Raw genomic sequence first — 49,970 nt, 5'->3', positions numbered from 1 at the left:
ATCTGACGCGGGATGGCCGAGCCGCCTGCGATGATCAGCTTGGGGTTATGCTCTTTCGCCAGCGCCTCGACCTGATCGTAATCGAGCATGTTGTCTTCTTTGCGGACGCCGTATTGCACCGCGTTGAACCACTTGCCCGACTGGTTCGGGCGGGCACCGTGGGTCAGGTGACCACCGGCGTCGAGGCTCATGCCCAGAATGGTGTCACCGGGCTGGATCAGCGCCTGGAACACACCCTGGTTGGCCTGGCTGCCCGAGTTCGGCTGCACGTTGGCGAAACCGCAACCAAACAGCTCTTTCGCACGGTCGATGGCCAGGTTTTCGGCGATGTCGACGAACTGGCAGCCGCCATAGTAACGGCGGCCGGGATAGCCTTCGGCATATTTGTTGGTCATCACCGAGCCCTGCGCCTCCATCACGGCGGCAGAGACGATGTTTTCCGACGCGATCAGCTCGATCTCGTCGCGCTGACGGCCCAGCTCGGACGTGATCGAGCCGAAAAGCTCAGGGTCACGGTCGGACAGGGACTGAGTGAAAAAACCGGTGTCACGGAGATTGGCGTTCATGATAGCTCCACATGTCTGGGGTATTGCTTGCGGATTTCCTATCGGAAACCTAACCAAGGCAACAGCGTTAAAGCGACGAATTGCACCGCGTGGGCGTCAACTCTGGCCTATTGGGGAAAGGTATGTTTGTTTCGGAACCAAATGTGCAGCACCGGAAACCGGAAAAAATGAAAAAGAGAATCGCTTTTCTCGCAAGCGAGGCTGTGGTCGCGCAATCAGCCCGCGAGGTCCTTGTTGCCAAATACGGAAACGCCGCGCCGCGTGATGCGGATGTGGTGGTGGCGCTGGGTGGCGATGGGTTCATGCTGCGCACGCTCAAGAACATGCAACACCTCGATGCGCCGGTATACGGGATGAACCGCGGAACCATCGGGTTCTTGATGAACACATATTCTGACACTGATCTTTTGGAACGTCTCGATGACGCCGAGGAGGAGGTCATCAATCCTCTGGCCATGCGCGCTATGGATCAATCCGGGAAACTGCATGAGGCGCTGGCGATCAATGAGGTGTCACTGTTGCGCGCAGGTCCGCAAGCGGCGCGTCTGAAGATCAGCGTGGATGGCCGCGAAAGGATGGGAGAGCTCGTCTGTGATGGCGCGCTTCTGTCTACGCCTGCAGGATCGACAGCATACAATTACTCGGCCCACGGCCCGATTCTGCCGATCGGGGCGGATGTGCTTGCCCTGACTGCGATTGCCGCGTTTCGGCCCCGTCGGTGGCGCGGGGCCTTGCTGCCCAAAACCGCGAAAGTTCGCATAGACGTGCTGGATGCCGAGAAACGCCCGGTGATGGCTGACGCCGATTCGATCTCCTTTCCGGACATCGATTGGGTCGAAATCTGCTCGGAATCCGAAATCACCCATCGCATTCTTTTCGACCCCGGACATGGCCTTGAAGAGCGCCTGATTTCTGAACAATTCACTTAGAATTTCGTCAGTTTTGAAAAATAGTTTTTCCTTGTGTGAACAAGTTCACATGCGAGTGAGCATGCAATAGGTAATGTGATCTTGCCTGGAGAACACGCTTAGGTGGGAGTGAGTGGCCACCGAATGGCGTTTTCGACATACTTGCGCATTTTTTGCGCTGGCGAGGGTGGGTGGTGCCACGCTCGTTATTTGAAATCTGGGCATATTTAAGCAAGTGGACCCCGGGCACAAAAACCCGGGGTCAATTTTTTTGGGGATCAGCCGGAGTGGGACATTTGTTCCCAAAGGGGTTTGCACATCTGCCCGACTCGCGCCTCGATTGCTGCCGCTGCATTGACTGCCAGATCTTCACGCCAGCGCTGCGCGGCGATCTGAACATTGATGGGCTGCGGGCCACTTGGTAGATTTGCCAGTCGCGCCGGCACGCAGGCGGCGGGCAGGCCAAGGAAATTCATCGCATAGGAATAGACTGCGCAGCCCAGAACCTCATGCACGCCTTCGGCCCCTTCGGTGTCGCGGTCCGGCTTGAAAAAGGGTTGAGGCAGGAAGGGGGACAGGACCAGAGGGTAATCTTCAAGGAAGAGGGACCATTCGCGGGCATAGTGGCTGCGTTTGGCGAGCATTTGCAGCAGCTCGGTTTCGACAATGGGTGGGAATTCCTGAAAATAGACGTCAAAGATATCGCGGATGGTTTGGGAACCGACCGCCTGGATATCGGATTTCAGAAGGGTCAGCACCTCGCCCATCAATGTGCGGTATCCGATGCGGCCGCATTCGAATACATCAGGGGGATCAATCTCGACCACCTGATAGCCCGCATCAACCAGCGCATCGCGCGCAGTGTCCAGCGCCTTTTCGACCTCTGGGTGAAGGGCGTACCCGAATGTTTTCTTGGTAAAGGCCACTTTGATCGGAGTGTCCAAAGCCTCACCCCGCCATGGCAGGGGTACATGAAACGGGTCTCGGGGGTCTGGGGCGATCAGGCTGGGCATCGACAGGGACAGGTCGGCTGCGGACCGGGTGATCAGGCCTTGAACGGACATGGATTGGGCGAGTATTCCACGCTCGGCCGTTTGGCTGGGGTTCCAGGCGGGGACGCGACCAAGGCCGGGTTTGACGGTCACCGCCCCGTTGGCGGCAGCCGGAAACCTGAGGCTTCCGCCAATGTCATTTCCATGCGCCAAAGCGCCAATCCCGGCCATGACGGCCGCACCCGCGCCGCCCGACGACCCTCCGGCCGAGATATGCCGACCCCAGGGGTTATGCGTGCGCCCGTAAAGCGGATTGTCGGTGTCGGCGCGGAAGGAAAACTCGGGCGTGTTGGTCCGGCCGATCACGATGGCGCCTGCGTTTTGAAGATTTGACACAACCGGCGCGTCATCGGGGGCGATGACATCTTTGAGCGCTACAACCCCGTTAGTCGTGGCGTGGCCCTTTTGATCGACATTGATCTTGATGGTGACCGGCACCCCATGCAGCGGCCCGGTCGGTGCCCCAGCTGCCCGCGCCTGATCTAAGGCGCGCGAGCGTTGCAAGGCCTGCTGGCTCAGATCCTCGACCACAGCATTCAGGTCGGGATTGACGGCGTTCATGCGAGAGATGGAGGAGGCAACGGCGTCCTCTGCACTCAGGTCACCGTTGCGGGTCAGGGTGGTCAGCTCAGTGGCGCTGAGTTGCCAGATTTTGCTTTGAGTCATGGGCCCTCACTGTCTTGGCAAGACAGTAAGGGGCCTGTTTCAGGTTGCAAGAGGTGGCGGCGGGTTACTGAGCGTAGCCAATCGTCTGCAACGCGTCCTTGATTTCGCCCAGGATGGCGGGGTCGTCGATGGTCGCGGGCATCTTGTATTCTTTGCCATCGGCAATCGACACCATGGTGCCCCGCAGGATCTTGCCCGAGCGGGTCTTGGGCAGGCGGTCCACCACCACAGCCAGCTTAAAGGCAGCCACAGGGCCGATTTTGTCTCGGACCATCTTGACGACTTCGTTCGACACCTCGGTATGGTCGCGGTCGGCACCGGTATTCAGGCACAGGAAGCCCACCGGCATCTGGCCTTTCAACTGGTCCGACACACCGATCACCGCGCACTCGGCCACGTCGGGATGGGCGGCCAGAACTTCTTCCATCCCGCCGGTTGACAGTCGGTGGCCCGCGACGTTGATCACGTCATCGGTGCGCGCCATGATATAAAGGTAACCGTCCTCGTCGATCATGCCCGCATCGCCGGTCTCATAGTAGCCGGGGAATTGGTTCAGATACGAGCTTTTGAACCGCTCTTCAGCGTTCCACAGCGTCGGCAAAGTACCCGGAGGCAGTGGCAGCTTAACCGCAATCGCGCCCAGCTCGCCCGGTTTCAGCGGATGGCCGCCTTCGTCGAGGATCTGAACGTCATAGCCTGGCATCGGCTTGGCCGGAGATCCCAGTTTGATGGGCAGTTCCTCGATCCCCAGCGGGTTGCCTGCAATGGCCCAACCGGTCTCAGTCTGCCACCAGTGGTCGATGATCGGAACGTTCAGCGCATCCTGCGCCCAGGTGATCGTATCGGGGTCGGCGCGTTCACCTGCGAGATACATGGCGCGCAGACCGGACAGGTCGTATTCGCCAATCAGATCGCCCTTGGGGTCTTCACGCTTGACGGCGCGGATCGCGGTGGGGGCGGTGAAGAAACTGCGCACGTTATGCTCGGAGATCACCCGCCAGAAGGTGCCAGCGTCGGGGGTGCCGACAGGTTTGCCTTCGAACACGATGGTGGTGTTGCCATGGATCAGCGGGGCGTAACAGATGTACGAGTGCCCAACGACCCAACCCACATCCGAAGCCGCCCAGAACACATCGCCCGGATCGACATTGTAGATGTTCTTCATCGACCAGTTCAGCGCGACCAGATGCCCGGCGGTCGGACGCACAACGCCCTTGGGCGCCCCCGTGGTGCCCGAGGTATAGAGGATATAGGCCGGATGATTGCCTGCGACCGGCACACATTCGGCAGGCTCGACACCGTATTGAAAGCCATGCCAGTTGAAATCGCGTCCTTCGATCAGCTGGGCCACTTCTTGTTCGCGCTGGAAGATGACGCAGAAGTCGGGCTTGTGGCTGGCCAGGTCGATGGCACCGTCCAGCAGAGGTTTATAGTGAACCACGCGGCCGGGCTCCAACCCGCAGGAGGCGGCGATGATGGCTTTGGGCTTGGCGTCGTCGATCCGTACAGCCAGTTCGTTGCTGGCAAAGCCGCCGAACACCACTGAATGCACGGCACCCAGACGGGCACAGGCCAGCATCGCCTCGAGCGCTTCGGGGATCATCGGCATGTAGATGATGACGCGGTCGCCCTTTTCAATGCCTTTTGCGCGCAGCGCACCGGCCAACGTCGCCACCCGGTTCCGCAGCTCGACATACGAGATTTCGCGTTTGGTTTGGGTGATCGGGCTGTCGTAGATGATGGCTGTCTGTTCCCCACGCCCGTTTTCAACGTGACGATCAACGGCGTTCCAGCAGGTGTTGACCTGCGCATCGCTGAACCATTCATACAGAGGGGCATTGTCGGCAAAAAGGGCTTTGCTGGGGGCCGAGACCCAATCAATGCCTTTGGCGGCGTCCATCCAGAACGCCTCGGGGTCGTTTTTCCAGCCATCGTAAACGTCTTGATATGCCATCAGGCCCTCCTCCCAAAATCACTGAGATTGTTGTTAGGCAGCGAAAGGGCAGCGGGCAAGCGGCGCGAGTGACGGCGCGTCAGTTTATCGCAAAATATTTGCAGGATGGGTGAAAATCGTCTGCAAACTTTTGCAAACTGTTTTGTAATATGGAATTTTGCTGACTGGCTTTGAATTTTTGCAAATCTGCAAACTCGCGAGTGCAAAGGTAACAGGCCGAGTCGGTCAGCCAGACACACTATAGGTGCCTGGCGTTGGACACTTTGAACTAGCCGTAGTGGGCCACAGGTGTGCCTGCGATTGCAGCCATGTTCAGCAGCCCCCTCGAAGTGATTGAAGGGGTCACGATATGTGCTTTGTTGCCCATCCCCATCAGGATCGGGCCAACTTCAATTCCGTCGGCTTTCATCTTCAAAATATTTCGCACGCCGCTTGCAGCATCTGCATGCGCGAAGATCAGGACATTCGCGGCACCCTCAAGACGTGAGGCCGGGAAAATACGCTCGCGTAGTTCGGGGCTGAGGGCCGTGTCCAGATTCATCTCGCCTTCATAGGTGAAATCGCGCGGTTCGCTGTCCAGAATCGCCATTGCCTCTCGCAGTCGCTTGCCCGAGCCTTCGGCCTGGTTGCCGAATTGCGACTGCGAGCAGAAGGCAATCTTGGGCTCAAGCCCGAAACGCCGCACGTGGCGGGCTGCGCCCAGCGTGATTTCGGCCAGTTCCGCCGGATTGGGCAATTGTCGAACGTGGGTGTCGGCGATGAACAGCGGGCCGTCTTCCAGGATCATCAGCGACAAAGCACCGTGCGGGTGCAGGTCGGGGGTGCCCAGAACCTGTTCGACATAATTCAGGTGCCAGCGATATTCGCCAAACGTGCCGCAGATCATGCTGTCGGCCTCGCCACGCTGTACCATGATAGCGCCGATGGCTGTGGTATTCGTACGCATGATCGCCTTGGCCAGATCAGGGGTGACGCCCCGGCGCTGCATGATCTGGTGGTACGAGTTCCAATAGTCGTAGTAGCGCGGATCGTTTTCCGGGTTCACGATCTGCAGATCCTTGCCGGGACGGACGACCAGACCCAGACGCTCACAACGGGCCTCGATTACTTCGGGGCGGCCGATCAGGATCGGAGTTTCGGTTGTCTCCTCAAGGATGGCCTGCGCGGCGCGCAATACACGTTCATCCTCACCTTCGGCGAAGACGATCCGACGGCTTGAGGCTGCAGCGGCCTCAAACACGGGGCGCATCAGCAGGGCAGACTTGAAGACGGTCTGGTTCAGCTTTTCCTTATAGACCTCAAGATCGTCGATCGGACGTTTCGCAACGCCGCTGTCCATTGCGGCTTTGGCGACCGCCGAAGAAACGATTCCCACGAGGCGGGGATCAAAGGGTTTAGGGATCAGGTAGTCCGGGCCAAAGGTCAGCTGTTCACCCTTGTAGGCAGCGGCGGCTTCGGCGCTGGTGGTGACGCGGGCCAGTTCGGCAATACCTTCGACACAGGCGATCTGCATCTCGTCATTGATCTCGGTTGCGCCGACATCCAGCGCGCCCCGGAAGATGAACGGGAAACACAGCACGTTATTGACCTGATTGGGAAAATCGCTACGTCCGGTTGCGATGATCGCATCCGGAGCGACCTCACGCGCGGCTTGGGGCAGGATCTCGGGCGTTGGGTTGGCCAGAGCGAAGATGATCGGGCGGTCAGCCATTTTCTCGACCATCTCGGGCGTCAGAACATTCGGTCCGCTCAGGCCCAGAAACAAATCGGCACCGTCAATCACATCGTCCAGGGTGCGAAGGTCGGATTTCTGCGCGAACTGATCCTTGTGCGGGTTCATGTCCTCGGCGCGACCCTCGTAAACCAGTCCGTGGATATCGCACAGCCAGATATTCTCGCGTTTGACGCCAAGTTTGACCAGCATGTTGAGGCAGGCGATCCCGGCCGCTCCACCACCGGTCGAAACGATTTTAATGTCCTCGAACTTTTTGCCGGCGACGTGCAGTGCGTTGCGGGCGGCGGCCCCGACAACAATGGCAGTTCCGTGCTGATCGTCGTGAAAAACGGGGATGTTCATGCGCTCGCGACACAGCTTTTCGACGATGAAACAATCGGGGGCTTTGATGTCCTCAAGGTTGATCGCGCCAAAGGTCGGTTCCAGCGCGCAGACGACATCTGCCAGTTTTTCGGGGTCGGGTTGGTCGACCTCGATATCAAAGCAATCGATCCCGGCGAATTTCTTGAACAGGACGGCCTTGCCCTCCATCACCGGCTTCGAGGCCAGCGCACCGATATTGCCCAGACCCAGAACAGCCGTTCCGTTTGACACCACGGCCACAAGATTGCCGCGTGCGGTATAATGCTCTGCGTTCGCGGGGTCGGCCTTGATTTCAAGACTGGCCTCGGCCACGCCCGGCGAATAGGCGCGGGCCAGATCGCGACCGTTTGCCATGGGTTTTGTGGCCTTGATTTCAAGCTTCCCGGGCTTGGGATGGGCGTGATAGTCAAGCGCGGCCTGCCGCAAGCTGGGTGTGTCAGACATCGGCGGTAAAGCTCCCCTGCAAAATTTGATTTAGCCTTAAACTATTTCTTCGGGCTTGGCTACGCTGCGTCAGGAATTAGGCGAAGGCTGGCCGCAAAGGGCCCTTTGCTTGATTAATCGTCACAAAATATTTACATACCGGCAATTCGCGCGATCTGATCCAGGACCCAAAAATGTCCAATGACCTAAAAATCTCATCCTCCGAGGTGTTCACCCCATCGCGGTTTCGGTTTGGAACGGATCGGTTCTGGTTTTGGATGGCATTGGGTGCCGCCGCTTTGGTTTTGGTGGTCGTCGCTATGTTTCCTTTGCAGGCTGCGGCTTTTAACCAGGAAGGCGGGCTGATCGAGACGATCTCGGCCGCAGGGCTGTTTACCGCCGGGGTTGTCGCCTTGGTAAAGTACCGGGGCCTTACGCAACTCTACATCGGCGTCGGGTGCCTGCTGCTGGCCGAGCGTGAGCTTGAGGCGGAGATCTACGCCGAAGGCAGCTTGCCTTTTGCGGTGCTGAACGGATTGGATGGTCTGTTGGATATGACACTGGTGCGTGTCGCCCTGGCGGTCGTCGTTCTTGGGGGCGTACTATGGCATGGCATTCCCAACGCGTGGCGGGCGGTCAGGGTTCAGGCGCCTTTCCTTGCGATCTTCGTGCTGGCCGGATTGGCCGCAGTTGTGGCGCAGGGGCTCGAAGAAATCTTGGGCCTGTATCAGGCTACGATGTCTTTGGTCATGAAGGCGCGGCTTTTTGTTCTGGAAGAAACGCTCGAGATGTATTTTTCGGTTGGCATTCTGGCGTCGGTTCTGATCGGATGGCCGAAGGAACCGACTGACGAGAGCTTGCATGACCCAGACAGCGCACGCGGCGAACACCCGCGCTGAAATCCGTTTGCCGACGCAGGAATTGCGCGACGATATTCCGTTTTATACCAAGGTGTTGGGGATGCAGATGGACATGATCTATCCTGCTGACGATCCCCGGGTTGCCGTGTTTTCCGGCCATGGCCTAAGGGTCCGTGTCGAAAAGGACGCGCCTGAGGCCCCCGGCACCCTACGTATTCTGACCGAAAACCCCGAGGGTTTTGCCAATGGCGACCGGGTTCTGGTTGCACCGAATGGCACGCGTATCGAAATCGAGGACGTCGACCCCCCACTGGTGATGCCTGAAACGGTGCATTCCTTTGTGGTGCGCAGGCTCAAGGATCAGGCACCGTGGATCATCGGACGGGCCGGGATGCACTATCGCGATCTTGTGCCGGATCGTTTGGGCGGGTCCATCATTGCCAGCCATATCCGCATCCCAGATGGCGGCCCTGTGCCGGATATGGTGCATTTCCACAAGGTCGGGTTCCAGCTGATCTTCTGCATCCATGGCTGGGTCGATGTCGTCTACGAGGACCAGGGCGACAAGTTGCGCCTGACCGCAGGGGATTGCTTTATTCAACCGCCGGAAATCCGCCACCGCGTTCTGGAAGCCTCGGACAATGTGCAGGTGATCGAGATCGGCGTGCCAGCTGAACATGTCACCGAGATTGACCACGAGATGGAACTGCCGACGCCGCATCTACGTCCCGACCGGGAATGGCAGGGGCAACGCTTTGTCTACAATCAGGCGAAAGATGCGGATTGGGTGCCGTTCCGACTGCCGGGTTATATCTGCCGCGATACTACGATTGCCGAGAACACCAAAGGCGTTGCCGGTGTTCAGGTCATCCGGCGCGGGCAGGGCGAACCGGTTTGGGCCAGCCACGACACCGACATCCATTTCACCTTTGTCATGACCGGAGAGGTCACTCTGGAAGGCGAAGGCCGTGACCCCTATCAACTGGAGCAGGGGGATGCCTTTGTGATACCACCGGGGATGCGCACGCGCTTGTCGCAGCCCTCTGACGATGTCGAACTGCTCGAAGTGACCTTGCCGGGGGTGTTCAAGACGGTGCTGGAATAAATGCGCGGCGGGGCTTCTATTCGCCCCTCGTTTTCCGGTAGGGTCTAAATTTCTGACCAACTGATCAAAAATGGGGAATCGCCATGTCGCTTAAAGATGCTGCCTTGAAGGTCCGCGAAAACGCCCATGCACCCTATTCGAATTTCAAGGTCGGCGCGGCGATCCTGTCGGGGTCGGGGACGCTCTATGTTGGATGCAACGTAGAGAACGTGGCCTATCCCGAGGGCACCTGTGCCGAGGCAGGCGCAATTGCCGCCATGGTCGCCTCGGGTGAAACCGAGCTGGCCGAGGTCTATGTCGTTGCCCAAAGCCCGCAGCCCGTGCCGCCTTGTGGTGGCTGCCGTCAGAAACTGGCCGAGTTCGGTGCGCGGGAGGTAAAGGTCACCTTGGCGACAACCGACGGCGCCGAGTTGGAAACCACGATCGGACAGCTTTTGCCCGGCGCATTTGACGCCTCGCATATGCAGGACAGCTGATCGCATGGATGCCCGTTCGATCATCGTCAAACTGCGCCGCAGCGAAGTGCCCACCGGGTCAGAGCTTGCGTGGTTTGCCCAAGGTCTGGCCGATGGCAGCGTCAGTGACGCGCAGGCCGGGGCCTTTGCGATGGCCGTCTGCATGGGCGGGCTGGGCGCGCAGGGTCGTGCCGACCTGACTGTCGCGATGCGAGACAGTGGTGACGTGCTACGCTGGGATTTGGATGGCCCGGTGATCGACAAACACTCTACAGGCGGTGTAGGCGATTGCGTCAGCCTGATTCTGGCTCCGGCTCTGGCCGAATGTGGGGCCTATGTGCCCATGATCTCGGGCCGTGGGTTGGGCCACACGGGCGGGACGCTGGACAAGCTTGAGGCGATTCCGGGCGTCACTACTCAGATCGGGCAAGAGCGTCTGGCGCAGGTATTGCGCGACACCGGGGCTGCGATTGTCGGCGCGACGGGGCAGATCGCGCCTGCGGACAAGCGTCTCTATGCGGTGCGGGATGTGACGGCGACGGTGGAAAGCCTCGATCTGATCACGGCCTCGATCCTGTCCAAGAAACTGGCGGCAAGTCCTGATGCGCTGGTGCTGGATGTCAAAACCGGCAGTGGCGCGTTCATGAAAACTATGGAAGACGCGCGCGAACTGGCTCAGGCGCTGACCGCAACTGCGAATGCAGCAGGGTGTCGAACCTCGGCCGTTATTACCGATATGAACCAACCTCTGGCCTCGGCGCTGGGCAACGCGTTGGAGGTGGCCGAGGTCATGAAGGTCCTGACCGAAGGGGGGACGTCTCCTCTGGCCGAAATCTCTGCCGAGTTGGGCGGGGTGTTGCTGGTGGATGCGGGTATCTCTGAAACAGTGGATCAAGGCCGTGCCAAAATCGCCGAGATCATCCGGGACGGCCGCGCCGCTGAACGGTTTGGTCGCATGATGGCCGCTGTCGGAGGGCCAGTGCAATTTGTTGATACGTGGTCGCGGTTCCTGCCCGAAGCCAGCGTGATCACCGAGGTTCCATCTCCGCGTGATGGATACATCACGGCCATTGACGGTGAGGCTTTGGGGCTTGCCGTGGTCGCTCTTGGCGGTGGACGTCAGGTGGAAAGCGATGTGATCGACCCGGCGGTAGGCCTGTCAAACATGGTACGGCTGGGCGAGCGGGTCACCAAAGGCGCGCCTTTGGCCGCTGTTCACGCGGCGCGCGAGGACGCGGCAGGTCAGGCGACCCACTGCGTATTGGCGGCGATCACAATCGGCGATGCCCCGGTTGCCGTGCCCGATCTGGTTCATGAAAGGATCACGGCATGAGCCGCGCCTTTCTCGTCGTGATGGACTCCGTCGGTATCGGCGGGGCACCTGATGCAGGCGCGTTCTTCAACGGCGAGGTGCCTGACACCGGGGCCAACACACTGGCCCACATCGCGCAAGCCTGCGCCGAGGGGCTGGCTGAGGACGGGCGCAGCGGCCCGCTGACACTGCCTCATCTGGATGCGCTGGGTCTGGGTGCAGCAACGCGTCTGGCCTCGGGCGATGCTACGCCGGGGCTGGCGGCTCAACCAACTGGCCTGTGGGGATGCGCACGGGAACTGTCGCCGGGCAAGGATACGCCTTCGGGCCATTGGGAACTGGCGGGGCTGCCCGTGCCGTGGGACTGGCACTATTTTCCCGACACACAGCCCGCATTTCCAACCGATCTGAGCCAAGCAGCAGCGCAAGCTGCGGGGACCGAGGGTATTTTGGGCAATTGCCACGCCTCGGGCACCTCCATCATTGCCGAGCTTGGGGCCGAGCATATGCGCACCGGCTGGCCGATCTGCTACACGTCCGCCGACAGCGTGTTCCAGATCGCCGCGCATGAGGAGAGCTTTGGTCTGGACCGTCTTTTGGACATGTGCAAAGCGCTTGCGCCGCATCTGCACAAGATGAAGGTGGGCCGTGTCATCGCGCGGCCCTTCGTCGGCTCGTCTGACGAGGGGTTCACCCGTACAACGAACCGCAAGGATTTTGCCATCTTGCCGCCCGCGCCCGTGCTGACGAACTGGGTTCAGGACGCAGGCCGCCCCGTGCACGCCGTTGGCAAGATCGGAGACATCTTCTCGATGCAGGGCATCGACACGCTGCGTAAAGGCTCGGACGCCGAATTGATGGCGCATCTATCCGACCTGGTCGATCAGGCCGAGGATGGCAGCCTGAGTTTTGCCAATTTTGTCGAGTTCGACAGCCTCTATGGTCATCGTCGCGACATTAGCGGCTATGCTCGTGCGTTGGAATGGTTCGACCGGGAAATCGGAGCCATCCTGCCTAAGCTGCGCCCGGATGACATGCTGGTATTGACGGCGGATCACGGCAATGACCCCAGTTGGATCGGCACCGACCACACCCGCGAACAAGTGCCGGTTTTGGTAGCCGGGCGAGGTTCAGGCCAGCTTGGCCAAATCCATTTCGCCGATGTTGCCGCCAGCATCGCCCATCACCTGAACGTGCCGGCGCAGGGGCCGGGAAAGAGCTTTCTATGAGTGTCGCAGACCTTCCGAAAATCGAATTGCACCTGCACCATGAGGGCGCTGCACCGCCCGCATTCATCCGGCAGTTGGCGCATGAAAAACGCATCGATCTGAGCGGCATCTTCAAACCCGATGGTGGCTATGATTTCCGCGACTTTGCCCATTTCCTCAGCGTCTATGAGGCCGCGTGCGAAGTCCTGAAATCGCCCGAGGATTTCCGACGCCTGACCCTGGCGATCCTTGAGGAAAGCGCTGCCAATGGGGTGGTGTATTCCGAGACCTTTCTCAGCCCTGATTTCTGTGGGGGTGGCGATCTACAAGCGTGGCGCGACTATCTGAGCGCCATTCAGGATGCCGCAGATGAGGCCGAGCGCAAGTTCGACATCACTCTGCGCGGCGTGGTCACTTGCGTTCGACATTTCGGCCCGGATCAGGCCAAGATCAGCGCCCGGTGCGCCGCGGAAACCGCAGGCGATTGGATCACCGGTTTCGGCATGGGCGGAAATGAATCCATCGGCACTCAGGGCGATTTCAAATGGGCCTTCGATTGCGCCCGCGAATCCGGTTTGCGCCTGACCACCCATGCAGGTGAGTTCGGTGGTCCAGAAAGCGTGCGCGACGCGGTCCGTGACCTGGGTGTTGAACGCATAGGCCACGGCGTGCGCGCCATTGAAGACCCCGATCTGGTGCATGAAGTGGTCGATCGGGATGTCACGCTTGAGGTCTGTCCGGGATCAAACGTGGTTCTGGGTCTCTACCCTGATTTCGCCACGCATCCGATTGCGCGATTGCGCGACGCCGGGGTGAAAGTCACCGTTTCCACGGATGACCCGCCATTTTTCCATACCACAATGCGGCGTGAATATGAGATGTTGCAGGCAGCCTTTGATTGGGGTGCCGAAGACTTTGCGGCCCTGAATGAAACGGCTCTGAACGCCGCCTTTTGCGATGAAGACACCCGTGCGCGGGTCAAGAAAAGACTGGAGAACACATGAGCGAACACCTGACCGTCGTTGACCACCCGCTGGTGCAGCACAAACTGACGCTCATGCGGGACAAGGGGACCTCGACCGCCGAATTCCGCCAGCTGCTGCGGGAAATCACCCTGTTGCTGGCTTATGAGGTGACGCGCGAGCTTAAGCTGACCACTCGCCATATCGAAACTCCGATGGAGGAGATGGACGCGCCCATTCTGGCTGGCAAGAAGCTGGCGCTGGTCTCGATCCTGCGCGCCGGGAACGGGATGCTGGACGGGGTGCTGGAACTGATCCCCTCGGCCCGTGTGGGGTTTGTTGGGCTGTACCGCGACGAAGAAACGCTGAAACCCGTTCAGTATTATTTCAAAGCGCCCGAGGGACTGAAAGACCGATTAGTCATTGCCGTAGACCCGATGCTGGCCACCGGCAACAGCTCGGCCGCGGCGATTGATCTGCTGAAAGAGGCGGGCGCGACCGAGATCCTGTTCCTCTGCCTGCTGGCGGCACCAGAAGGGGTTGCCCGCATGAAAGAGGCCCACCCGGACGTGCATATCGTCACTGCCGCGCTGGATCGTGAGCTGAACTCGAAAGGCTATATCATGCCCGGCCTCGGCGATGCCGGAGACCGTATGTTCGGCACCAAATAAGCCCGATCACTCGCTGCAGATGTTTTGAAGCTGGACCCAATCGCGGTCCGGCAACACCTGTTCCAGCGTGCGTCCGGCCATTGGGTCGGCCTCGATCAGGCCCAGAACCGTTTCCCCTGTCACGTCCCGCGCATAGGCATATGGGGTCGAGGGCAGGGCGGCCTGAGCAAAAACCGCCAGCAGCGCCTCATCTGTCAGAGACGGACGGGGTTCCGACAGAACTTGTTCGGTATAGCTGTCGACGATTTCGGGCGTCAGGCCTCCGGTCGTCAGCAGGCGAAAGGCCGATGCGGTTCCGGTTCGGTCCAGAATATCACCCAACGGGTCTTGAGCCGCGATACGGGCGCGCTCGGCGATGATGAAGCCAGCGGCTACGGCAGGATCTTCATGATCCTCGACCAAAGCCCGGTTCAACAAGACCGTCCCGCCCGGCAGGCTGAGGCTGTCTTGCACCCCGGCGGGAAGGATGATGATCTGTCGCACGCCCGTGCGCCTGGCCAGACGATCCAAGGAGGCCTGCGCATCGCGTGAGGCACAGGCCCGCCCCGAAACCCGCTCGATTCGTTGCAGAATCTCGTCGCCGATGTCCTGCCGTTTGACCTCGGGCACGACCGAGACCACGTGGTTTTGCAGCGCCCCCGGCAACCACAGCAGCAAAACGGCGAGAACAGCGGCGACAACGCCGGCAACGCTGAACCAGCGCAACCGGCCGGGATGCGGGCGCGCGCGGTCGATGGCGCGTTGCAGCCGGTCGATAGCCTCAAGCATGGTCTTTTCGCTTTCGGCCAGTTCCAGCGTTTCGTCCGGGTCGCCGTCGGGGTTGAAAATCGCAGGGAAACTGCCCGGATTTTGACGCTCCAACGCGGCCAGAGACCAGTGCGTCAGCGCCCGGTCATTGAAATCTGAGATCGTCAGGGTCGCCTCACCGATTGAGACCACAACCTCGCGCCGCTGTTCATCGGGCGAGGAGCGCCACAGACCGGTGGCTTCGATCCGCTGATATTGTTTCAGGGCCGTCATTTGGATTGGGCTGCTCGTGTTTTTCTTTTGCCAAAGCATAGCATGTGGAAATCGCGGGGCGCAAACCTGTTGCGCAGGCTTTCAGAAATATGCTGGATGGCACAAGCGCTGTTGCGCGCATCTAACCCGAGGCAGAACATGCAACCAGGCAAAGAAACGCTCCCCTTTTTGGCTTCGGTGCTGATGGTCACTGCAATGGCCATTCTTGGCGTGATCGACAACGTGGTGATCCTGCTGGCCGAAACCATCGGGCTGTGGCAGTTCCATCTCAGCCGTGCCGTTCTGATGTTGCCTCTGATCATCGGGCTGTCGCTGTTGGGTTTGGGAAGTCTGCGGCCAAAACGGCTGCGGTTTGTCCTGCTGCGCAGTGTTCTGATCGCGACGGGCATGCTGTTCTATTTCGCCTCGTTGGCGTTGATGCCGATTGCGCAGGCCTTGGCCGGGCTGTTCACCTCACCGATGTTCGTGCTGTTGATCTCGGCGCTGGGGCTGAAACAAGTCATCGGACCATGGCGCATCGGCGCGGTTCTACTGGGGTTTGTGGGCATCCTGTGCGTGTTGCAACCCAACCCGACCGAGTTCGATGTCAGGACCTTTTTGCCGGTTGTCGGAGGATTCTTCTACGCGCTCAGCGTGATCGTCACGCGGACCTATTGCTCGGACGAAAGCACGGTCGCCCTTTTGGGCAACAACATGCTGGTTCTGGGCGTTGCCGGGGCCATCGGCCTGATCGTTTTCACGGCCTTTCCCGCGTCCGGACCTGATGGTCCCGAGGGTTTTGTGACCCGTGGTCTGGTCCTCGATATGCGCGCAGCCTTGCCGTGGGTCGCGGTGCAGGCGGTCGGGTCCACTGTGGCCGTTTTCATGATGATCAAGGCCTATCAGGTCGGAGAGCCCTCATTCGTTGCCGTGTTCGAATATTCGGTCATGATCTTCGGTCCCCTTTTCGCCTGGGTTGCCCTTGGACAGACGATCGGAGTGATTCAGATCATTGGCATCGGCCTGATCGCAACAGCCGGCGCGGTTCTGGGCTGGAGGGCCAGGCGCGCGGCCCCTGAGCCGGAGGTTGCATGATCATCTCTCGTGGCCGTCGCTATGTGTTCGTACATATGCCCAAGACGGGAGGGACCTCACTGGCGTTGGCACTGGAACAGCGGGCCATGAAGGATGACATCCTGATCGGAGACACACCCAAGGCCCTGAAACGGCGGCGGCGCGCCAAGGAATTGACCGCGCGGGGGAGGCTGCACAAACACGCGACGCTTGCGGATATCGACGGGGTGTTGCCGGAGGGCGCGCTTGAGGGGATGTTTGCCTTCACGCTGGTCCGCAATCCGTGGGACCGCATGGTCAGCTACTATCACTGGCTGCAATCTCAGAGCTTCGCGCATGAGGCCGTCACCCTGTCGCAGCAATTGGCGTTTGAGGCGTTTGTTCTCCACCCAACCATTCGTCGCTCGTTTCAGGACCACCCGGCGCGGCGCTATATGACCCGCGCGGATGGGGTCGAACAGTGCCAGCTGTTCATCCGACTGGAACGGTTCGAACAGGACGCGCTGCCTCTGTTTCATCATCTGGGGTTTGAGGTTCAATTGCCCCTTGTGAACGCCTCGGACCGACGGGCAGATTATCGTGGGTATTTTTCCGACAGGTCGGCCCAATCCGTGGCGGATGCCTGTGCAGAAGACATCCAGAGATTCGGCTATAATTTTGACACGACGTCCGGTCCATAGTTTCCGATAAGGCAATAAATCTGCTCTGGTATTGCTGTCTGTTGCGAAGATTTCCTCATTTCAGCTCAAATTGGGCGTAAATGCGGCCAAACTAAGACGGATAGCCGCTGTTTCTGCTATCTCTTGAGATGTGAGTATTTGTGCCAAAAGGGGGTTCGGCACGTGTTGGAAGTAATGAGTTTTTCGGATGTTTCCGAGTATGATGACGATGTTGATCTGCCAATTGCGCTGGACGCAGTGTCATCGCGTAGGGGCGGGTTCCTGCACGGAACCAAAATCGCGACAACCAGTGGATGGAAGCTGATCGAACGTATCGCCGCCGGTGATCTGGTTCGAACACTGGATCATGGCTTCAAAGAGGTGCGCAGGGTCTCGACCAGTTGGGTCAATATCCCAGCAAGCGAGAGGCGATCAGCCTATCTGCCTATCTTTGTGCCTGCGCGGGCGGCGTATAACGGACGGGCGGTCTGGTTGATGCCGGAACAGGGCGTCGCGCTGGATCGCGGCAAACTGGACCTGACGGATCAGGGCGTTGCCGTGGTGCCTGCGCGGGTTCTGGATGGGGCCTGTCGGTTGTCTTCGCAGTCTCCGGGATCGTCGTTCGAGGTCACAACCCTGTTCTTCGATCGCGACGAGGTGATCTATATCGAGGGCGGTTTGCAGGCCTATTGCCCTTCGGGTCGTTTCAGCCGCACGTCTGGTCAGGGAAAACAATACACGGTGGCCGACGAAGATGCCGCGACCGCACTGGTCGATGCGCTTTCCGTAAGTGGTGAGATTTCGGCCCTTGCAAATCCATTGGGTGCTTTGCCTGCGCCGATCCCGACCGATCCGATTTTCCCGATCCGCCCCGCGGCGGGTATTCGCAGGCCCGGACGACCGGGCCGACCAAACGCGCCGGTTCTGTTTCTCCGGCCTGAATGGCAAACCGCTCCGGCTGTTCAGTAAGGAAGACGCAGGCGCAAGGGGAGTTGCGCCTGCGTCGTTGTTTTACGCGGCTTTGGCGTCCGGGTTGAACCGGCCATAGAAGCTCTGACCTTTTTCGGCCATTTCACGCAGCAGCGGCGGGCAGGCGAAACGCTCGCCATAGGCCTCGGCCAGTTGATCGCAACGCTCGGCCGCGTAGGGCGTGCCGATGATATCCAGCCAGCTGAGCGGACCACCAGACCAAGGCGCAAAGCCCCAACCCAGGATCGCGCCCACGTCACCTTCGCGGATGTCTTCCAGAACGCCTTCTTCCAGCGCACGGACCGCTTCCAGAACCTGTGCGAACATCAGACGTTCCTGCACTTCGATCAGGTCAGGCTGCTCGGCGGCCAGAGGGTATTTGTCTTGCAGACCCTTCCAGTACTCGACGCGCTTGCCCTTTTCGTCATAGTCGAAAAAGCCTGCATTGGCCTTGCGACCCAGACGGCCCTGCTCCTCCATCCAGAAGATCAGATCGTCCGAGGAGCTTTCGGGATAGGCATTGCCCATGGCCGCCTTGGTCGCGCGTGCAATCTTGGCACCCAGATCAATCGAGGTCTCGTCGGTCAGCTGGATCGGCCCCACCGGGAAGCCCAGCTGACGCGCCGCGTTGTCGATCAGGATCGGGCTGACGCCCTCGGTGATCATGCGCGCACCTTCGTTGATGTAGGGGATGATGCAGCGGTTGGCGTAGAAGAAGCGCGCATCATTGACCACAATCGGCGTCTTCCGGATCTGGCGCACATAGTCCAGCGCCTTGGCGACGGCGCGATCACCAGTTTCCTTGCCCTTGATGATCTCGACCAGGAACATCTTCTCAACCGGTGAGAAGAAGTGGATGCCGATAAACTGCTCGGGCCGCACGGAGGCCTTCGCCAGATCGGTGATCGGCAATGTCGATGTGTTCGAGGCAAAGATGCAGTCCTCGGGGATGATCGCCTCGACCTTCTTGGTCATCTCGGCCTTGACGCCAATGTCTTCGAACACGGCTTCGATGATCAGGTCGCAGCCTTTCAGATGCTCCAGATCAGGGGTCGCGGTGATACGGGCCAGCAGGGCCTCTTTCTTTTCAGCCGTGACTTTGCCGCGCTTGATGCCTTTGTCCATATAGCTTTCGGAATAGGCCTTGCCCTTGTCGGCAGCAGCCTGATCACGGTCGACCAGAACAACCTCCATCCCGGCCTGCGCCGAGACCAGCGCGATACCTGCACCCATCATGCCAGCGCCAAGAACGCCGACCTTTTTGACGCGTTGATCGGCCACATCTTTGGGGCGAACCGCGCCTTTCTCCAACGCTTCCTTGTTCAGGAATAGCGACCGGATCATGGCCGAGGACGAGGGGTTCATCAGGACGTTGGTGAACCAGCGCGCCTCGATCTTCAGGGCGGTGTCAAAGTCGACCAGCGCACCTTCGTAGATTGAGCTCAGCAGCGCTTTGGCCGCCGGGAAGGCGCCTTGGGTCTTGCCGTGTACCATCGCGCTTGCGCCGACAAAGGTCATGAAACCAGCGGGATGATAGGGCGCGCCGCCGGGCATTTTATAGCCCTTCGCGTCCCACGGTTTGACCAGATCGGCATCCTTGGCGTTCAGAACCCATTCCTTGGCGGCTGCAACCGGATCATCCGCCACTGCGTCGATCAACTGCGCGCCCTTGGCCTTTGCCGGGTCCATCATCTTGCCTTCCAGCAGGACCGGAGCCGCCGCCATCGCACCAACCATACGGCTATAGCGCATGGTGCCGCCGCCGCCGGGGAAGATGCCCAGCAGAATCTCGGGCAGGCCGATTTTGGCCTTGGCATTCGAGGTCATGACACGGTGATGACAGGCCAAAGCGATCTCGGTCCCGATCCCGGCGCATGTGCCGTTGATCGCGCAGGCAATCGGCTTACCGCCTTTCTTGGTCTTCGGGTCCATACCCGCCAGTTCCATCTTGCGCAGAATGTGGTGGCCGCCCATGACGAAGTCGAACAGCGCCTGCGCCGGTTCATCACCGGCCTCCTGACGGATGGTGGCGAGGGTATTCAGATCCATGCCGCCTGCAAACGAGCCCTCTTTGCCCGAGGTGATGACGATCCCTTTGATCTCATCATCGTTCAGGGCCTGATCGATCAGCTGGCTGACCTCCTGAAAGGCCTCGCGGGTCAGCACGTTCATGGATTTGCCCTGGGCATCCCAGGTCACAATGGCGACGCCGTCTGCGTCTTTGGTCAGAGTGAAATCAGTCATTGTCATCTCCAATCTGGTCAGCCGTCAGCGGGCTGCCGTCTTTCCGGGTGAAAGAGAATCCGTTCTCATCATCCTTCACCATCATGTCTATGTCGCTGTAGTAGCCGGTCTCGGTCGGGGTCCGTGTGCCCACCACCAGAAAGGTCGCGGGCGCATCGGTCTTGTTCACAAGGTGATGGCCGTTGGCCTCACCGGCTGGCCAAGCGGCGCAGTCACCAGGCAGCATCTCATGCTCACCATCGTCTTCGATCAGCACGCATGTGCCGCTGAGCATGATGGCAAACTCGTCCTGTTGTATGTGGTAGTGGCGCAACGAGGACATCCCCGCAGGTTCCAACCGCACGATGTTGACCCCGTATTGGGTCAGGCCGCCCGCATCCCCGATCCTCTGAACGAAACGACCCGCAGTCGCCTCGGCCAGCTTGCCCGGATAAGACGAGCCACCCTTGAACGGGATCTGAGAGAGATCCAGCTTGGGCATCAGACCCGCTCGATAATGGTTGCTGCACCCATGCCGGACGCAATGCAGAGCGTCGCCAGACCGGTTTCCTTGTCCTGACGCTCAAGCTCATCCAGCAGTGTGCCGATGATCATCGCGCCAGTTGCGCCCAGCGGGTGACCCATCGCGATCGAGCCGCCGTTGACGTTTACCAAGGCCGGATCGACATCGAACGCCTGCTGGAAGCGCAGCACGACCGAAGCGAAGGCTTCGTTCACTTCGAACAGGTCCAGATCGCTGATCTTCATGCCGTTGTCGGCAAGGATCTTCTCGGTCACGGGAACCGGACCGGTCAGCATGATGGTCGGGTCGGTGCCGATCTTCGCGGTCGCTTTGATGCGGGCACGCGGCTTGAGGCCGTACTTTTCACCAAATTCCTTGTTGCCGATCAGTACCGCGGCCGATCCGTCCACGATGCCCGAGCTGTTGCCCGCGTGGTGGATGTGGTTGATCCGCTCAAGATGCGGATATTTGATCATCGCCACCTTGTCGAAGCCCGGCATCTGCTCACCCATCATCTGGAAGGACGGGTTCAGGGCGCCGAGGCTCTGCATGTCGGTGCTGGGGCGCATGTATTCATCGCGGTCCAGAATGGTCAGGCCGTTCTGATCCTTGATGGTGATGACCGACTTTTCAAACCGGTTGTCTTCCCAGGCTGCAGCCGCGCGTTTCTGAGATTCCACGGCCAGTGCGTCGGCATCGTCGCGGCTGAAACCATATTCTGTCGCGATAATATCGGCCGAGATGCCCTGCGGCACGAAATAAGTGTCCATTGCCAGCGTCGGGTCTACGGCAATTGCCGCGCCGTCACTGCCCATGGCCACGCGGCCCATCATCTCAACGCCGCCGGCGATGTAGGCTTCGCCCGCGCCGCCTTTGACCTGGTTTGCGGCCAGGTTCACGGCTTCCATGCCCGAGGCACAGAACCGGTTGATCGCCAGACCGGGGATCGACTGGTCGAGGTCAGAGGCCAGAACCGCCGAGCGCGCCAGACAGCCTCCTTGTTCCATCACCTGCGTGACGTTGCCCCAGATCACATCCTCAACGGCGTGGCCTTCGAGGTTGTTGCGTTCCTTGATTGCGTTCAGGGTCAAGGCGGACAGGCGCACTGAGGTTACCTCGTGCAGGCTGCCATCCTTACGGCCCTTGCCGCGCGGGGTGCGCAGGGCGTCATAAATGTAAGCTTCGGTCATGGGTCTTCTCCTTAAGCTCGATCCGACGGGTTGCCGGGCATCAGGTCATAGGGGTGTTTCCAGCCGGGCTGCTCGGACAGGCGTTGCAGCCAGGCGTCGATATTGGGCCAGTCGGCGCGGTCAAAGCCGAATGGTTCGGGATAGTAGAGGTATCCGCAGCAGCTGAGATCAGCGTTGGTCACGCCATCCCCAACAATCCAGTCGCGGCCCTCAAGGTGGGTATTCAGAACATCATAGGCCGCTTTCAGACGGCCTTGGTTGAAGGCAATCACATCGGCATTGCGATGTTCTTCCGGCAGGAAGTTCATCAGAAACCGCGTCATGCCAGCCATCGAGCTGAGCTTGTGGTTGTCCCACAGGACCCAGCGAAGGATCTCGTAATTCTCTTCCCGCGTCTTGCCGCCGAACTTGCCGGATTTTTCGGTGACATAAGCCTGGATTGCACCAGATTGGGAGGTTTTGAAATCACCGTCGATCAGGAAGGGCGCTTCGCCCATTGCGTTGACGTCCGAGCGGAACTCGGGGCTGCGGGTAACACCTTTGAAGAAATCGACAAAAACCGGCTTCCACTCAAGGCCGGACATTTCCAGCGCCAGAGCGGCCTTGTAAGAATTTCCACTTTCACCGAAGCAGTGCAGTTTTATGGTCATGCGGTCGCCCCTCCCGTGGCGTTTTTTGCATTGTCATCCCAAGCTTTTCGGCCATGGTGCCTAGCGCTTGCGTGCTTCCAACTCGGAATTGAAGAGGCGCAACCGATGGGTCAGGTTGTCTTCGTCAATGACGCTGTTGAAGTTCTCGAACAGAAAAGACAGCGCTTCGCCTTCATCCAACCCGGACTCGCGGGCGAAGCCGCGGAGTTTGCGATAGCCGTCCTCGGTCATGGCGACCGGGAAACGGCGGGTCAGGCGAAAGCGTTTGGGCATTCTGTCTCCTCCGAATAGTAGGGCCCGGGCGGTGTCGCCCGAGCCCAGACTTTGATCAGAAGCTCGCTGCGTCCAGAACCATCACTGTATCTGCACCGGTCTGAATGCGGGAAAGATGCATAGCAGTCGCGGGCAGGCGGCGGGCCATGTAGAAACGGCCAGTGTTGATCTTGGTCTCGTAGAACTCTTTGTCCGAGGCCCCACCGTCCAGCGCGTCTTGCGCGGCCTTCGCCATCTGCGCCCACATCAGGCCCAGGCAGACATGACCGAACATATGCATGAAGTCATAAGACCCGGACAGAGCGTTGTTCGGGTTCTTCATGCCTTCCTGCATGAAGTACATGCCAGCGGCCTGCAGATCCTTGGACGCTGCTTTCAGCGGTTCGATGAAGGCTTTGTCATAGGCTTCGTTCTGGCCCGCGTTTTCCTTGCAGAAGGTTTTGACCATTTCGAAGAACGCCATGACGTGCTTGCCGCCGTCCTGTGCCAGTTTGCGCCCCACAAGGTCCAGCGCCTGAACGCCGTTTGCACCTTCGTAGATCATGGCGATACGGGCATCGCGGGTGTATTGCGACATGCCCCATTCTTCGATGTAGCCGTGACCGCCATAGACCTGCTGCGCCTGAACGGTCATGTCATAGCCTTCGTCCGTCAGGAAGCCCTTGATGACCGGTGTCAGCAGCGAGATCAGCCCATCGGCGTCCTTGTCACCTGAACGATGCGCCTTATCGATCATGGTCGCGCCCCACAGGATGAACGCGCGCGCGCCCTCGGTGAAGCTTTTCTGATCCATCAGATTGCGGCGAATGTCAGGATGAACGATCAGCGGATCGGCGGGGCCGTCCGGGTTCTTCACACCTGTTACGTCGCGGCCCTGCAGGCGATCCTTGGCGTATTCAACAGCGTTTTGATACGCAGCTTCGGCCTGCGACAGGCCTTGCATGCCCACACCCAGACGCGCTTCGTTCATCATGGTGAACATGGCGCGCATGCCTTTGTGTTCGTCGCCCAGCAGCCAACCGGTGGCCTCGTCATAGTTCATGACGCAGGTCGAGTTGCCGTGGATGCCCATCTTCTCTTCAATCTTGCCGACCGAAACACCGTTGCGCTCACCCGGGGTGCCATCTTCGTTCACGATGAACTTGGGCACGATGAACAGCGACACGCCTTTGATGCCCTCGGGGCCACCGGGGATTTTGGCCAAAACCAGATGGATGATATTGTCAGCCATGTCGTGATCACCGGCCGAGATAAAGATCTTCTGGCCCGAGATTTTATAGCTGCCGTCGCCCTGCGGTTCCGCCTTGGTGCGCATCAGGCCCAGATCGGTGCCGCAATGCGGTTCCGTCAGGTTCATGGTGCCGGTCCATTCACAGCTGACCATGTTGGGCAGATAGGTGTTCTTCTGCTCATCGGTGCCATGCGCCAGAATGGCCGAGGCTGCACCGTGGGTCAGGCCCTGATACATGGTGAACGCCTGGTTGGAACCCGAGAACATCTCGCCCACGGCCGTGCCGATCACATAGGGCATGTTCTGGCCGCCATACTCTTCCGGCATGTCGAGGCCAGTCCAGCCGCCTTCTTTCATCTGCTCGAAGGCATCTTTGAAGCCTGTGGGCGTGTAAACCACACCATTTTCCAAACGACACCCTTCGGTGTCGCCGACAACATTCAACGGGTGAAGAACATTGGTGGCAACCTTGCCGGCTTCTTCCAGAACGGCACCGGTGAATTCGGCCTCAAGTTCGTTGTAACCCGGAATGTCAGACTCCGAGATTTTCAGGACATCATGCAAGATGAACTGCATGTCTTTGGTTGGCGCATTGTAGACGGGCATGTGAAGCTCCCTTAATTCATATGTCCGGGTGGCAGGCTGACGAGGTTACTCGGCGGCCTTCTTTTCGGTCTTCATCGAGGCAATGACTTTCTCGCCCCAGCGCAACTGCTCTTTCAGGTCGTCGATGGCCTGTGTCAGCTCTTCACGGCGCGATTCCATGTCGGCCAGACGTTCACACGCGATTTCATAGGTGCGCGACATCTGGGTCACTTGCTGGTCGCCGACGTGATACAGGTCCAGAAGCTGGCGAATTTCCTCGAGGCTGAAACCAAACCGCTTGCCGCGCAGAATCAGCTTTAGTCGCGCGCGGTCGCGTTTGGTGAACAGACGCTTCTGACCCTCACGGATCGGAAACAGAAGTTCTTTCGCCTCGTAGAACCGCAAGGTGCGGGGCGTGACATCATAGGTCTCGCACATTTCACGGATGGTCATCAGATCTTCGGTCATTCGTCATACTCTCGTCACTGGCGTCGTCCGGATAGAGTTGCGCAGTTGCTGGACGCTTTACAACATGTAGGTGACGTTTACGTAATCCAGACGCTGCGTCATTTCTAAGTTGACGTAACTTCCAGTCGCGTAATGACGGGTTTTGCGAAATTTTCTTTCCCTTGGGGCAAGCGAAATTCGCCCTCAGATTGGTCCGAGGGCGCGATTCCAAGGGGCATTGCCTGGTCTCGCCAGAACCCAGACGGGCAGGGTGTTCTACTTGATGGATTTCGCGGTCTGGTCCCGCAGCTGCTTGAGGGCATCCATTGCTTCGTCCAGCTGCGCGCGCTGCTGGCGCAGCTCTTCCAACTGGCGATCTGCCATTTCCACGAAAGTTGCCATCTGCGCTTCGTTGCCTTGATCTTCGTAGATCAGCAGCCACTGACGAATCTCTTCCAGCGGAAATCCGAATTTTCTGCCGCGCATGATCAGGGTCATCCGGGCGCATTCCTTGGGGCCGTAGAAACGGGATCGCCCTTCTCGATCGGGCTGAAGCAGCTCGATATACTCGTAGTAACGCAGAGTGCGTGGGGTCACGTCGAACTCGGCGCACATCTCTTTGAATGACAAACGGTTGTCGGACATTCGGGGTCTCCTTGGCTGCAACCTAGGACGTCATGCGAACAAGCGCAACAGGTGGGCTTGCCCTTTGATCGGATGGCGGCTCATAAAGGGGCAAGACAACAGGATATGATCATGGTCGACAAAGCAAAGCTAGCCCGCCAGTTTATCGAGGCCATCCCCCATGCGCGCGCATTGCGCCTGCAGCTTATCCAGATCGGAGAGGGTGAAGCGGAAATCACCATGCCCTATAACGACGATTTGATCGGAGACCCGCGCACCGGTGTGATTCACGGCGGCGCGATTTCAACGATTCTGGATACCTGTTGCGGAGCCGCAGTGATGAGTCACCCGTCCTCGCCAGGTGGGACGGCGACGATTGATCTGCGTATCGACTATATGCGCGCGGCCACGCCGGGGCAGAACATCACCGTACGGGCCAATTGCTATCACATCACCCGAAATGTGGCCTTTGTGCGGGCAACGGCGATGGACGACGATCTTGACCTTCCAGTGGCGACCGCCACGGGGTCTTTCACGGTTGAGGGGAAATAATATGGCCCGTTCCCGTCCCGAACCCATGCAGGTGGTCAAGCAACGGCGCGATGCCGCCTTGCACGCTCTGGTCGATGGCGTGCCCTATATCCGGTTCCTCAATATCAGCTTCGACCGACGCGGGGATGAACTGACGGGCGTGCTGAATTTTGACGAGAAACTGATCGGCAACCCGTTGCTCCCGGCCCTTCATGGCGGCGTGACAGCGGCGTTTCTTGAGGTCACGGCCGTGATAACGCTAAGCTGGGAGCACATGTTCTCGGACATCGAGAGCGGCGAAATTGATGCCGAGGCCATTGTCACGGATGAAACGATTCGCTTTCCCAAAACCATCGACTTTACGGTCGACTATTTGCGCTCGGGCCTGCCGCGCGATGCCTATGCGCGCGCCTTTGTGAACCGGGCCGGACGGCGTTACGCCTCGGTTCGGGTTGAGGCGTGGCAAGACAACCATGCCAAGCTGTTCGCGCAGGCAACAGGGCATTTCCTGATGCCACAACCACCCCGCGACAAGGGCTGAGAATGCAGGATGCCTCGGCACCCATAACTCACAAAAGGGTGCTGAAAATCGCGGTTCCCATTGTGTTGTCGAACGCGACTGTGCCGATCCTTGGCGCGGTGGATACAGGCGTTGTCGGGCAGATGGGGGCGGCTGCTCCGATTGGCGCGGTGGGCATGGGTGCGGTGATCCTGTCCGCGATCTACTGGATCTTCGGCTTTCTTCGCATGGGCACAACGGGCCTTGCTGCGCAGGCGCGCGGGGCCGGAGAGAGCGCCGAGATGCGCGCCTTGTTAATTCGCGGTTTGATGCTCGGCGGGGCGGCGGGCCTTGTGTTTGTCCTTGCCCAGGTCGCGATCTTCAGCGGTGCGTTCTGGCTATCCCCGGCCAGCCCCGAGGTTGAAACACTCGCGCGCTCATACCTTGAGGTTAGAATCTGGGGGGCACCCGCCACCATTGCCTTATACGCGATCACAGGCTGGCTGATCGCGGTTGAGCGGACACGGGGCGTGTTTCTGCTGCAGGTCTGGATGAACGGTCTGAACATCGTGCTGGACCTGTGGTTCGTTCTGGGGCTGGGCTGGGGCGTCGAAGGCGTGGCGATTGCGACCCTGATCGCAGAATGGACAGGGTTGGCGCTGGGTCTGTGGCTGTGCCGGGACGGGTTCGCCGGGCAAATCTGGCGCGACTGGCCGCGCATTTTCGACGCCACCCGGCTGCGACGGATGGTGCAGGTGAACGGCGATATCATGATCCGCTCGGTACTGCTGACTGGCTCGTTCACCACCTTCCTGTTCGTCGGGTCGGATTTGGGAGACGTCAATCTGGCGGCCAACCAGGTGCTTCTGCAATTCCTTGAAATCACCGCCTTCGCGCTGGACGGTTTCGCCTTTTCCGCCGAGGCGTTGGTCGGGGGTGCGGTTGGGGCACGGGACCGATACCAGGTGCGGCGCGCCTCGGTCATGGCGTCACAGTGGGGTGTTGGTGGTGCGGTACTTCTCAGCGCCGTGTTCTTCTTTGCAGGCCCGGCGCTGATTGATCTAATGTCCACCTCTCCCGACGTGCGCGAGGCTGGCCGCGCGTTCCTGTTCTGGGCGGCCTTGGCCCCGATCATCGGTGTCGCAAGCTGGATGTTCGATGGTATCTATATCGGGGCCACATGGACCCGCGACATGCGCAATGCGATGCTGCAATCGGTGGCGATCTATGTGGTCGCTTTGTTCATTCTGGTGCCTGCATTCGGCAACCATGGCCTGTGGGCCGCGCTGATGGTTCTGAACCTTGTGCGCGGCGTGACGATGGGCTGGCGCTATCCAAAGCTTGAGGCTCAGGTGGCTTAGAGCAGGGTGAGCAGATTTTCAGGCGGACGGCCAATTGCAGCTTTACCGCCCGAGATGGCCAGAGGACGTTCGATCAGGATCGGGTTGTCCGCCATGGCTTGGATCAGCTCTGCATCCGGCGCGTCCTTTGAAAGGCCCAACTCCTTGAACCGCTTCTCGCCCGTGCGCATCATCTTGATGGCGGGCACGCCCAGCAGGGATTGCGCGGCCCGCAATTCATCGACCGAGGGGGCGTTCTCTAGGTACTTGCGAACCTCGATTTCGGCACCGCGCTCTTCCAGCAACGCCAATCCCATGCGGGATTTTGAACAACGCGGGTTGTGCCAATATTCGATCACAGCCAATCCTCCCGCTTGCTACCCACAGCCTGAGCGACTGTGTCAAACCCATCGCGGGCCAGAAGCGTATCCAGACCCTGCGCGATATCGGCGGCCAAGGATAGGCCGCCATAGACCATAGCGGTGTAGAACTGCACCGCCGACGCGCCTGCGCAGATCTTGGCGTAAGCCTGTTCTGCCGAGCTGACACCGCCAACCCCGATCAGAGGGATTTTTCCGTCGGTCAGCTTGCTCAACCGGGCCAGAACGCGTGTGGACTTCTCAAACAGAGGCGCACCGGACAGGCCGCCTTTTTCGTCCTTGTGCGCGCTAAGCAGCCCGTCGCGAGACAGAGTCGTGTTGGTGGCGATGACCGCATCCACACCCGTTTCCGAGGCCACTTCGGCGATGTCCTGCAATTCATCCTCGGTCAAGTCAGGCGCGATTTTCAGGAAAATGGGCAGGGGGCGCGGCAGAGCGTCCCGCGTTTCGATCACACCACTCAACAACGCGCCAAGGGCCGCCTTACCCTGAAGATCGCGCAGCTTTTCGGTGTTGGGGGAGGAGACATTGACCGTCGCGAAATCCAGATGCGCGGCGCAATGGGCCAGCACTTTGGCAAAGTCGCCAGGCCTGTCATCGCTATCCTTGTTGGCACCGAGGTTCAGGCCGATCACCGCATCATTGGGGCGGTTGGCCAGCCGTTGGGCCATCACCTCCATACCTTCATTGTTGAAGCCAAAGCGGTTGATGGCGGCTTTGTCCTCGGTCAGGCGGAACAGGCGGGGTTTCGGGTTGCCGGGTTGCGGGCGCGGGGTCACCGCTCCGACCTCGATGAACCCGAAACCTGCGCGGGACAGAGGGGCCAGAACCTCTCCGTTCTTGTCGAACCCGGCGGCGAGGCCTATCGGGTTGGGCAGGTGCAGCGCGGCCAGCTTGGTCCGCAGGCGCGATGACGTCACCGGTCCGGGCGTCGGGGCCAGACCGGCCTGCAGGGCCTTGATCGACAGACCATGGGCTGTTTCAGGGTCCATGCGGTGCAGGGCGGCGAGGCCCAGTTTCTCGGTCAGTTTCATCCGAAAGACGCGCCTCCTTGCGCGGTACCACAGCGGATCAGGCGAGAGGTTGCGACGGCGGCCTGACGGTGGACCACCGCAGACCGGTAGGTTGGGTCTGTTACCATCTCAAGAAACGCGTGGGCAGTGGGATAGCGGGCGATGAACACTTCATCCCAGACCTCGTCTTGCGGTCCGATCAATGTGGTCTCAAACGCCCCACGCCACAGGATCGACGCGCCGATCCTGGCGACAATCGGGGCTGTCTCAGCCCCATAGTGGCGATAGGCGTCGGCGCCCGTCAGATCCTGATCTGCCAAAGCATGGCCCGCCGGGTAGTCGGCCTTGGCGCGAAACCTGACAAGGTTCAGCATCTCGATAGGTTGATCCCGATCCAACACCTTGAAGGCTTCGAACTGTTCGCGGTCGGGATCAATATAGACGGTCATACCACCTCGCTCGGGAACTGGTGGGTTTGGCCGTCAAAGGGCAGGGGGCGAGCCCAGACCACATCGCTGAGCCGGATTTGGCGGTAGAGATGTGGAAACAAGGCCCCACCGCGCGACACTTCCCATTTCAGCTCGTCGCCCATGGCGTCGGCGTCGCAGCCAAGCAGTGTCAGACCTTCGACGCCGGCAAAATGTTTGGCTGCAGTTTCCGCCGCCTGTTCAGCTGTCGAAAAGTGGACGAATCCGTCAGCGATATCAATTGGCGCACCATCAGTTGCGCCATTCTCCTGCAACGCGGCCCATTCCTCGGCCCGGAATATTTTGTAGATCAGCATGAGGGTCTGATGCCCCGCATCGCCCGTGGAATCAAGCCGGATTTCCCCCTTTGACTCTTCCTTCGCATCAGCGCACGATCCCCGCAAACAATGACAGGGAGTTTCAAAATGGTAACCCGTCTTTTGACGTCGGTCGCGTTCCTGGGCCTGAGCGCAGGTATCGCCGCCGCTGAATACAAGCTGACCATTCTGCACACCAACGACATTCACAGCCGGATCGAGTCGATCAACAAATACGATTCCACCTGCGATGCCGAAGATGAGGCCGAAGGTAAGTGCTTTGGCGGTGTGGCGCGTCTGAAAACAGCTGTCGACGCCAAGCGCGCTGAACTGGCGGATGAGAATGTGCTGTTGCTGGACGCGGGCGATCCGTTTCAGGGCTCGTTGTTCTACACGACCTACAAAGGTGCCGCCGAAGCCGAGTTCATGGAAGCGATCGGCTATGACGTGATGGCCGTCGGCAACCACGAATTCGATGACGGCCCCGAAGGTCTGGCCGCCTTCATTGATGCGGTCAGCTTTCCCGTCATCTCGGGCAATCTGGACCTGTCGTCTTCGACCGAGCTGAAGGACAAGGTACAAAACCATGTGGTGCTTGAGGTGGGCGGCCAGAAGATCGGCATCATTTCGGCCCTTGCCACGGATACGGTGGACACGTCCAGCCCGGGCAAGGACGTCGTCTTTCAGGATGAGGTCGAAAGCCTGAAGGCGGATGTGGCCGCTTTGGAAGCCGAAGGTGTGGACATCATCATCGCGCTGAACCACGTTGGGCTGTCTCAGGACCTGCGGATAGCCGAACAGGTTCCCGGCCTTGATCTGGTTGTCGGAGGGCACTCGCACACATTGCTGTCCAACACGGATGAGGATGCGGCGGGTGCATACCCGGTGATGGTGGGCGATGTTCCGGTGGTTCAGGCCTATGCCTATTCGAAATATCTGGGCGAAATCACCCTGACCTTTGATGATGACGGCGATCTGATTTCGGCAGACGGTGAGCCGATTCTGTTGGATGCCTCGGTCACACCGGACGAGGGCATCGCGGCCCGTGTTGCCGAAATGGGCGCCCCGATTGAAGAGATGAAGGGCCGCGTTGTCGCCAGCTCAGCTGCAACCATCGAAGGCTCGCGTGATGTCTGCCGTGTGCAGGAATGCGAGATGGGCAATCTGGTTGCAGATGCCATGCTGGCCCGCGTTGCGGATCAGGGTGCTCGGATCGCGATTGCGAATGCAGGTGGTCTGCGTGCCTCGATCGACGAAGGCGAGGTCACCATGGGCGAAGTGCTGACGGTTCTGCCGTTCCAGAACACCCTGTCGACCTTTGAGATCAACGGGCAGGGCGTGATCGACGCGCTGGAAAATGGCGTCAGCCAGGTCGAAGAGGTCAAGGGCCGGTTCCCGCAGGTCGCAGGCCTGACCTTCACATGGGATGCCTCAGCCGCCCCGAACGAAGGGCGCATCACCGAGGTGATGGTCGCCGAAGGTGACGGTTTCGTGCCGATTGATCCCTCAGCCACGTATCTGGTTGTGACCAATAACTACGTGCGCAACGGTGGTGACGGTTACAGCGTCTTCGAAGGAGACGACAAGAATGCTTATGATTTCGGCCCGGATTTGGCGGATGTGACGGCGGAATATCTGGCCGAAAATGCGCCGTACCAACCTTATCTGGATGGTCGCATCAAGCAGAAGTAAGTTCTGAAAAGCCGTGCCCGTTTGGGTGCGGCTTTCTCTTTTGACTGAAATCGCATCCGGCAACGATCCGGGATTGGACGACGGACTGATGTGCGGACGGTTTGCAATCACTTTGCCCAATGACGCGATGGCGCAGCTGTTTGCCGCGCGCCCTGCCAATGCCTTGCCCGAGGTGCCCAACTATAACGTCTGCCCGACCAATCAGGTGCATGTGGTGCGGGCAGGAGACTCTGGCCGTCAGCTGGATGCGCTGCGCTGGGGCTTTTTGCCCCATTGGTACAAGGCCGAGAATGCAGGCCCCTTGTTGATCAACGCACGGGCCGAGACTCTGGCCGAGAAACCCGCTTTCCGCGACGCTTGCCGATCGCGGCGCTGCCTGATCGTGGCGACAGGGTTCTATGAATGGACCAAGTCCCAACAAGGGACGCGCTTGCCGTGGTACATCCACCGCAAGGACGGCGCGCCCATCGCCTTTGCAGGTGTCTGGCAGGATTGGGGGCCGGAAGAGGCGCGGCAATCCACCTGTGCCATCGTGACGACCCCGGCGAACCATAACCTGTCGGCCATTCACCACCGGATGCCTTTGATCTTGGAAACCGACGATTGGCCCCTGTGGTTGGGTGAGGCGGGCAAAGGTGCCGCGCGGTTGATGCAACCGGGCGCCGAGGATCTGCTGGCGTTTCATCGTGTCGACCCCGCCGTAAACTCCAACCGGGCGTCAGGCTCGGATCTGATCGAACTCATCGAGGACTAACTGCGGATGGGTTCCCTTTACTTGCGACTAAAAGGCGAGCGCTTGGTATGGCACTGAAATTCAAAGATTTACCGCAGCTCTATGCGCATGGGTTTGATGAGGTCATCGACGTCCGTAGCCCGGCAGAGTTCGCTGAAGACCACCTGCCGGGGGCGATCAATCTACCGGTTCTGGACAATGAAGAACGCGCGCGGGTCGGCACGATCTACAAACAGCAAAGCCCCTTTCTGGCGCGAAAACTCGGGGCGGCGCTGGTGTTTCGGAATTCAGCCAACCATATCGAACACCGCCTCAGCCATCATGAGGGGAACTGGCGGCCCTTGGTCTATTGCTGGCGCGGCGGGCAACGCTCGGGTTCTTTTACATGGACGTTGCAACAGATTGGCTGGCAAGCGGATGTCGTCGATGGAGGGTATCGGACCTATCGCCGGCTGGTGAAGGCTTACCTGTACGACCAGCCGTTACCCTTCCAACTGATCGCGCTGGACGGCTACACTGGCACCGCCAAGACCGAGCTGTTGCGCCATCTGGATCAACGCGGCGTGCAAGTGGTTGATCTGGAGGGGCTTGCCAATCATCGCGGCTCGTTACTGGGCGAAAGGCCAGGTGGGCAGCCCAGTCAAAAGGCTTTCGAATCTGCTTTGTCAGCGGCCCTTTGCGCCCTGGACCCGTCTCGCCCGGTTGTGGTCGAAGCGGAGTCTTCGAAAATAGGTGATCGCATTCTGCCGCCCAGCGTCTGGACCGCGATGTGCGCTGCGCCGCGCATTCGTATCGACGCGCCTTTGTCCGCTCGGTCGGCTTACCTGACGCAGGCCTATGACGACATCCTGTCGGATACCGAGCGTCTTCGGGATCGCTTGTCTCCACTGCGATCTCATCGCGGGCATGAGGTCGTGGACGGGTGGTTGAGCCTTATGTCGTCCGGCGACAAACAGGCTTTGACGCGTGCGCTGATGGAGCAGCACTATGATCCGGCCTATGCCAAATCCCAACTTCAGCATCCGGCCAAGACTTTGGCGCGGATTGAGATCGCGCAGTTGGATGACAATGGCCTGAAGGGCGCGGCGGATTGCATCAAAAAAACACTGGATCAGCTTTGAAGCTTCAACCCCGGAATGTCGGTCAAATGCCCGATTCGCGCAGCCGGGTAACCCGCCGCTCGCAGATCCTCTAACATTTCGTCAGCGCTCTCGGGGGCAACGGCAGCCAGTAACCCGCCCGCTGTTTGCGGGTCGAACAACAGCGCCGCCTTGCCGTCCATCGGTAGCTCAGGCGCGATAGAGCGGTTGTCTGCAAAAAGCGTCGATTGGATACCGGCGTCGCTCAGCTCGATGGCTCCGGGCATCACCGGGACGACCTCAAGATCAAGCACCGCGCCGCAATTTGATGCCTCGCACAGCCCTTTCAGATGCCCGGCCAAGCCAAACCCCGTAATGTCGGTCATCGCGTGGGCCTCTGCCAGAATGCGGGACGCCGCGCCTTGCGGTTGGGTCATCATCTCATAGGCTTGCGCGACCGTTGCGCCCTCGGCCCGTCCGGCCATTTCAGCAGCCATAAGAACGCCGCTGCCGATGGGTTTGGTCAGGATCAGCACATCACCGGACCTGCCACCCGCCAGAGTGATCGGGTCTTTCGCGCACAGTCCGGTCACCGTGAAGCCAATCGTCATCTCATCGCCCATTGAGCTGTGGCCGCCGACGATCTCAGCCCCTGCGTCTCGCATGACGTCGCTGGCGGTTTGCATGATCTCGGAAAGCGTCCGTTCCTGCAGGTCAGAGGACATGCGGGGCAGGATCAGAGTGGCTGTTGTAGCCTGCGGCGCGGCCCCCATCGCCCAAATGTCTCCCAGCGCGTGGACGGCGGCGATACGGGTCATCAGGACGGGATCATCGGTGACACTGCGCAGATGGTCTGTGGTCATGACCTGCCGCACATTCCCGGTTGTGAGTAGTGCGGCGTCGTCTCCGGGCAGCGCCGTCGCGTCTTGGCGCAATGGTTCTGGCAGTGCCGTCAGAACGCTGCGCAGCGCGCCGCGACCGAGCTTCGCCCCGCAGCCGCCGCACATGGGTTTGTCACCAAGCGTTTCGGTCATCCCGGCGGCGTGCGCGCGCGGGAGGGGTGGGGCCGCCATGGCAGGCAGTTCGCGGAACTTGTTCATGAAGCTCTGGTCGATATGGTCCTTCCAGCGCCACATCAAAGCGCCGCTGAAAGATGTACCCAGACGTTCGGCCAATGCGGATTTCCCGCCCAATGAGATCAGCTTCAGATAGTCCTTCTGCGGCTCATAGCGCCGCATGGTCCCAGCCCCCAGCGCTGCGCGTAGATTGTTGAACAGCACCGGCGCCTCGCGCACCGCGTAGACGCCCGCTTTGGGGCGCGGGTTCTCGGTCAGGTGCGCGCAGTCTCCGGCGGCAAAGATGGCGGGGTCGCTGGATTGCAGATGGCCGTTCACGCGGATGAAACCGTCGTGCAGGTCCAGCCCGGTTTGCTGGATCCAGTCATAGGGTCTCGCCCCGGCAGCGCCGGTCACGAACTCGGCGGGTATTTGGCGGCCATCGTCAAGCGCGACATGATCAGCGGCGATCTGTTTGATAGGCGCACCTTCGAGAACCACGACCCCGAGGCCCTCCATCGCCTTGCGGATCGTTGCAGCGGCTTTTGGACCGGTCGCAGTCAGGGCCGAGGCATTGTCGATCAGCGTGACCTGCGCCGGGCGCGCTTTGGATTTCAGTGCGTGGGCCATGGCCATCGCCAGTTCGACCCCCGCAACGCCTCCGCCGATCACGGCCACCGAGGCTGGGCCGGTGCCGTCCAGATAATCCGACCAGCGTGCAGCGAAAGGCCCCAAGGGTTTGGCAGGAACGGCATGATCCGCAAAACCGGGCAGGGCGGGCATGTTTGAGGTGATCCCGACATTGACCGAAGCGATATCGAACGCCACCGGAGGTCGCCCCGGCACACGCACGTGGCGCTGGTCAGTGTCGATCCCCTCAACCGCGCCCAGAATGACTCGCGCGCCCGCGAAACGGGCCAACCGGACCAGATCAATGTCCAGATCAGAGCGGGAATAGTGGCCCGCAACAAAACCGGGCAGCATCCCGGAATAGGGCGCAGTCGGGCCGGGGTTGATCACCGTCACGCGCGCGCCGGGCAGGGGGTTCATCCCCCATTTGCGCAAGAGCAGAGCGTGGGTGTGACCTCCGCCAATCAAAACCAGATCACGGGTCAGGGGCAGCGGAGGATTATGCATCAGGGTCAGTTCGTGCTGTGATCAGGGACGTCTTCGACCTGCTCGACCGCGTGGGTGGCCCAAAGCTCATCCTCGCCCGCATCCGGCAGATCCTGCGGCTTTTCATGACGATGAATGTGCCATTTGGCAATGAACAGGGCCGTGATCGGGGCTGTCAGGAACAAAAACAGCGTGATCAGTAGCTCATGCAAAGACAGTTTGCCCTCAAGCAGCACGGAATGCGCGATCGAGGCCAGCAGAACGCCCCCCACACCCAGCGTTGTCGCTTTGGTCGGCGCGTGCAGGCGCGACATCGGGTCCTTCAGCTTGATCATCCCAAACGACCCAACGAACCCGAAGATACCCGACATGATCAGGAAAGCGGCAATCAGCAATTCGACGAGAAATGTCATGTCGCCCTCACTCGATAATGTTGCCGCGCAGCATGAAGCGCGCATAGGCCACGGTTGAAACGAAACCCAGCATGGCGATGATCATGGCGGCCTCGAAGAATATCTCGGTGCCTTGATCCAGCCCGTACAGGATCATCAGCGCGATGGTGTTGATCACCATCGTGTCCAGCGCCAGAACGCGGGTGCCGACGCCATCGGCGGTGATGATCCGCCACAGGCACATCATGATGGCGGCCCCGAAGCAGGCGAAGGCGAAGTAGATCGCATAGTCAATCATTCGAAAATCTCCTTCAGGCGGCGTTCGTAGCGCTGTTTGATCTGATCGCGCACGGCCTCGGGGTCAGGTGCATCGAGGCAATGGACCAGCAGGTTGTGCCCCTGCGCTGACAGATCACAGCTGACCGTACCAGGCGTCATGGTGATTGTTCCGGCCAGAACGGTGATCGCCTCGGGCGTGCGCAGTTCAAGCGGGATACAGATCCAGTTGGGCTGTCGGGCGTCGTCACGTTTGAACAGGATGATCCGGGCGACGGTGATATTGGCCACCACAATGTCCCATAGGACCACCAGCATATACTCCGCTACCATGGGCCAGTTGCGCAGTTTGGGTCGGTCGGGCCAGTAGGGTTGGGTGATGAAGGGAATGATGATCCCCAACAGCAGACCAAAAACGAGCGAGTTCAAGGACCCGTTATTGGCAAGCAGAACCCAGACTACTGTCAGAAGAAAGCTCAGATGAGGGTGCGGGAAAATGCGGCGTAGCAGCTTGATCATTCTGCCTCTCCCAATACGGCCGAGATGTAGTCTTCGGGTGTGAACAGTTGCTCGGCGGTTTTGCTGGTGTAGTCCAGTGCGGGGCCTGCGAACAAGGTCAGCAGGATCAGGCCGCCGACCAGACCGAAGACAGCGGTGAATGCCAGACCGGCGTTCGGTTCCGGGGACGGCGTCGGGGGGGTGTCTTCCTCGTCAGCGACAGGGGCATGTTCCGCGTCGTGGCTTTTCCAGAAGACCAACGTGCCGGCCCGTGCCAGACCAACGATGGTGACAAAGGACCCGATCAGGATCACCGCCCAGACCGAGGTCGCGTCAGGGGCATCGCGGGCTGCGTCCAGTACCAGAAGCTTGCCGACAAAACCGGATAGCGGAGGCATCCCGGCCATTGCAATCGCCCCCACAAAGAACAGCGCTGAGATCAATCCGGTCTGCGCCATGGGCGCCGTGGGTTTAATCGCGCCGCCCCGGCGTTCCATCACCAGATCGGCGACAAGGAACAACAGCGCCGTCGCAAGCGTCGAGTGGAACACATAGTAAAGCGCGGCTGCACTCGCATCCGGTGTGAACAGCGAAATGGCGATCAGCAACGTCCCCATCGAGGCAATGGCACAAAAAGCCACCATCCGCGCGATATGTTGCGAGCCGAGGATGCCGATGGCCCCGACGGCAAGCGTTACCAGCGCGGCAGGTTGCAACCAATCGCCAACCAGCCCTTGCGTTGCTTCAACCTCGGGGCCGAAGGCCAGCGTGTACATCCGGATGATCGAATACGCCCCAACCTTGGTCATGATCGCAAACAGGGCCGCCACCGGGAGGGGGGCGTTGGCGTAGCTGGCCGGTAGCCAGAAATGCAAGGGCAGAACGGCGGCCTTGATACAGAACACCAATAACAGCAACACAGCGCCAACCCGCAATAGTGCGGTATCTTCGGGCGGTATCTCGGCCACGCGCAGGGCGATATCGGCCATGTTGAGCGTACCGGTCACACCATAGAGCGTCCCCAGCGCAAACAGAAACAGCGTCGATCCCAACAGGTTGTAGGCCACGTATTGCACGCCGGCCTTCAGCCTGACCGCTCCGCCGCCATGGGTCATCAGACCGTAGGAGGCGATCAGCAGGACCTCGAAGAACACGAACAGGTTGAAGGCGTCTCCGGTCAGGAAGGCCCCGCATACGCCCATAAGCTGGAAGTGGAACAGGGCGTGGAAATGCTTGCCCCGTTCGTCCCAGCCCGAGCCGATGGCGTAGAGCACAATAGGCAGGGCCAGCAGGGCGGTCAGCAGAACCATCATGGCTGAAAGCCGGTCCAGCACCATGACAATACCGAAGGGGGCAGGCCAGTTGCCCAGCTCATAAACCTGAATGTCGCCTCCTGCCGCCTGTGCGGTGATGGTCAGGGCAATACCCAGCAGGGCAACAACCCCCGCGACCGAGAAGATGCGCTGCAGGTCGAGGTGATAGCGCAGGACCATGATGATGAATGGGGCCAGGATCGCAGGAAGAACGATCGGCGCAACGATCCAATGGTTCATGCGTCTTCTCCCGGCGCGTCCACGCTGTCATGCGGGCTCATGTCGATATGGTCATCCTTCGAGGACAGATAGGCCGAGAGCGAGATCATCACGATCACCGCCGTCATTCCGAACGAGATCACGATGGCCGTCAGCACCAGCGCCTGCGGCAGCGGATCGGTATAGGGCACGTCTTCGTATTTGTTCAGAACGGCTGGCGCGTTCAGCGCCAGACGTCCGGTTGCAAACAGAAAGACGTTCACCGCATAGGTGATCAGAGACAGGCCAAGAATGACCGGGAATGTTCGGCGACGCAGGATCAGGAAAATCCCGGCGGCGGTCAGAATACCTACGGCAGAGGCAACGAGCGCTTCCATCAGGCCTGCTCCTTCTCTTGTTCTTCTTCCGGCGGAGCATCCCGCAGCGGGTTGATATCCATCGGGAACTCCTGCGCCATACCCGGCTGCCACGCAAAGCGGGACAGGCTATCCAGCGCCAGCATCACCGCGCCCAGAACAGCGAGGAATACTCCGGTGTCGAACAACATGGCGGTGGCCCATTCGAATTCTTCCAGCGGTGGCCAGTTGATGTAGCCGAAATCGCTGGTCAGGAAGGGGCGTTCATTGAACCAAGCACCTAGACCGGTGGCGGCGGCGATCAGCACGCCCCAGCCGATGGTGCCGTGATAGTAGAACCTCTGCCGTTCGATCGCCCAGGTGTAGCCACTGGCCATGTATTGCATCAGATAGGCGATGGCGACGATCAGGCCGGCGATAAAGCCGCCTCCGGGCTGGTTGTGGCCACGGAAGAAGATGTAGGCACCCACCATCAGGGCAATCGGCATCATCACGCGGGTCACCACAACCATCATCAGCGGATGCGAGTCGCCCGATTGCGGCCAGTGCGGCTTGCGGTTCAGTAGGTAGCCTCGGACATTGCTGCTCAGGACCGCTTCGGTCAGGGCAAAGATGATCAGCGCGGCAATGCCCAGAACGATGATCTCGCCAAAGGTATCAAAGCCCCGGAAATCCACAAGGATGACGTTCACCACGTTGGTGCCGCCACCACCCTTGTACGAGTTGGCGAGGTGGAATTCGGAAATCGTCGGAAAGGCGAAATCGCGCAGCATGATCGCATAGACCAGCGCCCCGGTTCCAAGCCCGGCCACGACCGAGATCGCGGCATCCCGCCAGCGCCGCGCGGCGGTGCTGTCCCATGGGGTCTCGGTGGGCAGGAAGTTCAGCGACAGCAGCAACAGGATCATCGTCACCACCTCGACCGAGATCTGGGTCAGTGCCAGATCCGGGGCCGAGAGGTAGTTGAACGCTATCGACACGATCAGCCCGACGACGCCGATCAGAACCAGCGACAACAGGCGGTTGCGGTGGAACCACATGATGCCCAGCGTTGCGCCCACCAGACAGATCCAGCCGACGATCGGAATGATCTGCGCAGGCAGTGGCACGCGGGTTTCAATGCCGATCGTCCCGGTGGAATAGGCGTAGTACCCAAGCCCGACTGTAAAGGCGACGAAGATGATCGCATAACGGCTGAGAACACCGTTATGCAGCTCATCCGTGATCCAGCGGCTTACACGGGTTAAGGCATGGATCACGGCCTCGAAAATCGCCTTGGCCTCGGGGCGGGGCAGGGCGTTCCAGAATTGCTCGGCCCGTTTGTGTTGCGACAGCAGGAACAGACCACCAACTGTAGCCACTGCAGACATATACAGCGCAGGCGTGAAACCGTGCCACAGTTTCAGCGAATAATAGGGCAGCTTCTCACCGCCGATCACGGCGCTGGACACCACAGCAACCAGCGGGCCGACGACGGCGGCCGAATAGAGCCCGATCACTACCACCAATACGATCAGGAAAGCAGGTGCCAGCCACAGCCCGACCGGAGGGTCATGCGGATGGGCCGGGTAATCCTCGCGCTGTGGTCCAAGGAAGACGTGGCTGACAAAGCGGAAGGAATAAGCCGCCGAAAACAGCGCCGCCAGCAGGGCCAGACCCGGCACAAGATAGTGCGAATTCAGCCATGTGGTGTGAACGGTTTCCTCCAGCATCATCTCTTTCGACAAAAAGCCGTTCAGCGGCGGCAGTCCGGCCATGGACAGGGCCGCGATAGTGCCGATGGTAAAGGTGATCGGCATCAGATGGCGCAAGCCGCCCAACCGTTTGACATCGCGCGTTCCGGTCTCGTGATCGACGATCCCGGCGGTCATGAACAGCGCGGCCTTGAACGTCGCGTGGTTGATGATGTGAAACACTGCGGCGACGGCTGCAAACTTGGTGCCAAAGCCCAGAAGCATGGTGATCAGGCCCAGATGCGAAACGGTCGAGAACGCCAGCAAAGCTTTCAGATCGTCCTTGAACAGCGCGATCACGGCGCCCAGCAACATGGTCACCAGACCGGTGGTTGCGACGATATAGAACCACGCATCGGTGCCGGCCAGAACCGGCCACATCCGCGCCATCAGGAACAACCCGGCCTTAACCATCGTGGCCGAGTGCAGATAGGCTGAAACCGGTGTGGGTGCCGCCATGGCGTGCGGCAGCCAGAAGTGGAACGGAAACTGCGCCGACTTGGTGAAACAGCCCAGCAGGATCAGGATCAGTGCGGGCAGATAGTGGGGCGAGGCCTGGATCAGCTCCTTGTTCTGCAAAATCACGCTGAGGTCAAAGGACCCGACGATATTCCCCAGAATCAGCATCCCAGCAATCATCGCCAAGCCACCGCCTCCGGTGACGGCCAGTGCCATGCGCGCGCCTTGTCGGCCTTCGGGCAGGTGTTTCCAATAACCGATCAACAGGAATGAGCTGAGCGAGGTCAACTCCCAGAAAATGAGCAAAAGCAGGATGTTATCGGACAGAACAATCCCAACCATCGCGCCCTGAAACAGCAGCAGATAGGTGTAGAACTGCCCCATCGGGTCCTCGCGCGACAGGTAGAAGCGAGCATAAAGGATGATCAGCAGGCCGATGCCTAAGATCAGCAGGGCAAACAGAAAACCAAGCCCGTCCAGCATGAAATTCGCGTTCAGCCCCAGCCCCGGTATCCAGTCGAACCGCGCCGTCACGACATCGCCGCGCATCACGCTGGGGATATGGATCAGCAATCCCATCAGGGCCAGAAAAGTGGTCAACCCTGCGGCCGAAGCGGCTGCATTTCGTCCCGCCCGTATCAGGAGGGCTGGGAAAACAGCTCCGAGGAAGGGAAGGGCCGCGATGAGGAATAGGGACAAGTACGATACTCCGGTCTGGGCGGTCAAAATGACAGATTTTATAGGATAATTTATTGAATGCCCAAAAATTGCAAGGTTTTGAGGGCAGTTAAAAGGTGTCTATCGAACCTATCTTTCTGCGTGACAATGACGCGAACTTGATCCTGCTGCAGGAATTCCCCGGCGCACGGTTGCAAGCCTTGTGATAGAACCAAGCCATGAGTGCAGGAGAACGCCATATGGCAGAGGGGAAAAGCCGAACGCGACGGTGGGTTTTGATGGGCGGGGCAGGCGCAATTGCAGCAGGATTTGCCATTCGCGAATACCGTCTGATCCCGCAGGACTATGCAGGCGGCCAGTTGGAGGTGACCCAGGCGCATCAGAAAGCCGTCGCCGGGGACGTGTTGCTGGTGGATATCCGCACTCCTCGGGAATGGAAGGCCACAGGTGTCGGGCAGGGGGCGCAGCCATTAGATATGCGGCGCGAGGATTTTATTCCGGCTTTGGTAAAACTGACAGGTGGTGACATGTCGGCCCCGGTGGCGCTGATCTGCGCGCGCGGGGTCCGTTCGGCACGGTTGAGCAATCAACTGACCACAGCCGGGTTTATCAATATCATTGACGTGCCCGAGGGCATGTTGGGTTCGGCCGCCGGGCCGGGCTGGGTAAGGGCCGGTCTGCCGGTAGAAACCTTTGTTGAGGGGGCGTGATGAAACACAAATACTGGCTGTCTTTCTGTCTGGCCGCAGCGGCGCAACCGGCCCTGGCCGATTGTGGCCCGGATCAGGGCACCTGCGAGATCACCTCGGGCGCGTATCACATCGAGCTGCCAGAAGCAGAAAACCCGCCTCTGGTTGTGTTTCTGCATGGCTACGGGGGCAGCGGCAAAGGTACCATGAACAATCGCAATATGGTCGAGCCGCTGCTGGCGCGCGGTTATGCCGTGATGGCACCCGAGGGATTGGAACGGGCGGACCGGGGTGGCATTCAAAGCTGGAACTTCTATCCCGGCTTTGGTGAGCGTGACGAAACGGCCTTTCTCAGCGAAGCGGTGGATGACGCGGCTGAACGGTTTGGCATTGACGGAGAACGCGTTGTTCTAGGAGGGTTTTCCGCCGGCGGCTTCATGGTGAACTACCTCGCCTGCGACGCGCCCGAGACCTTCTCGGCCTATGTCCCGGTCTCAGGTGGCTTCTGGCGACCGCATCCCGAATCCTGCGCTGGGCCGATCCGCATGTTTCACACCCATGGCTGGACCGACAATGTCGTTCCGCTCGAAGGGCGTTTGCTGGGCGGTGGTCGTTTCCATCAAGGCGATATCTTTGCCGGGCTTGAGATCTGGCGCGAGGCAAATGGCTGTGTTGATACCAAGCCCAGCGGGTTCTCGACCACGGGCCAGTTCATGCGGCGCAACTGGATGGGATGTGCCGAGGGCAGCGCGCTGGAATTCGCGCTGTTCCCCGGCGGTCATACCGTGCCCAACGGGTGGGCGGATATGATGCTGGATTGGTACGAAGGGTTGCCCGGCGGTTGATTATTCCGCCGGGGTCATGCTGCCCTTGCCCTCGATCAGGCGCTTCAACTCATTGCGATGACGACGGGCCGAACGGGTGATGGCGGGTTCGGCAAAATCCTCGCGCATTCCGACCATACGGCGGGCGGTACCAGCCGACACACCGCTGAGCGCCGAAAGCGGGATTGCCAGCGCAAGGCTGATCGCAATCGGGGCCAGCCAGACCGAGACCAGCCCGGCCAGAATACCAACGCTAAGTGCTACGCCACTGATGGTTTCCAGCGCGTGGCACAGGATCAGCGTGCGCAAGGAATAGCTGCCACCGTCGCGGGCCTGCGGGGACCAGCCTTTCTGGATGCCCAAAGCGGTGCGGAACACGGCGATCATCTGCTGCACCATCAGGATCGGCGCGTAGAGAATCGACAGGATGACCTCGAAAAGGAACGAGGTGAAGAACCGCCGCCAGCCGCCGAAATCGGAATAGCGCACTCCGCTGAGGGGTAGGGCGGCCACGCCCAGAACCTTGGGGGCCAGCAGCATCGCGTACATGACCAGAATGATCAGCACATGGCGGGTCTCGGACATCTCCGGCCATTGTGGGAACAGCGGGTTGTCGGGGCTGAAATAATACAGGACCGAGGCGTCCTCACCCTGGCCGATCAGCGCCCACATCAGCAGCAGGGCAAACCACAGCGGCGACATCAGGTATCCGACCGCCCCGTGGAACATGTGAAACCGCGAAACGGACCGGAACCCGCGCGAGCCCAGCAGTTTCAGATGCTGCAGGTTCCCCTGACACCAGCGGCGGTCCCGCATGGCGTGATCGATGAGGGTGGGGGGTGTCTCCTCGTAAGAACCGCGAATGCGCGGTAGGAACCGCACAGCCCAACCCGCGCGGCGCAGCAGACCGGCCTCGACAAAGTCGTGGCTCATAATCAGCTTTTCCTGCCCGTTGAACGCGCGCAGCTTGGGCAGTCCGGCACAGGTAGCAAAGGCCTTGGTGCGGATGATGGCGTTGTGGCCCCAATAGTTGCCCTCTTGCCCACACCAGCGGGCCAGACCTTCGGCGAATGCGATACCGTAGACGCCATTGGCGAATTGCTGCATCCGGGCAAAGACCGACTGAGCGCCAATCAGCTGCGGGTAGCTTTGAATCAAGCCCGCGCTTGGATCACGCGCCAGAGAATCCGTCAGCCGGGCAATCGCGCGACCCGTCATCAGGCTATCGGCATCCAGCACCAGCATCGCATCCCACTCGGCGCCCCAGCGGCTGACCCAATCGGCGATATTGCCAACCTTGCGGTCGGTATTCTGTTCGCGACGGCGGTAGTAGAGTTTCAGGTCGGGGGCCAGCGTGGTGCGCAGCGCCTCAATACTGGCTTGCTCTTGCGCGGCGATATCCGGGTCGCGCGTGTCCGAAAGAATGAACATCGCGTATTCATGCTGCCCCCCTCGGGCGCGCAGCTCTTCCAGCATGGTGCGGGCGTTGCCCAGCACGAACCACGGGACCTCATTATAGGTGGGCATCAGCAGGGCAACCCGCAGCGGTTGCGCGCGGTCTTGTCTGACGGGTCGCTCCTGCCGGGACAGAGAGATCATGCCCAGCAACACGGTGCAGACCGTGAAGGAGATCCAGAAGAAGTTGAACGAGATCAGGGCCAGCAGGATGGCTTCGACAAGGTTGATGCCTTCTGAGCCGAACCAGTCGCTCATGACCCATAGCAAACCCAATGTGGCTGCCATTGCGGGCGAAAACGCCAGCGCGCGCCAGAACCCGGCCGACGGGCGGGTACCCGTAGGGACCTGTGCATCCCGGAATCCTGCACGGAAATCCTGCGCGGGCATCGCCAGCGGAGCCTCGGGCGGCATGATATGTAGGTCGCGGCTCATGCGGTCCAACGGTATAGCCAGACTTCGGAGGCGGGTTGCTTGCCGACCAGAAGCTGCGCGCGCAGCTCGACATGGTCGCGCTCACCCGGCTGGAACGAAAACGCCAGCCGGAGGCCGCCGGTATCGGGGTTGCGCTGCAACACACCGTCCGAGGTTTCCGCGTGGGGAGAATTGGCGAAAATGCTGACCGCCTCCAGATCGTCGAACAGCGGGCTGGGCTCAAAATCGATCACGGCCAGACGGCCTTCGCCAAAGGTGTTCTCACCCATGGCCGTGTTGATGACTCGTGGCATCGGTGTGCGCTGTGGTTCCTCGCCCCAGATCAGGCGATAGCTCAGATCGACCTGGCTGCCAGCGGCGTAGGGCTCGGCGGGACGCCAGTAAGCGACGATATTGTCATAGATCTCCTGATCGGCGGGGATCTCGACCAGCGTCACCGTGCCCTTGCCCCAATCAGAGCCGGGTTCAACCCACAGGCTGGGTCGTTTGTGATAGTTCGCCTCAAGATCCGCATAGTCCGAGAACTCGCGTTTGCGCTGCATCAGGCCAAAGCCCTGAGGGTTCATGTCCACGAAGGATGAGATTTGCAGGCGGGTCGGGTTTGCCAGCGGACGCCAGATCACCTCACCCGCGCCGTTGCGGATCAGCAGCCCGTCGCTGTCATGGACAGCGGGGCGGAAATCGTCGAACCGGCTGTGATTGGTCTGATCGAACAGGAACATCGAGGTGCCGGGCGCGATACCTACATGTGGCAGTTCTTCGCGGGGGAAGAGCGTGGCCTCGATATCCATGATGCAATCGGCACCAGCGGTGACGTCAAAGCGGTAGGCACCGGTCACGCTGGGGCTGTCCATCAGGGCGTGGACGACCATGTTGCGCTGACCGGGCTCAGGACGTTCCAGCCAGAAGCGGATGAATTCGGGGAATTCCTCGCCATCCGGGTCGCCGGTTTTCAGGGCCAGACCGCGCGCGGACAGGCCGTAGACCTCGTGCAGACCAATGGCGCGGAAATAGCTGGCCCCCTGCCAGACGCAGAACTCATCGGTTTTTCCCGGGCGGTGCATTTCCGTGCGCAGGCGCAAGCCCGAGAACCCAAGCGTTTCATCAATGGGAAGGGTCGGGACCTCTTCGGCCTTATCGAACATCTCAAGGTCGAAAGCGACCGGCTTGGCCATCCCGTTCTCGACGGTCGAAACCTTGACCGTGCGCGGGAAATACAGGCCGGGGGTGAAGAAATCGACGTTGAAGGGGGTCTCGGTCTCGTACCAAAGCGCGCGATCCAGCCGGAACCGGATCGAGCGGTATTGCGTATAGGTCAGGTCCTGCCATTCCTGCGGCACCATCTCGCGCTCGGCAAAGGGGCGGCTGGCCAGTTCACGGGCCAGTTCGATCACGTGATCGCGGTCGAACGGAACCTCTGACCCCGAGGCAAAGGTGGCCGGCGCCAGAAACAGCGCGGAGGTCGAGGCCAGAAATGCGCGACGAGTCAGATTCATTTCTTTGTTTTCCATGGCTGAGATTTGAACCAGGCGGCCAGATAGGCCACCCCGATGATCATGGCAAAGCCAATCATGTTGGCGACAAAGACACTGGCAACATCCCGTCCAGTCTGATCCAGCGCGACCCCGATCAGGCGGGCTGCAGCCATCGAAAAGACAAAGACCGCCAGCGATTGCTGCCCGACCTTGGTGATCAGTTTCAGAACCATCTGCCAGATGCGCGCGCCCAGAGAGTGCCCGGTGGCGATCAGACGGTGCCCGTGCTCACCTGCGGCGACCCAGCCCAGATAAGCCAGCGACAGGAAGTGGATGTAGCGGAACAGGCCGAATTCGGTTTTTCCACGCAGTTCTTTCGTCAAAGGCCAAAGCTCGCGGATTTGCTCGGCCAGACCGGGGGCTGCGGACTGAACCCACAGGAAAACCTTCCACGATCCGATCGGCGCGGACAGAACCAGAAACGCAATCGCAGCCCAGATCAGGGTTTTCGACACCGGAGGCGCCGGAATCCAGCCGCGCATGAAGGCGAATCCTGTGAAGAACAGCAGCTGCCAACCGAACGGGTTGAAGAACCATTGACGGCTCGACCAAGGCTCGGCCGGAAGGGCCAGCGCTCCGGTCTGTGCGACAAGCCAGATAGCGACCGATACAGCCGCCATCAGCCAGAAGTTGACGCGGTAGAGGGCCATGTAGAGCGGCATCATCGCCAGAACGACCAGATACATCGGCAGGATGTCGAAGTAGTTGGGCACATAGGTCAGGGTGAAAATCCCGACCATCTGCGGCAGCGGGTCGTTGAAGAAATGCTGCAGGTTCAGCGATGAAACATAGCTTTTTTCAAACAAACCGGAATTGTCCAGCGCGGCCATGCTCATGGCGACAAAGAAGAACAGGCAGATATGCGCCCAGTAGACCTGCCAGATGCGAAACGCCACGCGGGCCGTCCCCATCCACCAGCCTTTGCGCAAGAAGGCACCGCCGAATGCAATGGCCGAGGCCATGCCTGAACAGAACACGAAGATCTCGGTCGCGTCCGAGAACCCGAAACGGGCCGGGATCCATCTGGCCCAAGGATCGTTCGGGATATGGGCGATCAGGATGATGAACATTGCAATGCCGCGATAGAAATCCAGTCGCGGGTCGCGCACACGCGCAGCCGGTGCCGCGGCCGAGGCCGCAACAGGCGCAAAATCAGAAGCGGGCGAAACAGTCGCCATACGTTTTCTGTCCTTCTTGGTCTTTTTGTTATTCAGCCGGGACGCTTTGTGCGTCGCCGTTGTCGCGGGCCGCGCTGATCAGGGCGCGGCGCGCGAATGCGTAATTGTCCTCGCTTCCAGCGCGTTTGGCGCGGCGGTCATCCAGAATACGCTCGACCGCATCCAGACGCCCGGCGCGCAGGCCGGAATCAATTGTGATGCGCTCGAATACATCACGTTGCGCGTGACTACCACCGGCCATCTGCATGCCAGCGCGCGCGGTCGATAGGAAATCAAACGCTGCGCCGTAGAGACCGTCACCAAAGGCCTCAAGCCCTTTGGCGGCGGCAATGCCCGGGTCAGACATGCGGATCGGCGTGTCGCCCTGATTGCGCTGCGCGTCTTTCTGGATGCGCTGCAGCATCTTGGCCGTCGCGTCCGAGCGGTTGTCGCCGGTCAGCGCCAGCAGATAATGCAGGTCGGCGAAAATCAGGCAGCCATCTTCGGTCCGGGCGGCGCTGAGATCGGCCAGCTCCTCCCACCGGTCGCCGACATCAATGCCTTCAAGCTCCATCCGGGACAGCAGCGAGGTTGCGTTCGAGATATCGCGATAATCGTCAGTCTTGTCCTTGCGGATATGCCGGTCATAGAGGTCGACGACCTGATCGACCTGACCCAGATCCAGATGCATCAGCGCCTTGTGCCACCAAACGTGATAGCGGAAGTTGTTGCAATGGGCCCACGCGTCCTCACGCCCCGCCAGCCAATCCAGGCCGAGTTGAGCATTGCCCGTCATCTCGTGAACATGGGCGACCGCGTGCAGACCCCAGGCGTCGTCGGACACCATCCACAGTGCCTGACGACCGGCAATCTCGGCCTTTTCGTAGGATCCGGTCTCTTCCAGTGCGAAGGAATGGCAGCCCAGCAGGTATCCGCGGCCCGCATGATCCGGCTCATAAGCGGGCATGACGCGTTCGATCGAGCGCCGCATGCCATCCGCATCGCCCAGCACAAACCGGGTCGCATGGCTGAGCTTCATTGCCAGGGAATCCGTCGGATGGGCGCGTAGGACCTCTTCGAATTTCTGCACGGCTTGCGACGGCAGGTCCGCCAGATAGAGGGACAGCGCGTCAACGAACAATTGCTCGCGCTTCGAGACGGGTTGGCGTTTCATCGCTTCGGTTGCGGCGCTCAGCGCGTCGACGGCGACGGGTAGCATCTCGCGTCGGCCCAGTAGAACCATGAACAGGCCCTTGACCGCGTGGCCCAGAGCGAAGTCGGGCTCGAGCTCCAATACCTTGCCCAGATGCTGGGGGGTAATCGCCGCATGCGCCATGAACCCAAGCAGAACACCGTCCCATGCCTCGACGGCCGCCGGGTGGGTCAGAGTGTTCATCTGTCCAAAAACGTCTTGTTTCATACTTGGGTCCAATCTGGTTGCGGTATTTGACACTGTTCGATTTACCAGAGTCTGCGACGGCCTCGTAACAGTATCGACCCTGCTCTCGAATTGGTGAAATCGCGTGTGTGAAAAAAGTGAAAAAAACCGCCGATTCAAGAGCATGTTTCAGCAAGTTGCTGCCGAAACAGGCAAGTGTTTCATTCCTCGAACGGGTTTTCAGCGCCTAAAATGTCATCAGTATCGGCCCCGAAGACCGGCGGTGCATGCCGATATGTTACAGGCGTGCGCGACAGATTGAGCGGATTGCCGATCAGATTCACCTCTCCCGGTTGGGCCTGCATGGCGATCTTCATCTGCCGCGCGGCGACCTGATCGGTGTCAAACACCTGATCCAGCGTTTGCACCGGGCCGACGGGTACCTTGAGGGTCTCAAGCTCGGAAATCACGGTCGTCGTCGGGTGCTGTTTCATTGCCGGGCGCAGGATTGCGTTCAGCGCGTCGCGGTGCTCTAGTCGCGCCGGGTTGGTGGCAAAGCGGGCGTCATCGGCCAGATCGGAATGGCCGATGAACGCGCAAAATCTGCGGAACTGGCTGTCATTTCCAACCGCCAAAATCACGTGGCCATCGGCGGTTTCGTAAA

48 protein-coding genes (1 of these 48 only partly in view) are annotated in these 49,970 nt (G+C 60.1%); 19 read left to right on the top strand and 29 right to left on the bottom strand.

Annotated elements, in window-relative coordinates:
* Positions 1 to 566, bottom strand: a 566-nt coding sequence (locus tag AC2FD8_RS05440) for a PLP-dependent aminotransferase family protein (protein ID WP_496854405.1), incomplete at its 3' end; no start/stop codon positions are given.
* A 167-nt stretch (positions 567 to 733) separates the two neighbouring features.
* On the opposite strand from AC2FD8_RS05440, the gene AC2FD8_RS05435 reads away from it, so the two are divergent.
* Positions 734 to 1,495 (top strand): NAD kinase, encoded by a 762-nt coding sequence (locus AC2FD8_RS05435; RefSeq protein WP_496854404.1) that lies wholly within the window; start codon positions 734 to 736, stop codon positions 1,493 to 1,495.
* 257 nt (positions 1,496 to 1,752) lie between these two features.
* Here AC2FD8_RS05435 and AC2FD8_RS05430 read toward each other — a convergent pair whose 3' ends face one another.
* The 3 genes from AC2FD8_RS05430 to AC2FD8_RS05420 all read right to left on the bottom strand — a co-directional run bounded on the left by AC2FD8_RS05430 (position 1,753) and on the right by AC2FD8_RS05420 (position 7,688).
* Entirely contained in the window at positions 1,753 to 3,192 is a 1,440-nt protein-coding gene (locus tag AC2FD8_RS05430; RefSeq protein WP_496854403.1) for an amidase family protein, read from the bottom strand.
* A 64-nt stretch (positions 3,193 to 3,256) separates the two neighbouring features.
* Positions 3,257 to 5,146, bottom strand: a complete 1,890-nt coding sequence (gene prpE / locus AC2FD8_RS05425) for a propionate-CoA ligase PrpE (RefSeq protein ID WP_496854402.1) — start codon at positions 5,144 to 5,146, stop codon at positions 3,257 to 3,259.
* Positions 5,147 to 5,414: 268 nt separating this feature from the next.
* Positions 5,415 to 7,688 carry an NADP-dependent malic enzyme gene (locus AC2FD8_RS05420; RefSeq protein ID WP_496854401.1) on the bottom strand — a complete coding sequence of 758 codons (2,274 nt, stop codon included), beginning with the start codon at positions 7,686 to 7,688 and terminating at the stop codon, positions 5,415 to 5,417.
* A gap of 173 nt (positions 7,689 to 7,861) precedes the next feature.
* Here AC2FD8_RS05420 and AC2FD8_RS05415 point away from each other — a divergent pair, with 173 nt between their 5' ends.
* The 7 genes from AC2FD8_RS05415 (at position 7,862) to upp (ending at position 14,240) form a co-directional block, all read left to right on the top strand.
* Positions 7,862 to 8,566 carry a hypothetical protein gene (locus tag AC2FD8_RS05415; protein ID WP_496854400.1) on the top strand — a complete coding sequence of 235 codons (705 nt, stop codon included), beginning with the start codon at positions 7,862 to 7,864 and terminating at the stop codon, positions 8,564 to 8,566.
* A complete protein-coding gene (locus AC2FD8_RS05410) occupies positions 8,529 to 9,632 on the top strand; it encodes a cupin domain-containing protein (RefSeq protein WP_496854399.1) in 1,104 nt (367 codons plus the stop codon). Before AC2FD8_RS05415 ends, AC2FD8_RS05410 begins: the two co-directional genes overlap by 38 nt.
* An 83-nt stretch (positions 9,633 to 9,715) precedes the next feature.
* On the top strand, positions 9,716 to 10,108 hold the full coding sequence (locus AC2FD8_RS05405) for a cytidine deaminase (RefSeq protein ID WP_496854398.1): 393 nt from the start codon (positions 9,716 to 9,718) through the stop codon (positions 10,106 to 10,108).
* Positions 10,109 to 10,112: 4 nt separating this feature from the next.
* Entirely contained in the window at positions 10,113 to 11,420 is a 1,308-nt protein-coding gene (locus AC2FD8_RS05400) for a thymidine phosphorylase (protein WP_496854397.1), read from the top strand.
* Positions 11,417 to 12,628, top strand: a complete 1,212-nt coding sequence (locus AC2FD8_RS05395; protein WP_496854396.1) for a phosphopentomutase — start codon at positions 11,417 to 11,419, stop codon at positions 12,626 to 12,628. Before AC2FD8_RS05400 ends, AC2FD8_RS05395 begins: the two co-directional genes overlap by 4 nt.
* Positions 12,625 to 13,611 (top strand): adenosine deaminase, encoded by a 987-nt coding sequence (locus tag AC2FD8_RS05390; RefSeq protein ID WP_496854395.1) that lies wholly within the window; start codon positions 12,625 to 12,627, stop codon positions 13,609 to 13,611. The genes AC2FD8_RS05395 and AC2FD8_RS05390 overlap by 4 nt, the downstream gene beginning before the upstream one ends.
* Positions 13,608 to 14,240: a uracil phosphoribosyltransferase gene (gene upp, locus AC2FD8_RS05385; protein WP_170374268.1), complete on the top strand. Its 633-nt coding sequence runs from the start codon at positions 13,608 to 13,610 to the stop codon at positions 14,238 to 14,240. The genes AC2FD8_RS05390 and upp overlap by 4 nt, the downstream gene beginning before the upstream one ends.
* 6 nt (positions 14,241 to 14,246) lie before the next feature.
* On the opposite strand, the gene AC2FD8_RS05380 is transcribed toward upp, so the two are convergent.
* On the bottom strand, positions 14,247 to 15,260 hold the full coding sequence (locus tag AC2FD8_RS05380; protein WP_496854394.1) for a hypothetical protein: 1,014 nt from the start codon (positions 15,258 to 15,260) through the stop codon (positions 14,247 to 14,249).
* 138 nt (positions 15,261 to 15,398) lie between these two features.
* Here AC2FD8_RS05380 and AC2FD8_RS05375 point away from each other — a divergent pair, with 138 nt between their 5' ends.
* The 3 genes from AC2FD8_RS05375 to AC2FD8_RS05365 all read left to right on the top strand — a co-directional run bounded on the left by AC2FD8_RS05375 (position 15,399) and on the right by AC2FD8_RS05365 (position 17,941).
* The gene (locus AC2FD8_RS05375) at positions 15,399 to 16,334 is read left to right on the top strand and encodes a DMT family transporter (RefSeq protein ID WP_496854393.1); all 936 of its coding nucleotides are present in this window, start codon (positions 15,399 to 15,401) and stop codon (positions 16,332 to 16,334) included.
* Positions 16,331 to 16,993, top strand: a complete 663-nt coding sequence (locus tag AC2FD8_RS05370; RefSeq protein WP_496854392.1) for a sulfotransferase family 2 domain-containing protein — start codon at positions 16,331 to 16,333, stop codon at positions 16,991 to 16,993. Before AC2FD8_RS05375 ends, AC2FD8_RS05370 begins: the two co-directional genes overlap by 4 nt.
* 174 nt (positions 16,994 to 17,167) lie before the next feature.
* Positions 17,168 to 17,941, top strand: coding sequence for a Hint domain-containing protein (locus AC2FD8_RS05365; protein WP_496854391.1), 774 nt, complete (start codon positions 17,168 to 17,170; stop codon positions 17,939 to 17,941).
* A gap of 42 nt (positions 17,942 to 17,983) precedes the next feature.
* Here AC2FD8_RS05365 and AC2FD8_RS05360 read toward each other — a convergent pair whose 3' ends face one another.
* The 8 genes from AC2FD8_RS05360 to AC2FD8_RS05325 form a co-directional block, all read right to left on the bottom strand.
* Positions 17,984 to 20,185, bottom strand: a complete 2,202-nt coding sequence (locus tag AC2FD8_RS05360; RefSeq protein ID WP_496854390.1) for a 3-hydroxyacyl-CoA dehydrogenase NAD-binding domain-containing protein — start codon at positions 20,183 to 20,185, stop codon at positions 17,984 to 17,986.
* Positions 20,178 to 20,666: a cupin domain-containing protein gene (locus AC2FD8_RS05355; RefSeq protein ID WP_496854389.1), complete on the bottom strand. Its 489-nt coding sequence runs from the start codon at positions 20,664 to 20,666 to the stop codon at positions 20,178 to 20,180. Before AC2FD8_RS05355 ends, AC2FD8_RS05360 begins: the two co-directional genes overlap by 8 nt.
* Entirely contained in the window at positions 20,666 to 21,877 is a 1,212-nt protein-coding gene (locus AC2FD8_RS05350; protein ID WP_496854388.1) for an acetyl-CoA C-acetyltransferase, read from the bottom strand. Before AC2FD8_RS05350 ends, AC2FD8_RS05355 begins: the two co-directional genes overlap by 1 nt.
* Before the next feature lie 11 nt (positions 21,878 to 21,888).
* Positions 21,889 to 22,527: a glutathione S-transferase family protein gene (locus AC2FD8_RS05345; protein ID WP_496854387.1), complete on the bottom strand. Its 639-nt coding sequence runs from the start codon at positions 22,525 to 22,527 to the stop codon at positions 21,889 to 21,891.
* 60 nt (positions 22,528 to 22,587) lie between these two features.
* Complete coding sequence (locus AC2FD8_RS05340; protein WP_496854386.1) at positions 22,588 to 22,800, bottom strand: hypothetical protein; 213 nt, start codon at positions 22,798 to 22,800, stop codon at positions 22,588 to 22,590.
* A 55-nt stretch (positions 22,801 to 22,855) separates the two neighbouring features.
* The gene (locus tag AC2FD8_RS05335) at positions 22,856 to 24,637 is read right to left on the bottom strand and encodes an acyl-CoA dehydrogenase C-terminal domain-containing protein (RefSeq protein WP_496854385.1); all 1,782 of its coding nucleotides are present in this window, start codon (positions 24,635 to 24,637) and stop codon (positions 22,856 to 22,858) included.
* 45 nt (positions 24,638 to 24,682) lie between these two features.
* Positions 24,683 to 25,084, bottom strand: coding sequence for a MerR family transcriptional regulator (locus tag AC2FD8_RS05330; RefSeq protein ID WP_170465668.1), 402 nt, complete (start codon positions 25,082 to 25,084; stop codon positions 24,683 to 24,685).
* A 255-nt stretch (positions 25,085 to 25,339) separates the two neighbouring features.
* Complete coding sequence (locus AC2FD8_RS05325; protein ID WP_496854384.1) at positions 25,340 to 25,708, bottom strand: MerR family transcriptional regulator; 369 nt, start codon at positions 25,706 to 25,708, stop codon at positions 25,340 to 25,342.
* 111 nt (positions 25,709 to 25,819) lie between these two features.
* Here AC2FD8_RS05325 and AC2FD8_RS05320 point away from each other — a divergent pair, with 111 nt between their 5' ends.
* Genes AC2FD8_RS05320 through AC2FD8_RS05310 form a run of 3 tightly spaced genes read left to right on the top strand, consistent with a single transcriptional unit; the run spans position 25,820 to position 28,078 of the window.
* Positions 25,820 to 26,239: a PaaI family thioesterase gene (locus AC2FD8_RS05320; RefSeq protein WP_496854383.1), complete on the top strand. Its 420-nt coding sequence runs from the start codon at positions 25,820 to 25,822 to the stop codon at positions 26,237 to 26,239.
* A gap of 1 nt (position 26,240) precedes the next feature.
* Positions 26,241 to 26,759, top strand: coding sequence for a PaaI family thioesterase (locus AC2FD8_RS05315; protein ID WP_496854382.1), 519 nt, complete (start codon positions 26,241 to 26,243; stop codon positions 26,757 to 26,759).
* A gap of 2 nt (positions 26,760 to 26,761) precedes the next feature.
* Entirely contained in the window at positions 26,762 to 28,078 is a 1,317-nt protein-coding gene (locus AC2FD8_RS05310; protein WP_496854381.1) for an MATE family efflux transporter, read from the top strand.
* Here the strand turns inward: AC2FD8_RS05310 and arsC are convergent.
* The 4 genes from arsC to AC2FD8_RS05290 are packed head-to-tail and all read right to left on the bottom strand — an operon-like array spanning position 28,075 to position 30,234.
* Positions 28,075 to 28,416 (bottom strand): arsenate reductase (glutaredoxin), encoded by a 342-nt coding sequence (arsC, locus tag AC2FD8_RS05305; RefSeq protein WP_496854380.1) that lies wholly within the window; start codon positions 28,414 to 28,416, stop codon positions 28,075 to 28,077. The two genes, AC2FD8_RS05310 and arsC, sit on opposite strands and share 4 nt — an antisense overlap.
* A complete protein-coding gene (locus tag AC2FD8_RS05300) occupies positions 28,413 to 29,471 on the bottom strand; it encodes a quinone-dependent dihydroorotate dehydrogenase (RefSeq protein WP_496854379.1) in 1,059 nt (352 codons plus the stop codon). Before AC2FD8_RS05300 ends, arsC begins: the two co-directional genes overlap by 4 nt.
* On the bottom strand, positions 29,468 to 29,899 hold the full coding sequence (locus AC2FD8_RS05295; RefSeq protein WP_496854378.1) for a DUF1330 domain-containing protein: 432 nt from the start codon (positions 29,897 to 29,899) through the stop codon (positions 29,468 to 29,470). Before AC2FD8_RS05295 ends, AC2FD8_RS05300 begins: the two co-directional genes overlap by 4 nt.
* On the bottom strand, positions 29,896 to 30,234 hold the full coding sequence (locus tag AC2FD8_RS05290; RefSeq protein ID WP_496854377.1) for a DUF952 domain-containing protein: 339 nt from the start codon (positions 30,232 to 30,234) through the stop codon (positions 29,896 to 29,898). Before AC2FD8_RS05290 ends, AC2FD8_RS05295 begins: the two co-directional genes overlap by 4 nt.
* A 108-nt stretch (positions 30,235 to 30,342) precedes the next feature.
* Between AC2FD8_RS05290 and AC2FD8_RS05285 the strand changes: the two genes are divergently transcribed.
* The 3 genes from AC2FD8_RS05285 to mnmH all read left to right on the top strand — a co-directional run bounded on the left by AC2FD8_RS05285 (position 30,343) and on the right by mnmH (position 33,780).
* The gene (locus tag AC2FD8_RS05285; protein ID WP_496854376.1) at positions 30,343 to 31,926 is read left to right on the top strand and encodes a bifunctional metallophosphatase/5'-nucleotidase; all 1,584 of its coding nucleotides are present in this window, start codon (positions 30,343 to 30,345) and stop codon (positions 31,924 to 31,926) included.
* An 88-nt stretch (positions 31,927 to 32,014) separates the two neighbouring features.
* Positions 32,015 to 32,680, top strand: a complete 666-nt coding sequence (locus tag AC2FD8_RS05280) for an SOS response-associated peptidase (protein WP_496854416.1) — start codon at positions 32,015 to 32,017, stop codon at positions 32,678 to 32,680.
* Between the two features lie 47 nt (positions 32,681 to 32,727).
* Complete coding sequence (mnmH, locus tag AC2FD8_RS05275; protein ID WP_496854375.1) at positions 32,728 to 33,780, top strand: tRNA 2-selenouridine(34) synthase MnmH; 1,053 nt, start codon at positions 32,728 to 32,730, stop codon at positions 33,778 to 33,780.
* On the opposite strand, the gene selD is transcribed toward mnmH, so the two are convergent.
* The 7 genes from selD to AC2FD8_RS05240 are packed head-to-tail and all read right to left on the bottom strand — an operon-like array spanning position 33,771 to position 41,854.
* Complete coding sequence (gene selD, locus AC2FD8_RS05270; protein WP_496854374.1) at positions 33,771 to 35,930, bottom strand: selenide, water dikinase SelD; 2,160 nt, start codon at positions 35,928 to 35,930, stop codon at positions 33,771 to 33,773. The two genes, mnmH and selD, sit on opposite strands and share 10 nt — an antisense overlap.
* A 5-nt stretch (positions 35,931 to 35,935) precedes the next feature.
* Positions 35,936 to 36,322 carry a Na+/H+ antiporter subunit G gene (locus AC2FD8_RS05265; protein ID WP_496854373.1) on the bottom strand — a complete coding sequence of 129 codons (387 nt, stop codon included), beginning with the start codon at positions 36,320 to 36,322 and terminating at the stop codon, positions 35,936 to 35,938.
* Between the two features lie 7 nt (positions 36,323 to 36,329).
* Positions 36,330 to 36,599: a K+/H+ antiporter subunit F gene (locus AC2FD8_RS05260; protein ID WP_152457439.1), complete on the bottom strand. Its 270-nt coding sequence runs from the start codon at positions 36,597 to 36,599 to the stop codon at positions 36,330 to 36,332.
* Complete coding sequence (locus AC2FD8_RS05255) at positions 36,596 to 37,093, bottom strand: Na+/H+ antiporter subunit E (protein WP_496854415.1); 498 nt, start codon at positions 37,091 to 37,093, stop codon at positions 36,596 to 36,598. Before AC2FD8_RS05255 ends, AC2FD8_RS05260 begins: the two co-directional genes overlap by 4 nt.
* Positions 37,093 to 38,628, bottom strand: coding sequence for a monovalent cation/H+ antiporter subunit D (locus AC2FD8_RS05250; protein ID WP_496854372.1), 1,536 nt, complete (start codon positions 38,626 to 38,628; stop codon positions 37,093 to 37,095). Before AC2FD8_RS05250 ends, AC2FD8_RS05255 begins: the two co-directional genes overlap by 1 nt.
* On the bottom strand, positions 38,625 to 38,984 hold the full coding sequence (locus AC2FD8_RS05245) for a Na+/H+ antiporter subunit C (protein WP_496854371.1): 360 nt from the start codon (positions 38,982 to 38,984) through the stop codon (positions 38,625 to 38,627). Before AC2FD8_RS05245 ends, AC2FD8_RS05250 begins: the two co-directional genes overlap by 4 nt.
* Positions 38,984 to 41,854 (bottom strand): monovalent cation/H+ antiporter subunit A, encoded by a 2,871-nt coding sequence (locus AC2FD8_RS05240; protein WP_496854370.1) that lies wholly within the window; start codon positions 41,852 to 41,854, stop codon positions 38,984 to 38,986. Before AC2FD8_RS05240 ends, AC2FD8_RS05245 begins: the two co-directional genes overlap by 1 nt.
* Positions 41,855 to 42,051: 197 nt before the next feature.
* Here AC2FD8_RS05240 and AC2FD8_RS05235 point away from each other — a divergent pair, with 197 nt between their 5' ends.
* Entirely contained in the window at positions 42,052 to 42,543 is a 492-nt protein-coding gene (locus AC2FD8_RS05235; RefSeq protein WP_496854369.1) for a rhodanese-like domain-containing protein, read from the top strand.
* A complete protein-coding gene (locus tag AC2FD8_RS05230) occupies positions 42,543 to 43,367 on the top strand; it encodes a CE1 family esterase (protein WP_496854368.1) in 825 nt (274 codons plus the stop codon). Before AC2FD8_RS05235 ends, AC2FD8_RS05230 begins: the two co-directional genes overlap by 1 nt.
* On the opposite strand, the gene mdoH is transcribed toward AC2FD8_RS05230, so the two are convergent.
* The 5 genes from mdoH to AC2FD8_RS05205 form a co-directional block, all read right to left on the bottom strand.
* A complete protein-coding gene (mdoH, locus tag AC2FD8_RS05225; protein WP_496854367.1) occupies positions 43,368 to 45,236 on the bottom strand; it encodes a glucans biosynthesis glucosyltransferase MdoH in 1,869 nt (622 codons plus the stop codon). It lies immediately after the preceding gene.
* Positions 45,233 to 46,732, bottom strand: a complete 1,500-nt coding sequence (locus AC2FD8_RS05220) for an OpgD/OpgG family glucan biosynthesis protein (RefSeq protein WP_496854366.1) — start codon at positions 46,730 to 46,732, stop codon at positions 45,233 to 45,235. Before AC2FD8_RS05220 ends, mdoH begins: the two co-directional genes overlap by 4 nt.
* Positions 46,729 to 47,949 carry an OpgC family protein gene (locus AC2FD8_RS05215; protein ID WP_496854365.1) on the bottom strand — a complete coding sequence of 407 codons (1,221 nt, stop codon included), beginning with the start codon at positions 47,947 to 47,949 and terminating at the stop codon, positions 46,729 to 46,731. The genes AC2FD8_RS05220 and AC2FD8_RS05215 overlap by 4 nt, the downstream gene beginning before the upstream one ends.
* 28 nt (positions 47,950 to 47,977) lie before the next feature.
* The gene (locus tag AC2FD8_RS05210; RefSeq protein ID WP_496854364.1) at positions 47,978 to 49,348 is read right to left on the bottom strand and encodes a tetratricopeptide repeat protein; all 1,371 of its coding nucleotides are present in this window, start codon (positions 49,346 to 49,348) and stop codon (positions 47,978 to 47,980) included.
* Positions 49,349 to 49,527: 179 nt separating this feature from the next.
* A protein-coding gene (locus tag AC2FD8_RS05205; RefSeq protein WP_496854363.1) for a CaiB/BaiF CoA transferase family protein crosses the window boundary here: on the bottom strand, positions 49,528 to 49,970 show its final stretch. It continues 742 nt past the right edge of the window; only the last 443 of its 1,185 coding nucleotides appear in the window; its start codon lies beyond the right edge, outside the window; the stop codon is at positions 49,528 to 49,530.

The organism is Ruegeria sp. YTSC192 (assembly GCF_059609705.1).
This window is presented reverse-complemented; position numbering and strand designations above follow the sequence as displayed.

Excerpts from the sequence above, each read along its gene's own strand:
- AC2FD8_RS05435 (WP_496854404.1), top strand. The coding sequence starts at position 734 with ATGAAAAAGAGAATCGCTTTTCTCGCAAGCGAGGCTGTGGTCGCGCAA.
- AC2FD8_RS05430 (WP_496854403.1), bottom strand. The coding sequence starts at position 3,192 with ATGACTCAAAGCAAAATCTGGCAACTCAGCGCCACTGAGCTGACCACC.
- prpE (WP_496854402.1), bottom strand. The coding sequence starts at position 5,146 with ATGGCATATCAAGACGTTTACGATGGCTGGAAAAACGACCCCGAGGCG.
- AC2FD8_RS05420 (WP_496854401.1), bottom strand. The coding sequence starts at position 7,688 with ATGTCTGACACACCCAGCTTGCGGCAGGCCGCGCTTGACTATCACGCC.
- AC2FD8_RS05415 (WP_496854400.1), top strand. The coding sequence starts at position 7,862 with ATGTCCAATGACCTAAAAATCTCATCCTCCGAGGTGTTCACCCCATCG.
- AC2FD8_RS05410 (WP_496854399.1), top strand. The coding sequence starts at position 8,529 with ATGACCCAGACAGCGCACGCGGCGAACACCCGCGCTGAAATCCGTTTG.
- AC2FD8_RS05405 (WP_496854398.1), top strand. The coding sequence starts at position 9,716 with ATGTCGCTTAAAGATGCTGCCTTGAAGGTCCGCGAAAACGCCCATGCA.
- AC2FD8_RS05400 (WP_496854397.1), top strand. The coding sequence starts at position 10,113 with ATGGATGCCCGTTCGATCATCGTCAAACTGCGCCGCAGCGAAGTGCCC.
- AC2FD8_RS05395 (WP_496854396.1), top strand. The coding sequence starts at position 11,417 with ATGAGCCGCGCCTTTCTCGTCGTGATGGACTCCGTCGGTATCGGCGGG.
- AC2FD8_RS05390 (WP_496854395.1), top strand. The coding sequence starts at position 12,625 with ATGAGTGTCGCAGACCTTCCGAAAATCGAATTGCACCTGCACCATGAG.
- upp (WP_170374268.1), top strand. The coding sequence starts at position 13,608 with ATGAGCGAACACCTGACCGTCGTTGACCACCCGCTGGTGCAGCACAAA.
- AC2FD8_RS05380 (WP_496854394.1), bottom strand. The coding sequence starts at position 15,260 with ATGACGGCCCTGAAACAATATCAGCGGATCGAAGCCACCGGTCTGTGG.
- AC2FD8_RS05375 (WP_496854393.1), top strand. The coding sequence starts at position 15,399 with ATGCAACCAGGCAAAGAAACGCTCCCCTTTTTGGCTTCGGTGCTGATG.
- AC2FD8_RS05370 (WP_496854392.1), top strand. The coding sequence starts at position 16,331 with ATGATCATCTCTCGTGGCCGTCGCTATGTGTTCGTACATATGCCCAAG.
- AC2FD8_RS05365 (WP_496854391.1), top strand. The coding sequence starts at position 17,168 with ATGAGTTTTTCGGATGTTTCCGAGTATGATGACGATGTTGATCTGCCA.
- AC2FD8_RS05360 (WP_496854390.1), bottom strand. The coding sequence starts at position 20,185 with ATGACTGATTTCACTCTGACCAAAGACGCAGACGGCGTCGCCATTGTG.
- AC2FD8_RS05355 (WP_496854389.1), bottom strand. The coding sequence starts at position 20,666 with ATGCCCAAGCTGGATCTCTCTCAGATCCCGTTCAAGGGTGGCTCGTCT.
- AC2FD8_RS05350 (WP_496854388.1), bottom strand. The coding sequence starts at position 21,877 with ATGACCGAAGCTTACATTTATGACGCCCTGCGCACCCCGCGCGGCAAG.
- AC2FD8_RS05345 (WP_496854387.1), bottom strand. The coding sequence starts at position 22,527 with ATGACCATAAAACTGCACTGCTTCGGTGAAAGTGGAAATTCTTACAAG.
- AC2FD8_RS05340 (WP_496854386.1), bottom strand. The coding sequence starts at position 22,800 with ATGCCCAAACGCTTTCGCCTGACCCGCCGTTTCCCGGTCGCCATGACC.
- AC2FD8_RS05335 (WP_496854385.1), bottom strand. The coding sequence starts at position 24,637 with ATGCCCGTCTACAATGCGCCAACCAAAGACATGCAGTTCATCTTGCAT.
- AC2FD8_RS05330 (WP_170465668.1), bottom strand. The coding sequence starts at position 25,084 with ATGACCGAAGATCTGATGACCATCCGTGAAATGTGCGAGACCTATGAT.
- AC2FD8_RS05325 (WP_496854384.1), bottom strand. The coding sequence starts at position 25,708 with ATGTCCGACAACCGTTTGTCATTCAAAGAGATGTGCGCCGAGTTCGAC.
- AC2FD8_RS05320 (WP_496854383.1), top strand. The coding sequence starts at position 25,820 with ATGGTCGACAAAGCAAAGCTAGCCCGCCAGTTTATCGAGGCCATCCCC.
- AC2FD8_RS05315 (WP_496854382.1), top strand. The coding sequence starts at position 26,241 with ATGGCCCGTTCCCGTCCCGAACCCATGCAGGTGGTCAAGCAACGGCGC.
- AC2FD8_RS05310 (WP_496854381.1), top strand. The coding sequence starts at position 26,762 with ATGCAGGATGCCTCGGCACCCATAACTCACAAAAGGGTGCTGAAAATC.
- AC2FD8_RS05300 (WP_496854379.1), bottom strand. The coding sequence starts at position 29,471 with ATGAAACTGACCGAGAAACTGGGCCTCGCCGCCCTGCACCGCATGGAC.
- AC2FD8_RS05295 (WP_496854378.1), bottom strand. The coding sequence starts at position 29,899 with ATGACCGTCTATATTGATCCCGACCGCGAACAGTTCGAAGCCTTCAAG.
- AC2FD8_RS05290 (WP_496854377.1), bottom strand. The coding sequence starts at position 30,234 with ATGCTGATCTACAAAATATTCCGGGCCGAGGAATGGGCCGCGTTGCAG.
- AC2FD8_RS05285 (WP_496854376.1), top strand. The coding sequence starts at position 30,343 with ATGGTAACCCGTCTTTTGACGTCGGTCGCGTTCCTGGGCCTGAGCGCA.
- AC2FD8_RS05280 (WP_496854416.1), top strand. The coding sequence starts at position 32,015 with ATGTGCGGACGGTTTGCAATCACTTTGCCCAATGACGCGATGGCGCAG.
- mnmH (WP_496854375.1), top strand. The coding sequence starts at position 32,728 with ATGGCACTGAAATTCAAAGATTTACCGCAGCTCTATGCGCATGGGTTT.
- selD (WP_496854374.1), bottom strand. The coding sequence starts at position 35,930 with ATGCATAATCCTCCGCTGCCCCTGACCCGTGATCTGGTTTTGATTGGC.
- AC2FD8_RS05265 (WP_496854373.1), bottom strand. The coding sequence starts at position 36,322 with ATGACATTTCTCGTCGAATTGCTGATTGCCGCTTTCCTGATCATGTCG.
- AC2FD8_RS05260 (WP_152457439.1), bottom strand. The coding sequence starts at position 36,599 with ATGATTGACTATGCGATCTACTTCGCCTTCGCCTGCTTCGGGGCCGCC.
- AC2FD8_RS05250 (WP_496854372.1), bottom strand. The coding sequence starts at position 38,628 with ATGAACCATTGGATCGTTGCGCCGATCGTTCTTCCTGCGATCCTGGCC.
- AC2FD8_RS05245 (WP_496854371.1), bottom strand. The coding sequence starts at position 38,984 with ATGGAAGCGCTCGTTGCCTCTGCCGTAGGTATTCTGACCGCCGCCGGG.
- AC2FD8_RS05235 (WP_496854369.1), top strand. The coding sequence starts at position 42,052 with ATGAGTGCAGGAGAACGCCATATGGCAGAGGGGAAAAGCCGAACGCGA.
- AC2FD8_RS05230 (WP_496854368.1), top strand. The coding sequence starts at position 42,543 with ATGAAACACAAATACTGGCTGTCTTTCTGTCTGGCCGCAGCGGCGCAA.
- mdoH (WP_496854367.1), bottom strand. The coding sequence starts at position 45,236 with ATGAGCCGCGACCTACATATCATGCCGCCCGAGGCTCCGCTGGCGATG.
- AC2FD8_RS05220 (WP_496854366.1), bottom strand. The coding sequence starts at position 46,732 with ATGAATCTGACTCGTCGCGCATTTCTGGCCTCGACCTCCGCGCTGTTT.
- AC2FD8_RS05215 (WP_496854365.1), bottom strand. The coding sequence starts at position 47,949 with ATGGCGACTGTTTCGCCCGCTTCTGATTTTGCGCCTGTTGCGGCCTCG.
- AC2FD8_RS05210 (WP_496854364.1), bottom strand. The coding sequence starts at position 49,348 with ATGAAACAAGACGTTTTTGGACAGATGAACACTCTGACCCACCCGGCG.